Origin of the sequence: Microcella alkalica (genome assembly GCF_014137945.1) — a bacterium.
Classification (GTDB): domain Bacteria; phylum Actinomycetota; class Actinomycetes; order Actinomycetales; family Microbacteriaceae; genus Microcella; species Microcella alkalica.
Map to the genome: position 1 here is coordinate 169,957 of NZ_JACGWX010000003.1, position 56,762 is coordinate 226,718.

The 56,762-nt window shown below is 71.6% G+C and carries 49 protein-coding genes (2 of these 49 only partly in view); 17 read left to right on the forward strand and 32 right to left on the reverse strand.

Annotation, left to right across the window (positions count from 1 at the left end):
- Positions 1–619: the beginning of an ATP-binding cassette domain-containing protein gene (locus FHX53_RS07615; RefSeq protein ID WP_182490754.1), read on the reverse strand. It extends 1,247 nt beyond the left edge of the window; 619 of the gene's 1,866 nt are visible here — the first part of the coding sequence; the start codon lies at positions 617–619; the stop codon falls past the left edge of the window.
- 53 nt (positions 620–672) lie between these two features.
- Between FHX53_RS07615 and FHX53_RS07620 the strand changes: the two genes are divergently transcribed.
- Positions 673–1,257, forward strand: a complete 585-nt coding sequence (locus FHX53_RS07620; protein WP_182490755.1) for a signal peptidase II — start codon at positions 673–675, stop codon at positions 1,255–1,257.
- On the opposite strand, the gene FHX53_RS07625 is transcribed toward FHX53_RS07620, so the two are convergent.
- A complete protein-coding gene (locus FHX53_RS07625) occupies positions 1,208–2,143 on the reverse strand; it encodes a 4-(cytidine 5'-diphospho)-2-C-methyl-D-erythritol kinase (protein WP_182490756.1) in 936 nt (311 codons plus the stop codon). The genes FHX53_RS07620 and FHX53_RS07625 overlap by 50 nt on opposite strands.
- Positions 2,144–2,219: 76 nt before the next feature.
- On the opposite strand from FHX53_RS07625, the gene rlmC reads away from it, so the two are divergent.
- A complete protein-coding gene (gene rlmC / locus FHX53_RS07630) occupies positions 2,220–3,347 on the forward strand; it encodes a 23S rRNA (uracil(747)-C(5))-methyltransferase RlmC (RefSeq protein WP_182490757.1) in 1,128 nt (375 codons plus the stop codon).
- Positions 3,348–3,460: 113 nt separating this feature from the next.
- On the opposite strand, the gene rsmA is transcribed toward rlmC, so the two are convergent.
- The 3 genes from rsmA to metG are packed head-to-tail and all read right to left on the reverse strand — an operon-like array spanning position 3,461 to position 6,919.
- Complete coding sequence (gene rsmA / locus FHX53_RS07635; RefSeq protein WP_182490758.1) at positions 3,461–4,306, reverse strand: 16S rRNA (adenine(1518)-N(6)/adenine(1519)-N(6))-dimethyltransferase RsmA; 846 nt, start codon at positions 4,304–4,306, stop codon at positions 3,461–3,463.
- Positions 4,307–5,317: a TatD family hydrolase gene (locus tag FHX53_RS07640; protein WP_182490759.1), complete on the reverse strand. Its 1,011-nt coding sequence runs from the start codon at positions 5,315–5,317 to the stop codon at positions 4,307–4,309.
- A gap of 12 nt (positions 5,318–5,329) precedes the next feature.
- Positions 5,330–6,919: a methionine--tRNA ligase gene (gene metG / locus FHX53_RS07645; RefSeq protein WP_182490760.1), complete on the reverse strand. Its 1,590-nt coding sequence runs from the start codon at positions 6,917–6,919 to the stop codon at positions 5,330–5,332.
- 78 nt (positions 6,920–6,997) lie between these two features.
- Here metG and FHX53_RS07650 point away from each other — a divergent pair, with 78 nt between their 5' ends.
- Positions 6,998–7,507 (forward strand): hypothetical protein, encoded by a 510-nt coding sequence (locus FHX53_RS07650; RefSeq protein ID WP_182490761.1) that lies wholly within the window; start codon positions 6,998–7,000, stop codon positions 7,505–7,507.
- A 195-nt stretch (positions 7,508–7,702) separates the two neighbouring features.
- Here the strand turns inward: FHX53_RS07650 and rsmI are convergent, their stop codons facing one another.
- Positions 7,703–8,518: a 16S rRNA (cytidine(1402)-2'-O)-methyltransferase gene (gene rsmI, locus FHX53_RS07655; RefSeq protein ID WP_182490762.1), complete on the reverse strand. Its 816-nt coding sequence runs from the start codon at positions 8,516–8,518 to the stop codon at positions 7,703–7,705.
- A gap of 92 nt (positions 8,519–8,610) precedes the next feature.
- On the opposite strand from rsmI, the gene FHX53_RS07660 reads away from it, so the two are divergent.
- On the forward strand, positions 8,611–10,245 hold the full coding sequence (locus tag FHX53_RS07660; protein WP_182490763.1) for a phospholipid carrier-dependent glycosyltransferase: 1,635 nt from the start codon (positions 8,611–8,613) through the stop codon (positions 10,243–10,245).
- A gap of 356 nt (positions 10,246–10,601) precedes the next feature.
- On the opposite strand, the gene FHX53_RS07665 is transcribed toward FHX53_RS07660, so the two are convergent.
- Entirely contained in the window at positions 10,602–11,864 is a 1,263-nt protein-coding gene (locus FHX53_RS07665) for a DUF418 domain-containing protein (protein ID WP_182490764.1), read from the reverse strand.
- 91 nt (positions 11,865–11,955) lie between these two features.
- Here FHX53_RS07665 and FHX53_RS07670 point away from each other — a divergent pair, with 91 nt between their 5' ends.
- The 4 genes from FHX53_RS07670 to FHX53_RS07685 all read left to right on the forward strand — a co-directional run bounded on the left by FHX53_RS07670 (position 11,956) and on the right by FHX53_RS07685 (position 18,033).
- Positions 11,956–13,257 carry an O-acetylhomoserine aminocarboxypropyltransferase/cysteine synthase family protein gene (locus tag FHX53_RS07670; protein ID WP_182490765.1) on the forward strand — a complete coding sequence of 434 codons (1,302 nt, stop codon included), beginning with the start codon at positions 11,956–11,958 and terminating at the stop codon, positions 13,255–13,257.
- Positions 13,254–13,859, forward strand: a complete 606-nt coding sequence (locus tag FHX53_RS07675; RefSeq protein WP_182490766.1) for a CoA-binding protein — start codon at positions 13,254–13,256, stop codon at positions 13,857–13,859. Before FHX53_RS07670 ends, FHX53_RS07675 begins: the two co-directional genes overlap by 4 nt.
- Before the next feature lie 374 nt (positions 13,860–14,233).
- Complete coding sequence (locus FHX53_RS07680; protein WP_246335564.1) at positions 14,234–16,426, forward strand: glycosyltransferase family 2 protein; 2,193 nt, start codon at positions 14,234–14,236, stop codon at positions 16,424–16,426.
- Complete coding sequence (locus FHX53_RS07685) at positions 16,426–18,033, forward strand: chitinase (protein ID WP_182490768.1); 1,608 nt, start codon at positions 16,426–16,428, stop codon at positions 18,031–18,033. The genes FHX53_RS07680 and FHX53_RS07685 overlap by 1 nt, the downstream gene beginning before the upstream one ends.
- A gap of 3 nt (positions 18,034–18,036) precedes the next feature.
- Here the strand turns inward: FHX53_RS07685 and FHX53_RS07690 are convergent, their stop codons facing one another.
- Entirely contained in the window at positions 18,037–19,914 is a 1,878-nt protein-coding gene (locus FHX53_RS07690) for a thioredoxin domain-containing protein (RefSeq protein ID WP_182490769.1), read from the reverse strand.
- Positions 19,915–19,926: 12 nt separating this feature from the next.
- Here FHX53_RS07690 and FHX53_RS07695 point away from each other — a divergent pair, with 12 nt between their 5' ends.
- A complete protein-coding gene (locus FHX53_RS07695; protein WP_182490770.1) occupies positions 19,927–20,859 on the forward strand; it encodes an MBL fold metallo-hydrolase in 933 nt (310 codons plus the stop codon).
- A 168-nt stretch (positions 20,860–21,027) separates the two neighbouring features.
- Here the strand turns inward: FHX53_RS07695 and FHX53_RS07700 are convergent, their stop codons facing one another.
- The 7 genes from FHX53_RS07700 to FHX53_RS07730 are packed head-to-tail and all read right to left on the reverse strand — an operon-like array spanning position 21,028 to position 27,160.
- On the reverse strand, positions 21,028–21,546 hold the full coding sequence (locus FHX53_RS07700) for a GNAT family N-acetyltransferase (protein WP_182490771.1): 519 nt from the start codon (positions 21,544–21,546) through the stop codon (positions 21,028–21,030).
- A gap of 10 nt (positions 21,547–21,556) precedes the next feature.
- Entirely contained in the window at positions 21,557–22,399 is an 843-nt protein-coding gene (locus FHX53_RS07705) for an aldo/keto reductase (protein WP_182490772.1), read from the reverse strand.
- 14 nt (positions 22,400–22,413) lie between these two features.
- Positions 22,414–23,541, reverse strand: coding sequence for a bifunctional 2-methylcitrate synthase/citrate synthase (locus FHX53_RS07710; RefSeq protein ID WP_182490773.1), 1,128 nt, complete (start codon positions 23,539–23,541; stop codon positions 22,414–22,416).
- 52 nt (positions 23,542–23,593) lie between these two features.
- Positions 23,594–24,505, reverse strand: coding sequence for a methylisocitrate lyase (gene prpB, locus FHX53_RS07715; protein ID WP_182490774.1), 912 nt, complete (start codon positions 24,503–24,505; stop codon positions 23,594–23,596).
- Complete coding sequence (locus tag FHX53_RS07720) at positions 24,505–26,016, reverse strand: MmgE/PrpD family protein (RefSeq protein ID WP_182490775.1); 1,512 nt, start codon at positions 26,014–26,016, stop codon at positions 24,505–24,507. Before FHX53_RS07720 ends, prpB begins: the two co-directional genes overlap by 1 nt.
- The gene (locus tag FHX53_RS07725) at positions 26,013–26,720 is read right to left on the reverse strand and encodes a GntR family transcriptional regulator (protein WP_343050903.1); all 708 of its coding nucleotides are present in this window, start codon (positions 26,718–26,720) and stop codon (positions 26,013–26,015) included. The genes FHX53_RS07720 and FHX53_RS07725 overlap by 4 nt, the downstream gene beginning before the upstream one ends.
- Before the next feature lie 32 nt (positions 26,721–26,752).
- The gene (locus FHX53_RS07730; RefSeq protein ID WP_182490776.1) at positions 26,753–27,160 is read right to left on the reverse strand and encodes a helix-turn-helix domain-containing protein; all 408 of its coding nucleotides are present in this window, start codon (positions 27,158–27,160) and stop codon (positions 26,753–26,755) included.
- A gap of 206 nt (positions 27,161–27,366) precedes the next feature.
- Here FHX53_RS07730 and FHX53_RS07735 point away from each other — a divergent pair, with 206 nt between their 5' ends.
- Entirely contained in the window at positions 27,367–28,104 is a 738-nt protein-coding gene (locus tag FHX53_RS07735) for a phosphotransferase (protein ID WP_182490777.1), read from the forward strand.
- A 24-nt stretch (positions 28,105–28,128) separates the two neighbouring features.
- Positions 28,129–32,085, forward strand: a complete 3,957-nt coding sequence (gene hrpA / locus FHX53_RS07740; RefSeq protein ID WP_182490778.1) for an ATP-dependent RNA helicase HrpA — start codon at positions 28,129–28,131, stop codon at positions 32,083–32,085.
- A gap of 9 nt (positions 32,086–32,094) precedes the next feature.
- Here the strand turns inward: hrpA and FHX53_RS07745 are convergent, their stop codons facing one another.
- From FHX53_RS07745 to FHX53_RS07760, 4 genes are all read right to left on the reverse strand, one after another.
- Positions 32,095–33,864: an amidohydrolase family protein gene (locus FHX53_RS07745; protein WP_182490779.1), complete on the reverse strand. Its 1,770-nt coding sequence runs from the start codon at positions 33,862–33,864 to the stop codon at positions 32,095–32,097.
- A gap of 41 nt (positions 33,865–33,905) precedes the next feature.
- A complete protein-coding gene (locus FHX53_RS07750; RefSeq protein WP_182490780.1) occupies positions 33,906–34,889 on the reverse strand; it encodes a ribonucleotide-diphosphate reductase subunit beta in 984 nt (327 codons plus the stop codon).
- Between the two features lie 88 nt (positions 34,890–34,977).
- The gene (locus FHX53_RS07755; protein WP_182490781.1) at positions 34,978–35,070 is read right to left on the reverse strand and encodes a ribonucleotide-diphosphate reductase subunit beta; all 93 of its coding nucleotides are present in this window, start codon (positions 35,068–35,070) and stop codon (positions 34,978–34,980) included.
- On the reverse strand, positions 35,070–37,544 hold the full coding sequence (locus tag FHX53_RS07760) for a ribonucleoside-diphosphate reductase subunit alpha (protein WP_343050904.1): 2,475 nt from the start codon (positions 37,542–37,544) through the stop codon (positions 35,070–35,072). The genes FHX53_RS07755 and FHX53_RS07760 overlap by 1 nt, the downstream gene beginning before the upstream one ends.
- A gap of 319 nt (positions 37,545–37,863) precedes the next feature.
- Between FHX53_RS07760 and FHX53_RS07765 the strand changes: the two genes are divergently transcribed.
- The gene (locus FHX53_RS07765; RefSeq protein WP_182490783.1) at positions 37,864–39,072 is read left to right on the forward strand and encodes an MFS transporter; all 1,209 of its coding nucleotides are present in this window, start codon (positions 37,864–37,866) and stop codon (positions 39,070–39,072) included.
- 36 nt (positions 39,073–39,108) lie between these two features.
- Here FHX53_RS07765 and FHX53_RS07770 read toward each other — a convergent pair whose 3' ends face one another.
- Entirely contained in the window at positions 39,109–39,687 is a 579-nt protein-coding gene (locus tag FHX53_RS07770) for an NADPH-dependent FMN reductase (protein WP_182490784.1), read from the reverse strand.
- Positions 39,688–39,777: 90 nt separating this feature from the next.
- Here FHX53_RS07770 and FHX53_RS07775 point away from each other — a divergent pair, with 90 nt between their 5' ends.
- Positions 39,778–40,635, forward strand: coding sequence for an aldo/keto reductase (locus FHX53_RS07775; protein ID WP_182490785.1), 858 nt, complete (start codon positions 39,778–39,780; stop codon positions 40,633–40,635).
- A 32-nt stretch (positions 40,636–40,667) separates the two neighbouring features.
- Positions 40,668–41,468 (forward strand): alpha/beta fold hydrolase, encoded by an 801-nt coding sequence (locus FHX53_RS07780; RefSeq protein WP_182490786.1) that lies wholly within the window; start codon positions 40,668–40,670, stop codon positions 41,466–41,468.
- On the opposite strand, the gene FHX53_RS07785 is transcribed toward FHX53_RS07780, so the two are convergent.
- The 3 genes from FHX53_RS07785 to FHX53_RS07795 are packed head-to-tail and all read right to left on the reverse strand — an operon-like array spanning position 41,465 to position 44,609.
- On the reverse strand, positions 41,465–42,262 hold the full coding sequence (locus tag FHX53_RS07785; protein ID WP_182490787.1) for an SIP domain-containing protein: 798 nt from the start codon (positions 42,260–42,262) through the stop codon (positions 41,465–41,467). The two genes, FHX53_RS07780 and FHX53_RS07785, sit on opposite strands and share 4 nt — an antisense overlap.
- 17 nt (positions 42,263–42,279) lie before the next feature.
- Positions 42,280–43,626: an MFS transporter gene (locus FHX53_RS07790; protein ID WP_182490788.1), complete on the reverse strand. Its 1,347-nt coding sequence runs from the start codon at positions 43,624–43,626 to the stop codon at positions 42,280–42,282.
- Positions 43,623–44,609 (reverse strand): aldo/keto reductase, encoded by a 987-nt coding sequence (locus FHX53_RS07795; protein ID WP_182490789.1) that lies wholly within the window; start codon positions 44,607–44,609, stop codon positions 43,623–43,625. Before FHX53_RS07795 ends, FHX53_RS07790 begins: the two co-directional genes overlap by 4 nt.
- A 349-nt stretch (positions 44,610–44,958) precedes the next feature.
- Between FHX53_RS07795 and FHX53_RS07800 the strand changes: the two genes are divergently transcribed.
- Positions 44,959–46,164, forward strand: coding sequence for a DUF4349 domain-containing protein (locus FHX53_RS07800; RefSeq protein WP_182490790.1), 1,206 nt, complete (start codon positions 44,959–44,961; stop codon positions 46,162–46,164).
- On the opposite strand, the gene FHX53_RS07805 is transcribed toward FHX53_RS07800, so the two are convergent.
- The 7 genes from FHX53_RS07805 to FHX53_RS07835 form a co-directional block, all read right to left on the reverse strand.
- The gene (locus FHX53_RS07805; RefSeq protein ID WP_182490791.1) at positions 46,062–47,522 is read right to left on the reverse strand and encodes an HNH endonuclease signature motif containing protein; all 1,461 of its coding nucleotides are present in this window, start codon (positions 47,520–47,522) and stop codon (positions 46,062–46,064) included. The genes FHX53_RS07800 and FHX53_RS07805 overlap by 103 nt on opposite strands.
- A gap of 221 nt (positions 47,523–47,743) precedes the next feature.
- Positions 47,744–48,907, reverse strand: a complete 1,164-nt coding sequence (locus FHX53_RS07810) for a mannitol-1-phosphate 5-dehydrogenase (protein ID WP_182490792.1) — start codon at positions 48,905–48,907, stop codon at positions 47,744–47,746.
- Between the two features lie 7 nt (positions 48,908–48,914).
- Complete coding sequence (locus FHX53_RS07815) at positions 48,915–49,364, reverse strand: PTS mannitol transporter subunit IIA (protein WP_182490793.1); 450 nt, start codon at positions 49,362–49,364, stop codon at positions 48,915–48,917.
- A 133-nt stretch (positions 49,365–49,497) separates the two neighbouring features.
- Positions 49,498–50,964 (reverse strand): PTS mannitol transporter subunit IIBC, encoded by a 1,467-nt coding sequence (locus FHX53_RS07820; RefSeq protein WP_182490794.1) that lies wholly within the window; start codon positions 50,962–50,964, stop codon positions 49,498–49,500.
- 88 nt (positions 50,965–51,052) lie between these two features.
- On the reverse strand, positions 51,053–52,717 hold the full coding sequence (gene ptsP, locus FHX53_RS07825) for a phosphoenolpyruvate--protein phosphotransferase (protein ID WP_182490898.1): 1,665 nt from the start codon (positions 52,715–52,717) through the stop codon (positions 51,053–51,055).
- 26 nt (positions 52,718–52,743) lie between these two features.
- Positions 52,744–53,007 carry an HPr family phosphocarrier protein gene (locus FHX53_RS07830; RefSeq protein WP_182490795.1) on the reverse strand — a complete coding sequence of 88 codons (264 nt, stop codon included), beginning with the start codon at positions 53,005–53,007 and terminating at the stop codon, positions 52,744–52,746.
- Positions 53,000–53,332: a PTS sugar transporter subunit IIB gene (locus FHX53_RS07835; protein ID WP_182490796.1), complete on the reverse strand. Its 333-nt coding sequence runs from the start codon at positions 53,330–53,332 to the stop codon at positions 53,000–53,002. The genes FHX53_RS07830 and FHX53_RS07835 overlap by 8 nt, the downstream gene beginning before the upstream one ends.
- Before the next feature lie 161 nt (positions 53,333–53,493).
- Between FHX53_RS07835 and FHX53_RS07840 the strand changes: the two genes are divergently transcribed.
- A complete protein-coding gene (locus tag FHX53_RS07840) occupies positions 53,494–55,401 on the forward strand; it encodes a BglG family transcription antiterminator (RefSeq protein ID WP_182490797.1) in 1,908 nt (635 codons plus the stop codon).
- Here FHX53_RS07840 and FHX53_RS07845 read toward each other — a convergent pair.
- The gene (locus tag FHX53_RS07845) at positions 55,385–56,200 is read right to left on the reverse strand and encodes an alpha/beta fold hydrolase (protein ID WP_182490798.1); all 816 of its coding nucleotides are present in this window, start codon (positions 56,198–56,200) and stop codon (positions 55,385–55,387) included. The two genes, FHX53_RS07840 and FHX53_RS07845, sit on opposite strands and share 17 nt — an antisense overlap.
- 86 nt (positions 56,201–56,286) lie before the next feature.
- Between FHX53_RS07845 and FHX53_RS07850 the strand changes: the two genes are divergently transcribed.
- Positions 56,287–56,745 carry a nitroreductase family deazaflavin-dependent oxidoreductase gene (locus FHX53_RS07850; RefSeq protein ID WP_182490799.1) on the forward strand — a complete coding sequence of 153 codons (459 nt, stop codon included), beginning with the start codon at positions 56,287–56,289 and terminating at the stop codon, positions 56,743–56,745.
- Positions 56,746–56,752: 7 nt separating this feature from the next.
- Here the strand turns inward: FHX53_RS07850 and sufU are convergent, their stop codons facing one another.
- Positions 56,753–56,762: the 3' portion of a Fe-S cluster assembly sulfur transfer protein SufU gene (gene sufU / locus FHX53_RS07855; protein WP_182490800.1), read on the reverse strand. Its footprint extends 461 nt past the window's final position; the window shows 10 of its 471 coding nt (coding positions 462–471); its start codon lies off the right edge, out of view; its stop codon occupies positions 56,753–56,755.

The window sequence follows — 56,762 nt, forward strand, 5'->3', positions numbered from 1 at the left end:
CGCCCTCGAACGGCTCGACGATGCGGTCGTGCACCTCCCACGTGTCGAGGCTCACCTCGTCGAGGAACCACCGGTCGTGCGTCACGACCAGCAGCGCCCCCTGGCCGGTCGCCCAGCGGCGCTTGAGGTGCCCGGCGAGCCACGCGACGCCGCCGATGTCGAGGTGGTTGGTGGGCTCGTCGAGCACCACGATGTCCCACTCCTGGCTCAGCAGCGCGGCGAGCGCGACGCGGCGCCGCTGGCCGCCGCTGAGGTCGTCGACGAGCGTGTCGCCGGGGATGTCCGCGATGAGCCCCGCGAGCACGTCGCGAACGTTGCGATCGCCCGCCCATTCGTGCTCGGGCCGCCCGCCCACGACCGTGTCGAGCACCGTGCGGCCCGTCGCCAGATCGTCGCCCTGGTCGAGCATCCCGAGGGTGACGCCGCGGCGGCGCGTGACGCGACCGCCGTCGGGCTCCTGCTTGCCGGCGAGGATGCGCAGCAGTGTCGACTTGCCGTCGCCGTTGCGGCCGACGACGCCGATGCGGTCGCCGTCGCCGATGCCGACCGTCACCCCGTCGAGCACGACGCGGGTGGGGTATTCGACGCGGAGCTGCTCGGCTCCCAGCAGGTGGGCCACCCGTCGAGCCTACGGCGCGCGGCGGGGGCCTCCATACCCGGCAGAATGGGGGCATGTCTTCGACCGATGGTCCCGCCGTGCCCGCCGACGACGAGCAGGCGTCCTCGCTCGACAACCCCGCCGTGCGGGCGCGCATCCGCCGCGTCCTGCCGTGGACCCTCGTTCTCGCCGCGGGCATCATCCTGCTCGATCAAGGCACCAAGTTCTGGGCCGAGGCCGAGCTCGAGCTCGGCGTCGGCGTGCCGGTGATCGGCGAGCTCATTCAGTGGCGGCTCGTCTACAATCCGGGCGCCGCGTTCGGCATCGGCGGCGACTACACGTGGATCCTGTCGGTCGTCGCGGCGATAGCCGTCGTCGGGCTGGCGATCTTCGTCACGCGGCTGTCGAGCGTCCGGTGGGCGATCGCGGTCGGAGCGCTCTTCGGCGGGGCGATCAGCCACTTGGGCGACCGGCTCTTCCGTGAGCCGGGCTTCGCCCGCGGCGAGATCGTCGACTTCATCGACTACGCGGGCTACTTCGTCGGCAACGTCGCCGACATCGCGCTCGTGCTCGGCGCAGTCGCCGTGGTGATCCTGAGTCTTGCGGGCGTCAACCCGCGGCGACCCGAGCCCCGTGAACCGGACCCGTCGCACGGATGACCGTGTGACGCCCCGCGCTCAGCTCGACCTGGAGCTCGAGCGCGGCGTCGGCGTCGGCGGCGAGGAAGGCGACGGTCGGGCCCGAGCCTGACACGATCCCGGCGAGGGCTCCGGCCTTCTCGCCCGCCTCGAGCGTGCGGGCGAGCGCCGGCTCGAGGTGCAGCGCGGGAGCCTGCAGGTCGTTGTGGAGGTACTCGGCGAGCTGGTGCGGATCGCCCGCGCGCAGCGCCTGCAGCACCTCGATGTCGACGGTGGGCTGCTCGGGCGCGGGGGCGATGTCGTGCACGTGCCGTTCGCGGTGGCGGTCGAGCTCGGCGTAGACCTCGGGGGTCGACAGCCCCGACTCGGCGAGCGCGAGGACCCAGTGGAAGGTGCCCTGCGCGAGCGCGGGAGAGAGGGCGTCGCCTCGACCCGTGCCGACGGCGGTGCCGCCCATGAGTGCGAACGGCACGTCGGCGCCGAGCTCGGCGGCGAGCGAATGCAGCTCCTCCCGCCCGAGGCCCGTGCCCCACAAGTGGTCGCACGCGAGCAGCGTCGCCGCGGCGTCGGCCGAGCCTCCGCCCATACCGCCGGCGATGGGGACGTTCTTCTCGATGTCGAGGTGCACCCCGCCTCGGTAGTCGGCGACACGGGCGAGCAGGCGGGCGGCGCGGATCGCGAGGTTCGTGCCGTCGGTCGCGAGGCCGCTCGCGTCGATCGAGCCGGAGAAGGTGACCGAGAAGTCGTCGGCGGGCCGCGCGTAGACCTCCTCGTAGAGCGAGATGGCCTGGTAGGCGGTGGCGACGTCGTGGTAGCCGTCGTCCATGAGGACGCCGACCTTCATGAAGACGTTGATCTTCCCGGGCGCTCGCACGTGCACGACGCGCGAGGCTCCCGTTGCGACCATGACAACACCCTAGGGGAGGTCGGCGGGGCGCCCGCCGCGCTCATCCCCGCGTGCGCGCCACTACCCTGGGCCTGCCATGCAGTGCTCCTACTTCGACGCCGGACTGTGCCGCTCGTGCACGCTCATGGGAACGCCGTACACGGAGCAGCTGGCAGTCAAGGAGGCGACCGCGCGCACTCTGCTGGCCGCGCATCCGGACGCCTCCTGGCTGCCCGCGATCGCGAGCGAGGAGTCGGGCTTCCGCGCGAAGGCGAAGATGGTCGTGGGGGGCTCGAGCGCCACGCCGACCCTCGGAATCCTCGACGGGCGCGGCCGGGGCATTGATCTGCGCGCCTGCGGGATCATCGCGCCGGGCATCCGCGCCGTGTTCGACCAGCTCGCCGAGGCGATCACGCGGGCGGGGCTCGAGCCGTATGACGTGCCGTCGCGGGCGGGCGAGCTCAAGTACCTCATCGTGACCGAGTCGGCCGACGGCGAGCTCATGGTGCGCTTCGTGGTGCGGTCGCGCGCGTCGGTCTCCGCCGTGCAGGCGGTCGTCCCCTGGCTCGTGGATGCTCTGCCGCAGCTCGCCGTCGTCTCGGTCAATCTGCACCCCGAGCACAAGGCCGTCGTCGAGGGAGCCGAGGAGTTCGTTCTCACGCCGCGGTCGACGCTGCCGATGCGCGTGGGCGACGCGACGCTGCAGGTGCGGCCGCAGAGCTTCGTGCAGACGAACACGGCGATCGCCTCGGCGCTGTACCGCCAGGGCCGCGAGTGGATCGACGCGGCTGGCCCGTCGTCGGTCTGGGATCTCTACTGCGGCGTCGGCGGGTTCGCCCTCCACGCGGCGGCGCCGGGTCGGCAGGTGCTCGGCGTCGAGCTCTCCTCCGATGCCGTGGCGAGCGCACGCATCGCCGCCGAGGGGATGCCCGGGGTGCGCTTCGAGGTCGGCGACGCGACGAGCGCGGTCGCGTCCGCGGGTGCCCCGCCCGACCTCGTCGTCGTCAACCCGCCGCGCCGCGGGCTCGGCGAGCCCCTGTCGGCGTGGCTCGAGGAGTCGGGCGTGCCGACGGTCATCTACTCGAGCTGCAACGCCGCGTCGCTCGCGCGCGACCTCGAGTCGATGCCGTCGTACCGGGTCGTCGAGGCGCGGCTGTTCGACATGTTCCCGCAGTCGACGCACTCGGAGGTCATCGTGCTGCTCGAGCGGATGCCCGCCCGCTGAGCTCGCGGCGAGCCGGCTCGCCGGACAACCAGCCCGCGATCGCGCACAGACCGTTGTTAAGGAGTGACGTAATCCGACTTCGAGGGTTGGGGCGGCGCGGCCAGGCTGCCCTCTCAGCCGTGCACGCGCGCGAGGGCCAGGAACTCCTGCATGACGAGCTGCTCTCCGCGCGCGGTCGGGTCGAGCCCCGCCGCCTCGAGCGCGGCCGTCGCCGCCGCGGATGAGCCGAAGAGCTCCGCGAGCGCCTGCCGCAGCATCTTGCGCCGCTGACCGAACGCCGCGTCGACGAGGGCGAACATGCGCAGGCGCTCCGCCTCCGAACCGGGAGGAGCAGTGCGCGCCTTCATGCCGACGAGCACGCTGTCGACGTTCGGCACCGGCCAGAACACCTGCCGGCTCACCACTCCCTCGAGCCCCCAGGCCCCGTACCAGGCCGCCTTCACGCTCGGGCTCCCGTAGATCTTCGAGCCCGGGCCCGCGGCGAGCCGCTGCCCGACCTCCGCCTGCACCATGACGAGCGTGCGCGTGATCGACGGGAAGCGCGCGAGCAGGTGCAGCAGCACCGGCACCGAGATGTTGTACGGCAGGTTCGCGACGAGCGACGTCGGCTCCCCGAACACATCAGGCAGCGACGTGACGCGCAGCGCGTCGGCGTGCACGACCTCGAGGCGCGCCGTCGGCTGCAGCTCGGCGACTGTGAGCGGCAGCTGGGCGGCGAGCCGGGCATCCAGCTCGACCGCGACGACCGAATGCCCCGCCTCGAGCAGCCCGAGCGTCAGGCTGCCGAGCCCCGGCCCCACCTCGAGCACCGTCGAGCCCGGCGGCAGCGCAGCCGTCGAGACGATGCGGCGGACGGTGTTGGCGTCGTGCACGAAGTTCTGCCCGAGCTTCTTCGTCGGCGTGACATCGAGCAGCGCGGCGAGGTCGCGCACCTCAGCAGGGCCCAGGAGCCCCGCCACTCAGGCCCCGCCCTGCTCGGTCGTCAGATCGTCGGCGCGGCCCGGCAGGGCGTCTCGCTCGGGGTGCTCGGCGTCGGGGCGATCGGCCCACGGGTCGCCGGGGGCGGTGACCGGCTCGGCGTCCCACGTGCCGTACACCTGCTCGGTGTTGGAGCTGATCTGCGCCGCGAGCATCGACGCGTCGGTGCCGAGGTGGTCGGCCATCGCGCGGAGCGTCCACGGCAGCAGGTACGGCGAGTTCGGGCGGCCGCGGAAGGGGTGCGGCGTCAGGAACGGCGCATCCGTCTCGACGAGCAGCAGGGCCCGCGGCAGTACGTCGAGCGCGTCGCGCAGGTTGCGCGCTGTCTTGAACGTCGCCGTGCCCGCGAACGACGCGTACCAGCCGTTCTCCGCGAGGATCGACGCGAGCTCGACGTCGCCGCTGAAGCAGTGGAACACCGTGCGCTCGGGAGCGCCCACGCGGCGCAGCGTCGCGACGACGTCGTCGTGCGCGTCGCGGTCGTGGATCTGCAGCGCGAGGCCGTGCTTCTTCGCGATGCGGATGTGCTCCTCGAAGGAGCGCAGCTGGGCGGCGCGTCTGCTCTCGGACGTCGCGCGGTGATAGTCGAGCCCGGTCTCGCCGACGGCGACCACGCGGGGTTGCGCGGCGAGCTCGTCGATGACCGCGAGAGCGGCATCCAGCTCGCCCGCCTCATCGAGCGCCGCGGCCTCGTTGGGGTGGATGGCGACAGCGGCCAGCACGCGCGGCTCGCGCGCCGCGATCGCCGCCGACCAGCGCGAGGTCTGAACGTCGGTGCCGACCTGCACGACACCACGCACACCGACGGCCGAAGCGCGATCGAGGTGCTCCCGGTAGTGCATGGGGCTCTCGCCGTCGGCGATCTCGAGGTGCGTGTGGTTGTCGTACACGGGCACGACGAGCGCCTCGGGGCTCGGCGGGTAGCTGAGGTCTCGCGACGAGTCCTCCATCGCGGCGCGGGAGCGCACGTGCGGTGTCATCTCGTCGGTCATGTCGCGCCCCTTCTAGGCGGTGGCCTCGTGCTCGATGCGCGGGAAGAGAGCCTCGAGCGCCTGGGTGCGGGCGCCCGCCGGCAACCGACCCCACTCTCCCGCATCGGGGATGCGCTGGTCTGCGAGCGCTCCCAGGTGGGGCTCGGCGCCGAGCGCCGCCCACAGCTTCTGCGTCGCCTGCGGCAGCACCGGGCTCAGCAGCACGGCGAGGGCGCGCAGGCCCTCGGCCGCCGTGTACAGGATCGTGTGGAGCCGCTCGGCCTGCGACTCGTCCTTCGCGACCTTCCACGGTTCCTGCACCGTCAGGTAGCCGTTGAGCTCGTCGACGATCGACCAGACCGCCGCGATCGCATCGTGGATCGCGAACCGGTCGATCGCGGCGGATGCGGTGCCCGCGGCATCCGCGACCGTTCGCTGGATGCCCGCCTCGGCCTCGCTCGCGGCGCCCGCCTCGGGAACGACCCCGTCGCAGTACCGGCCGACCATCGCGACCACGCGCGAGGCGAGGTTGCCGAAGCCGTTCGCGAGCTCGGCCTGGTAGCGGGCGGCGAGGTCCTCCCACGAGAACGAGCCGTCCTGGCCGAACGCGATCGCGCGCATGAAGTAGTAGCGGAACGCATCCGACCCGAACACCTCGGTGATCTGCGACGGCGCGATGCCCGTGAGCTTCGACTTCGACATCTTCTCGCCGCCGACGAGCAGCCAGCCGTGGCCGAAGACGCGGCGCGGCACGGGCAGATCGGCGGCCATGAGCATCGCCGGCCAGACGACGGCGTGGAAGCGCGCGATGTCCTTGCCGACGATGTGGCTGGACGGCCAGAAGCGGTCGAACAGCTCGGCCGGAGCGTCGGGGCGCCAGCCGAGGGCGGAGATGTAGTTGATGAGCGCGTCGAACCAGACGTAGACGACGTGCTTGTCGTCCCACGGCACGCGCACGCCCCAGTCGAAGCTCTGACGCGAGATCGACAGGTCGTCGAGACCGCGGCGCACGAACGACACGATCTCGTTGCGCAGGCTGTCCGGCTGGATGAAGTCGGGCTGCGACTCGTAGAGGGCGAGGAGGCGCTGCTGGAACTGGCTCATGCGGAAGAAGTAGTTTTTCTCCTTGAGCACCTCGACCGGGCGGCCGTGGATGGGGCACACGTACTGGCCCGCGAACTCGCCGGCGCCGTCGACGAGGTCGGACTGCTGCTTGTACTCCTCGCAGCCGACGCAGTAGTAGCCCTCGTACTCGCCGTCGTAGATGAGGCCGTCGTCGTACAGCTTCTGGAGGAACTGCTGCACGACGCTCTCGTGGCGCTCCTCGGTGGTGCGGATGAAGTCGTCGTTGGCGATGTCGATCGTCTTCAGCAGCGGGATCCACGCGTCGGCGACGAGCTTGTCCGCCCACTCCTTCGGGGTGACGCCGTTCGCGACCGCCGTGCGCAGGATCTTCTGACCATGCTCGTCGGTGCCCGTGAGCGACCACGTGTCGGCGCCGCTCTGCCGGTGCCAGCGCGCGAGGACGTCGACCGCGACCTCGGTGTACGCGTGCCCGATGTGGGGCGCGTCGTTCACGTAGAAGATCGGGGTCGTGACGGAGAAGGAGTCGCCTGCGGCCATAACGCATGAGTCTACGGGCGGGCGGATGCGCGGCAGGTGCGCGGCGGAGCCCTCGCCGCGTCGCGTAGCGTTCTGCGCGTGAGACGCGACCAGACCCGCCCGGCCCGGCCACGGGCATCCCGCGCGATCGCCGTGGGCGCGGTCGTCGCGGTCGTCGCGGTGCTGGGCGGATGCTCGGGCCCGCCCGAGGACCAGAACGCCGAGCTGAGCGGGTGCCTGGCCGGCGATCGCGGCACCCTGGCCCTCGGAGTGACCAACTCGGCCGGCGAGCCGCTGGCCATCACCGGGATCGAGCTCGCCGAGTCGGAGGGCGTCGAGGTCGTCGACCGATTCGTCGCGATCGACCCGGAGGCGCGGGCGACTCCCGTGCTGTTCGATGCGGCGCCGTCGGGAACCAGCGGGCGGAGCGCGTTCGACGGCGTCGACCTCACCGACGCGAGCATCGAGCCGGATGCGGCCGCGTACGTCGGCATCGAGGTCGAGCGCACCGGGCCCGCCGAGGGAGTCGTGAACGGGGTCGTCATCACGACGGAGGAGCGCGAGACTATCGCGCCCGTCAGCCTGGAGCTGCGCGACTACTGCGGGTAGCCGCGCGGCGCGCGGGCCCTGGCGCCGCGGGCGCCGCGCAGCGCGGTCGAGCGCTGGCCCGCGGGTGCTAGAGGCGCCACTTCGAAGTCAGGGCACAACGTCAATGTGGCGCCGCCCCACAGAAGTAGCGCCCTCCCCCCGCTCAACGGGCGCGGCACACGCGACGAGCGAGCGCGGGCTCGGTGCCCGGGCCGTTTACCCGCGCCGGGCCGCGAGCGCGGCCTCGTAGAGCTCGCGCGTGCCGAGCCCGGTGGCGGCGGCGACCGCCGACGCCGCATCCTTCAGCCGCTCACCGGCCGCGGCACGCGCGACGACCTCCGCCACCGCGCCGGCCAGGTCGCCCGACCGCGCCGGTGCGCCCTCGACGACGACGACGATCTCGCCGCGCGCGCCCTCGGCGAAGCGCTCGGCGAGCTCCGCGAGCGTGCCGCGCGCGACCTCCTCGAACTTCTTCGTGAGCTCGCGGCAGACGGCGGCGCGGCGGTCGGATCCGAAGGCGTCGCGCAGGTCGACGAGCGCCGCGCCGATGCGGTGCGGCGCCTCGAAGAAGATGAGCGTGCGCTGCTCGGCGGCGAGACCCCGCAGGTGGGACGTGCGCCCCTTGCGCGGCAGGAACCCCTCGAACGCGAACCGGTCGGTCGGCAGCCCGCTCAGCACGAGCGCCATGAGCACGGCGCTCGGGCCGGGCAGTGCGGTGACGCCGACTCCGGCCGCGATCGCCGTCTCGACGAGCACGTAGCCGGGGTCGCTGATGCCCGGCATGCCCGCGTCGGTGAGCACGACGACATCGGTGTCGCGGGCCCGCTCGACGAGCTCGGCCGATCGCGCGCGCTCGTTGTGCTCGTGCAGGGCGAGCAGCTGCGGCCGGTTCTCGATGCCGAGCGCGCGCAGCAGGTGGGCGGTCGTGCGGGTGTCCTCCGCGACGACGAGCTCCGCCGCCTCGAGGGTCTCGATGAGCCGCAGCGACGCGTCGCCGAGGTTGCCGATGGGGGTGGCGGCGAGCACGATCATCCGCTCATCCTCCCACCCGGGCACCCGGGCACCCGGACGCGGCGGGAGGCAGCACTCGGGGCACCCCGAGCGGGCGCGGCTAGCATGAGCGCGTGACGCGAGCAGAGCCGACTCCCGCCCCGGAGTCGGTCGGCGATCGGATGCTCGGCTCGCGCCTCGACGAGCGCTGGGCCGCGGCATCCCCCGCCGCCCGCCGAGCGGCCCGCATCGCCGCGCCGACGCTTGTGCTCGGCGTCGCGGCCGCCACACGCCTCATCGGGCTCGACGAGCACGCGACGCTCGTCTTCGACGAGACCTACTACGTGAAGGATGCGCTGAGCATGCTGCAGCTCGGCTACGAGGGGCGCTGGCCGGAGGGCGCGAACGACGGCTTCGCGGCGGGCGAGCCCGGGTCGCCCGATCGGGCGGCTGCGTTCGTGGCGCATCCCCCGCTCGGGAAGTGGATCATCGCGCTCGGCCTCGCCGCCCTCGGCCCCGAGTCTCCCGTCGGCTGGCGCATCTCGACGGCGCTCGCGGGAGTCGCGGTCGTCGGGCTCGTCATGCTCATCGCCTTCCGGCTCTGGCGCTCGGTCGGGCTCGCGAGCCTCGCAGGCGGGTTCATCGCGATCGACGGCAACGCGATCGTCATGAGCCGCGTCGCGCTGCTCGACGGGCTGCTCGCGCTCTTCGTCCTCATGGCGGTGCTCTTCGTGATCATCGACCGACGCGCGAGCCATCACCGGCTGCGCGAGTGGCTCGCTCGCCGGCGGTTCGCGGGGCGGCCGACCGACTGGGGGCCGGCGCTGTGGGGGCGGCCGTGGCTCATCGCCGCGGGCGTCGCGTTCGGCCTCGCCGTCTCGATCAAGTGGAGCGCTCTCTACCTGCTCGCCGCCTTCGCCGTGCTGAGCGTCGCCGCCGACGCCCTCGACCGTCGCGGGGCGGGCGTCGCCCTGTGGGCGTCGGGAACGCTGCTGCGGCAGGCTCCGGCGAGCGCGCTGCTCGTGCTGCCCGTGGCTCTCGTCGTACACCTTGTGACGTGGACCGGGTGGTTCCTGTCGACCGACGGCTATGACCGGCAGTGGATCGCGTCGGGCGGCGAGCGCTGGACGGGCATCCTCGCCTGGGTGCCCGACGCTGTGCAGAACCTGTGGCACTACCAGTCCCAGGTCTACGGCTACCACGTGGGCGAGTCGAGCCCGCACGCGTACGAGGCCCCCGCGCTCGGCTGGCCGCTGCTACTGCGACCCACGTACATGCACTACGTCGATCAGGGTGACGGCACGGCGGTCGCGATCTCGGGCGTCCCGAACCCGCTGCTGTGGTGGGCGTCGGTCGCGTCGGTGATCGTGCTGGTGATCGGATGCCTCATGGCGGCGGTCGCGGCGGCGCGCGGCACCGGCGCCCGCGCCGCGATCGCGCCCTTCGGCTCCCCGTGGGCTCTCGCCGTGATCCTGACCGGGGTCGCGGCGGGCTGGCTGCCGTGGCTGCTCTACCCGGAGCGCACGATGTTCTTCTTCTACACGGTCGTGCTGACGCCGTTCCTCGCGCTCGCGCTCGTCGCCGTGCTGCGCGCGGTGCTCGGGGGGCCCGCCGAGCCGGCGCGCCGACGCCGGCTCGGCCTCGCGGTCGTCGCGGTGCTCGTGGTGGCGGCCGTCGCGCTGAGCGCGTTCTTCCTCCCGATGTGGACGGGGTGGCCCGTGCCGATCGACTTCCTGCGCCTGCACTACTGGCTGCCCGGCTGGATCTGACGTTCCGGGACTCGAGGATCCTTCTCGCGCGGCCGTCTTCCGTGTGATCCCTTCGGGGGCTAGGTTGTTGCTACCCACCCGCCGCAGATCCCCGGCAGGCGCCTACCCCGCGCCGACGCCTCGCGGCGAAGCCCTCCTCGCGTCGATCGCGGGCACCACGATGTGACGCGATTCCTCTCTCCCTGCCCCGAGGGTGCGGGGCGGTGAGAGGTCGCGTTCGGGGGCGGGCGGACGTGCGCCGCCCGGGCGGTGCTCGATCGCGGTGGGGATCGCCGATCGAGCACCGCCGAACTCGCCCCCGTCGTCCAGGTGCTCGCTGCGCCCGTCGTCGCCGGCGTCGCCGGCGTCGCCGTCGGCTAGCTCGTCGCGGCGCGCCCGTAGACGAGTCGACGCAGGAGCCACTCCGCCGGGCCGGGGCGATCCCGCGCCTCGAGCACGATGGCGAGGATCAGCGTCGCCAGCCATGTCGCGAGGGCGATGAGGGAGGCTGCTGCAGCGCCGACCTCTCCGCCGAGCCCGCCCGCCCAGGCGGAGAACACGATGAGGAACACGAGCGACTGCAGCAGGTACCCCGTGAGGCTCCGGCGGCCGAGCGCGGCGAGCCAGCGGAGGCCCGGGGCCGGGCGAGCGCCCGGCCTCTCCGACGGCGCAGCGATGACGGCGATGAGCGCGAGCGCCGCAGCCGCGCCGACGAGTCCGCTCGCGCCGTGCAGCATCGTCGCGAGCGGCTCGAGCAGCGGCGGCAGCTCGTACACGTCGAGGATCGCCAGGACGATCGGCAGCGCCCCGATGAGGGAGATCGGGATCCCGATCGCGGCGGTCCGCATGAGGAGTGCCCGGTGCTCGTGCGGTCGGTCGAGCCAGCCCCGCCGGACAGCGAGGATGCCCAGGCACATGGGGGCGAGGAACCCGAGCCCGATGATCGGGGTGCTCAGCGCGTTGGGCAGCCACGTCATGACGTTGAAGAGGATCGCGAGCGGGTAGCTCTCCGCGCCCGCCGCTCCGGGGATGAGCGAGAGATCAGGCAGGTCACCCATCGAGCCATCGGTGGGGAGGGCGCCGTCGACGACCTCGTCGACGAGACGCCCGACGCCGTCGAGCGCCGACATCAGGACGAGCGCAGCCGCGCCGATCCACCCCACGACGATGATCGCGCGGTCGGATGCTCTGATCAGGAGGACGAGACCGAGCCCGATGATCGCGTAGGTGGTGATGATGTCGCCGAAGAACAGCAGCACGCCGTGAGCCGCGCCGATGGCGAGAAGCCACAGGTTGCGGCGGACGAGGAGCCGGCGCGCCTCGGGCCAGCTCGCGCCGCGAACGGCTTCGCGCGCCGTGATCTGGGCGAGCCCGGCGGCGAACAGGAGGGCGAAGAGCGGGAAGCTGCGGTTGTCGAACAGGAGCGCCGTGAGCGCGTTGGCGACGGAATCCGGCTCCGAGCCGATCGGCTTGAGCAGCACTCCCCGATCGACGCCGTACAGCCAGAACGGCACGTTCGCCAGGGCGATGCCGACGAGGACGGCGCCGCGGGCGACATCGGGTGCGAGCGAACGGCTGGATCGCTTCGTGGGGAGGGGCCGAGGAGGCGGCGCGAGGGGCGGGGGCGACGCAGAGCTCATAGCACCACCGTAGAGGGATCCTCAGCCCCGCACGCTACGGATTGTGACGCGCTCGACCGCCGCCCGGGTCGCCGCCGCTTAGCCTTGCTGAATGGCCGACCGCGACTATGGCTTCCGCACGCGCGCTCTCCACGCGGGCAACGTCCCCGACTCGGCGACGGGCGCCCGCGCCCTGCCGATCTACCAGTCCAGCGCCTTCGTCTTCGACGACGCGCAGGACGCCGCCGCGCGCTTCGCGCTGCAGAAGTACGGCAACATCTACAGCCGGCTCGCGAACCCGACCGTGGCGAGCTTCGAGGAGCGCATCGCGAGCCTCGAGGGAGGATTGGGGGCCGTGGCGACCTCCAGCGGGCTCTCCGCGCAGTTCGTGACCTTCGCATCCCTCGCCGGTGCCGGCGACCACATCGTCGCGAGCGCCAATCTCTACGGCGGCTCGATCACGCAGCTCGACGTCACGCTGCGCCGCTTCGGCGTCGAGACGACGTTCGTCGCGAGCGACGATCCGGCCGACTACGCGGCCGCGATCATCCCGGGCCGGACGAAGCTCGTGTTCGCCGAGACCATCGCGAACCCGAGCGGAGACATCGCCGACATCGCCGGGCTCGCCGATGTCGCGCACGCCGCCGACCTTCCGCTCATCATCGACTCGACCGTCGCGACGCCGTACTTGTGCCGCCCGATCGAGTGGGGCGCCGACATCGTCGTGCACTCGGCGACGAAGTTCCTCGGCGGGCACGGAACGACTCTCGGCGGCGTCGTCGTCGAGTCCGGCCGCTTCGACTGGTCGAACCACAACTTCCCGCTCTTCGAGGAGACCGTGCCGCACTACGGCGGCCTCACCTGGTACGGCAACTTCGGCGAGTACGCATTCCTCACGCGATTGCGCGCCGAGCAGCTGCGCGACATCGGACCGGCCCTCGCGCCGCACTCGGCGTTCCTGCTCGCCCAGGGCGTCGAGACGCTGCCGTACCGCATGCAGGCGCACGTCGACAACGCGCGCCGCGTCGCCGAGTGGCTCGAGGCCGACCCGCGCATCGAGAAGGTGCGCTGGGCGGGCCTGCCGTCGCACCGCCACTTCGACCGGGCGCAGCAGTACCTGCCGATCGGCCCGAGCTCGGTGTTCAGCTTCGACGTGAAGGGCGGCCGCGCCGCGGGCGAGGCGCTCATCGAGAACGTGCAGCTCGCGAGCCACCTCGCCAACATCGGCGACGCGAAGACGCTCATCATCCACCCCGGCTCGACGACGCACGCGCAGCTGACCGAGCAGCAGCTGCTCGACTCCGGGATCGGCCCCGGTCTCGTGCGCCTCTCCGTCGGCATCGAGGACGTCGACGACATCATCTACGACCTCGATCAGGCGCTCGACGCGGCGCAGAAGGCGGTGTCGGCATGAGCGAGAAGACGACGGATGCCGTGGGCACGACCGCGACCGGCACCACCGAGACCGTCACCCTCGCCAACGGCCTCACCTGCGCGATCCCGGCGAGCTCGCCGCTCGCGAAGCTGCTGAAGTCGCAGCGGACGTGGGTGGGCCCCTCCGCGAAGGAGCGGCTGGGCATCCTGCGCCGCGCGAAGAGCGTCGCGATCGTCGGAGCCTCCCCGAACGCGGCCCGCAGCTCGTACTTCGTCGGCACCTACCTGCAGCAGTCGAGCGACTACCGCGTGTACTTCGTGAACCCGAACGCGACCGAGATCCTGGGTCAGCCGGCCTACCCCGACCTCGCCTCGCTGCCCGAGGTGCCCGACATCGTCGACGTGTTCCGCAAGGCCAGCGACATCCCCTCCGTCGTCGACGACGTCATCGCCGCGGGCGCCTCGACGGTCTGGGTGCAGCTCGGCATCTGGAACGAGGAGGCCGCGATCGACGCCGAGAAGCGCGGGCTCACGGTCGTCATGGACCGCTGCATCAAGGTCGAGCACGCGCGCTTCCACGGCGGGCTGCACCTCATGGGCTTCGACACGGGCGTCATCAGCGCGAAGAAGCAGGTGCGCTGAGCGGTTCCGTCCGCGGCGGCTCCGCCGTGTGAGCCTCGTTCACTAGAAGTTCACACAGGTCCCCCGAAGTGGGGACATCCCCTACCCCGCGAGGGATTCCGAAAAATCCCCATGTGGCGTACCGTCGGCCTGTCACGGTTATCACCCGACATCTCGAGGGCACCCGAATCCTTCGAGAGCCGTGGCTGAGGTCGTTCCCCATGCCCGAAACCACCAATGCTCCGCCGACCCCGAAAACGGCGCACGCGTCCACCACGACACCCCCCACCACAGCACCCGGCACAGCCCCGTCCCGCAAACGGCAGTGGGGCGCAGAGAAGCGCACCGCTCCCCTGCCGATCGTCCACCCGCGGCCGAGCGATCGCAGTATCGCGATGGCCCGAGTCGCCATCGTGGCGACCGTCGTCTTCTGGATCGTCTACGTCGTCTACACGGTCATCGCCGAGTTCCTGAACAACGGAACGCAGAGCTTCCAGTTCACGACCGAGGCGATCTCGTACGTCGTCGTCGTCACGTTCCTGACCTTCTCCGCGCTCATGTACCTCATCGCGCGCCACGGCGCGCTGCAGCGCTTCCGCGCTCACGTGCGCGTCCCCCGCGCCGAGCTCGACCGCCACTTCACCGATCGGCACACCTCAATGACGGTGCTCGTGCCCTCCTACGCGGAGGAGCCCGACGTCGTGGCCACGACGCTCTGGTCGGCGGCCCTGCAGGAGTATCCCGAGCTTCGCGTGGTCCTCCTTCTCGACGACCCGCCGGCCCCGACCGACCCTGCTGCGGTCGCCGCGCGCCTCGACGCCACACGCGCGATCCCCGCCGCGATCGAGGAGGCGCTCGCCGAGCCGGGCGCCCGCTTCCGAGACGCGCTCCTCGGCCGCGAGATCGGCGAGACCACCGAGCTCACCGACGACGATGTGGCCGAGATCGCCCAGCACTTCCGCTGGGCCGTCTCGTGGCTCGACGCGAGGATCGCCGAGCACGCCATGACCGATCACGTCGACGTGTTCTTCGTCGAGCAGGTCCTGGGGGGCATCCGCCATGAGTTCGCCGTGACGGCCGAGGCTCTCGATGCCGCGACGACCGACGGCTTCCGACTCCCCCCCGCCCACGCCGTGCATCTGCTGCGGCGCCTGGCCTGGACCTTCACCGCGAGCCTCACCTCCTTCGAGCGCAAGACCTTCGCGTCGCTCTCGCACGAGGCGAACAAAGCGATGAACCTCAATGCCTACATCGGCCTGATGGGCGGCGCGTACGCGATGGAGGCCACGCCGGACGGCACCGCGCTCCGGCCCGTCGGCTTCGGAGATGCGGCCGACCTCGTCGTGCCCGACTCCGACTACCTGCTGACTCTCGACGCCGACTCAATGCTCCTGCGCGACTACTGCGTCCGGCTCGTCCACTCGATGGAGCAGCCGGAGAACGCGCGTGTCGCCGTGACTCAGACGCCGTACTCGTCGTACCGCGGCGCGAGCACCCGCATCGAGCGCCTCGCGGCGGCGACCACCGACATCCAGCACATCCTCCACCAGGGCTTCTCGCACTACAACGCGACCTTCTGGGTGGGCGCCAACGCCGTCATCCGCAAGCGCGCCCTTGACGACATCGTCGTCGTGGAGACCCGCGGCGGGTTCACGGTCAAGCGCTACGTGCAGGACCGCACCGTCATCGAGGACACCGAGTCGAGCATCGACCTCGGCACCCACGGGTGGAGCCTCGTCAACTACCCCGAGCGCCTCAGCTACTCGGCGACGCCGCCCGACTTCGGATCGCTCGTGATCCAGCGGCGCCGCTGGGCCAACGGCGGGCTGCTGATCCTGCCCAAGTACTTCCGTCAGCTCCGCGAGCGTCGCGCGCGCGGCGAGCGCATCAGCCCGATCGAGATCATGCTGCGCGTCAATTACATGTCCTCGATCGCGTGGGCGAGCTTCGGGCTCGTGTTCCTGCTGGCCTACCCGTACGACAGTCGGCTGCTCAGTCCGATGGTGCTACTGGCCGCTCTGCCCTACTTCATCGCGATGGCGAGCGATCTGCGGTACGCCGGCTACAAGCGCACCGACATCCTCCGCATCTACGGCTTCAACCTCATCCTCCTGCCGGTGAACCTCGCCGGAGTCGTGAAGTCGATCGAGCAGGCGATCACGTCGAAGAAGATCCCCTTCGCCCGGACGCCCAAGGTGCGCAACCGCACGTCGACGCCCCTGCTGTACGTGCTCGCGCCGTACCTCATCATCGCCTTCTCGATCTTCACCCTCTGGCGCGACTTGAACGCCGAGAACTGGGGCAACGCGGCGTTCGCGGCGTTCAACGCCGTACTCGCCCTCGCGGCGGTCGTCGCCTACATCGGCCTCGGCACCTCGCTCGTCGACCTCGGCATCGGCCTCACGAACTGGCTGTACGTCACGCCGAAGGCCGCGCCCGTCGCGCGCGCCGGAGGAGGAGACGGCCGACCCGCCGACTGGCAGACGGTGCTCTACCACGGGGCGATCCACGACCACGCGGACGAGAACCCCGCTCCCGCGCTCGCGGGCGCCGTCTCATCGACGTCCGACCGGAAGGCGGCCGCCTGATGCACGCGATCCTCTGGCGCGATGGCCGACGACTCTCGTCGTTCCGGGCGATCCTCGCCCTCCTCATGACCTCGGCCCTCGGACTCTGGGGCTATATCTCGGTGCAGAACTGGGCGGGGGCGGCCTCGCTCGAGGACAGGGACCCGTGGTTCGCGGGCTACGTCGACGCCACCGCGACCCCGGTGTTCGCCTTCGAGGACGTCGATGCGGCCGGTGCGCGCGACATCGTCTTGTCGTTCATCGTCGCCGACCCGCAGGAGCCGTGCACTCCGACGTGGGGCACCGCGTACGACCTCGAGGAGGCGGCCGTCGAGCTCGACCTCGACCGCCGGCTCGCCCGACTCGAGCAGCTCGGGGCCGACCTCGCGATCTCGTTCGGCGGTCTGCTGAACGACGAGCTCGCGACCGTCTGCACGAATCCTGCCGAGCTGGTGCGCTCCTACGACACCGTGATCGAGCGCTACGACGTGACGACGATCGACCTCGACATCGAGGGCGAGAACCTCACCGACTCGGTGGCCGGGCAGCGCCGCGCCGAGGCGATCGCGACGCTGCAGGAGCGTCGCCGCGACGCCGGCGAGGATCTCGCGGTGTGGCTCACTCTTCCCGTCGCGCCGTTCGGCCTGACCGAGGACGGCACGACCGCCGTCCAGCAGATGATCGAGGCGGGCGTCGACGTGGCCGGGATCAACGTCATGACGATGAACTACAACGATTCCAAGGAGCAGGGCGAGTCGATGGCGGATGCCTCGATCCGCGCCCTCCAGGCCACCCACCGCCAACTGCGCATCATGTACGAGCTCGCCGACATCGAGCTCAGCGACGCGACGCTCTGGCGCAAGATCGGGGCGACGCCCATGATCGGTCAGAACGACGTCGTCGACGAGGTCTTCACGCTGAAGGATGCGGAGGCCCTGCACGACTGGGCGGTCGAGAAGGGCCTCGGTCGCATGTCGATGTGGTCGCTCAACCGCGACGTGCAGTGCGGCCCGAACTACGTCGATCTCAGCCGCGTCTCCGATGCGTGCTCCGGCTTCCCGCAGGGCGACGTGCGCTACGCCGACATCCTCGCCGAGGGGTTCGCGGGGCGTCTGGATGCGAGCGCGGGGATCGTCACGACTCCCGAGCCGCGCGACCCGGCCGACTTCATCGACGACCCCGACACGAGCCCGTACCCGATCTGGAACGAGGAGGCCTCCTACCTCGCCGGGAGCAAGGTCGTCTGGTACCGCAACGTCTACGAGGCCAAGTGGTGGACGCGCGGAGAGATCCCCGACAACCCCGTGCTCAACGAGTGGGAGACCCCCTGGGTCCTCGTCGGGCCCGTGCTCGACGGCGAGAAGCCGCGCGAGATCCCGACGCTCCCCTACGGCGTCTACCCCGAGTGGGATGGCACGGTCATCTACGACAAGGGCGAGCGCATCCTGTTCGACGGCATGCCGTACGAGTCCAAGTGGTGGAACCAGGGCGACAGCCCCGAGGCCTACGCCGCCGACCCCGACAGCTCGCCGTGGACCCCGGTCCGCCTCGAGGAGATCCAGGAGATCCTGATCGAGCTGGAGGAGACGCCGGCGGTCGCGCCGAGCGGCGAGGAGCCGACTGGGTAGGCGTCAGCCTGCCGCGTCGAGATCGGCGGCGCTCGTGACCGGCAACCGGCACACGAAGTCGGTGCACGCGAAAGCGGTGGTCGTGCCTCCGAGCGGCTTCCGGTCGTCGAGCAGCGCGAAGCCCGCGCCCGCCCACGCCGACGCCGCGGACGCCGTGAGCGCGATGCCGAGAACCCCGTCCCGCTGCGGGCCGCGGGCGCGCGCCTCGAGCTCCCCGGGCTCGGCGTCGTCGGGTCGCACGACGACGAGCTGCCGCGCGGGGGCCGCGAGCGCCGACGCGATGGCGAGGGTAGCCCCGAACGCGATCGGCCGCTGCTGCGCGAGCGGTGCGAGCGCCGCGACGAGCGCGTCGGCGGCGAACCGGTAGCGCGGCTCGGCGGTGAGCTGGTGCAGCAGCAGTGCCGCGCGGGCGATCGCGGCGTCGCCGCTCGGCGCCGCGCCCTCGTTGGGGTCCTCCTCCGCGGTGAGCCCCTGCGCCGCGAGCACGGGGTCGCCCCCGCCGGGTGCCGCCGCCGTGATCGCCCGCCCCGACTCGACGGCGGCGCGGTCACCCGCGACGAGGCACGCGTCGACGAGCTCGCGCGCGACGCTCGCGTACCGGTGCTCGCCGGTCGTGATCGCGAGCTCGACCAACCCGACGGCGAGGTCGCCGTAGTCCTCGAGCGCGGCGCGAGCGGTCGAGGCGCGCCCGTCGCGGGTCGCGCGCAGCAGGCGCGGCGACCCTTCGTCGTCGCGAGTGAGGTGCGCGGCGATCAGCTCGTCGGCGAGCTCGACCCCGAACGCCGCCCACTCGGGCTCGTCGAGCAGCCGGGATGCGACCGCGAGCGCACCGATCGCGAGGCCGTTCCAGCCGGTCAGCACCTTCGCGTCGAGAGCGGGGCGCGGATGCCCGGCGCGGGCCGCGGCAGACAGCGCGTAGTACCCGCCCTCGTTCCGCTCGCCGTCGATGAGGCTCTCGCTGTCCTGCCCCGAGGCGAGCCCGCCGGAGACGCGCATGATCTCGCGCAGGAACCCCACGACCCCGGCCGCGGTCTCGCGCGCTCCCGCGCGCGCGGCGACCTCGAGCAGCAGGGCGTTGTCGTTGAGCATGCGCTCGTAGTGGGGCTCGCTCCAGTCGCGACGGGTGGCGTAGCGGAAGAAGCCGCCCTCGACGGGGTCGCGCAGGTCGCTCGCGGCGATGCGCTGGAGCGTGCGCGCGGCGAGGGCATCGGCATCCGCATCACCGGCGGAGCCGCGCGCCTGCAGGAACAGCAGCACGGGCGCGACCGGGAACTTCGGCGCGCCCCCGAATCCGCCGTGCAGCTGGTCCTCGAAGCCCTCGAGCTCGGCGACGATCTCGGCGAGGGCGTCGGCGTTCGGCAGGGCTCCCGGGTCGCGGCGGCTCGCGGCGGTGATCGCGTCGCGCAGCCCGTCGGCGCTCTGCAGCACCTCCTCGCGGCGGCTCGACCACGCCTCCAGCACGGCGTCGACCACCTGCCGGAACGACGGCACTCCCGAGATCGGCTGCGGAGGCAGGTACGTCGCGGCGTAGAACACGCGCCCCTGCGGCGTCGCGAAGACCGTCAGGGGCCAGCCGAGCTGGTCGCTGAACGCGCTCGCCGCGGTCATGTACGCGGCGTCGACGTCGGGATGCTCCTCCCGATCGACCTTGATGCTGACGACCCTCTCGGCGAGCCACGCGCCCACCTCGGGGTCGGAGAACGTCTCGCGCGCCATCACGTGGCACCAGTGGCACGTCGCGTAGCCGATCGAGATCAACACGGGCACATCGCGGAGCGCGGCCTCCGCGAAGGCCTCCTCGCTCCACGTCCACCAGTCGACGGGGTTGTCCGCGTGCGACTGCAGGTACGGGCTGACGGCGTTCTCGAGCCTGGCTGCCATAGGTTCGAGCCTATGAGCCTCCCCTCCGACTCCTCCGCGTCTCCCAGCCCGCGCCCGGGTTCGCCCGCTGCGTCGGACCAGGGCTCGCGCAGCGGCTCGCCCACCGGTTCGCCCATCGCCGTCACCGTCGTCGGCGGACCCACCGCGCTGCTCGAATGGACGGGCCTGCGCCTCCTCCTCGACCCGACCTTCGACCCGCCGACCGTCTACGGCCCGGGCCCGAACGACCTCACGAAGACCGAGGGGCCGGCCGTCGCGGCCGCCGACCTCGGCCGCATCGACGTCGCTCTCGTCTCGCACCACCACCACGAGGACAACCTCGACGAGGCCGGCCGCGCGCTCGCGCTCGGGCTGCCGCTCGTCATCACGACCTCGGCGGGTGCGCGCGAGCTCGCGGCCCGCTGCGACTCCGGTGAGGGCACGGCGACGGTCATCGGACTCGAGGAGGGAGAGTCGCTCGCCCTCGACAGCGCCGCACTGGTCGGCTCGGCGGTCGCCGCGCACGCACCGGCGGGCGCGCGCGTGATCGCCGTCACCGCGCAGCACGGGCCGCCCGAGGTCGCCGAGCGCCTCGGCCCGGTGATCGGGTTCGTGCTCTCCGCTCCGGGCGAGCCGACGGTGTTCGTGTCGGGCGACAACTCGTCGGTCGAGGTCGTGCGCGCGATCGCGGCCCGCCACAATGCGCTGGATGTCGCCGTCCTGTTCGCGGGCGCCGCCCGCATCCCCGCGATTGATGCGGCCCTCACCCTCACCGCGGCGGACGCGCGCGCCGCCGCCCTCGCGCTCGGCGCCCGCCGAGTCGTCGGACTGCACGTGGACCAGTGGGCGCACTTCAGCGAGGGCCGCGACGCCCTCGAGCGGGAGTTCGCCGAGCTCGAGAGCGCCGCAGGTGGTCCGCTGCTCGCGGCGACGCCGCTCGGCGAGCGCACCGAGCTCGCCGTCTAGCCGGCTCGCGCCGCAACTCGGGTCAGGGGCCGGCGACGAAGCCCCGCTTCCGATTTCTGGCTGCAACTCGTCCTGTTTCGGGCAAACCGTGCGCCCCCGGGCGCACGAGTTGCCCGAAACGGCCCGGATTAGTCGGCACGTACCGCGGCACCCAGCGCCAACGACGTCTCACCAGCGCTTGATGAGCTCCTCGTCGCGCTCCGTGACGGTCTGCGTGACGCCCTCAGCGTCAACGTAGCTATACGTCGTCGACGACAGCACGCCGGTCCGTCTGTAGCCGAGCCTCTCGTAGAGCGAGGCTGCTCGCGGGTTGTCGAGACCCACGCCCACGACGAGCGAGCGCTCCCCGACCCCTGCGCTCGTGATGCGGGCGTCCACAGTCAGCTCAGCAGCGCGGATCAGCGCGGTGCCGAGCCCATGACCGCGAACGCCCTCATCCACGCCGAGGTTCTTCAGCTCGGACGGCTCGCCGTTCGTCAGCTCCGCAGACCCCACCACGGTGCCGTCAGCGACGGCGACCGCAACGAGGAACTCGACGACGCCGGCCTCCTGACGAGCGAAAGCGCCGCGCGCGTAGCCGCTGCCGGGCGGCTCGCGAGTCTCGAGAGCCGAGACGTCGGCCTCCGTGCACCGTCGGACGAAGACGTGACTGAGGCCCGCGTCGCCGCCCGCAGGCGAGCCGAGCATCCGCCCGCGCCTAGAAGTCGGTGTTGAGCGGGTGCGCGCCGACGCGCTCGTCGCGGTCGGCCGCCGCGATCGTCGCCATCTCGTCGGCCGAGAGCTCGAAGTCGAAGATGTCGGCGTTCTCGATCATGCGCTCGCGCTTGGAGGTCTTCGGGAAGACGATGATGCCCTCCTGGAGGTGCCAGCGGATCGCGACCTGCTGCACGCTCTTGCCGTGCCGCTCGGCGATCTCGGCGAGGCCCGGCAGCTCGGCGAGCTCGTACTTGCCCTGGCCGAGCGGGCCCCACGCCTCGGTGAGGGTGCCGCGAGGCTCCTGGAAGGCGCGCAGCTCGCGCTGCTGAAAGGCGGGGTGCAGCTCGACCTGGTTGACGACGGGCACGACGTCGGATACCTGGGCGAGGTCGTCGAGGTGCGTCTGCATGAAGTTCGAGACGCCGATCGAGCGCGCCTTCCCCGACGAGCGCAGCTCGACGAGGGTCTGCCACGACTCGACGTGCTTGCCGTACTTCGGCGCCGGCCAGTGGATCAGGTACAGATCGACGTAGTCCAGACCCAACTTCGACAGCGACGTGTCGAGCGCGGCGCGGGCGGAGTCGGTTCCCTGGTCGCTGTTCCAGAGCTTCGTGGTGATGAAGAGCTCCTCGCGCGGAATGCCGGAGTTCGCGATCGCGCGACCGACGCCCTCCTCGTTCTTGTAGATCATCGCCGTGTCGATGTGGCGGTAGCCGACCTCGAGCGCGTCGGAGACGATGCGCTCGGCCTCGGCCGGGTCGACGAGGAAGACGCCGAGCCCGAGCTGAGGGATGGCGCGGCCGTCGTTGAGCGTCAGGTGCGGAGTGGGAATCGCAGAAGTCATCCCCCCACTCTTGCTCACGAACCCGGGAGGTGGCGCTCGTCGGGGCCGTTGTACGCGCTCAGCGGACGGATGAGCGCGTTCGATGCGAGCTGCTCGCGCACGTGCGCCGTCCAGCCCGTGACGCGCGAGGCGATGAACAGAGGCGTGAACATCGTCGTGTCGAAGCCCATGAGGTTGTAGGCCGGGCCCGACGGGTAGTCGAGGTTCGGCTTGATGTTCTTCGTCTCGACCATCGCGCTCTCGAGGGCGTCGTACAGGTCGAGCACCTCGGGCCGGTCGTAGTGCGCGACGAGGGTCTCGAGCGCGGCCTTCATGGTCGGCACGCGCGAGTCGCCGTTCTTGTACACGCGGTGGCCGAAGCCCATGATCTTGCGCTTCTCGGCGAGCGCCGTCGCGAGCCACTCGCGCGCTCCGTCGGCCGAACCGACCTCGTCGAAGGTGTGCTGCACGGCCTCGTTGGCGCCGCCGTGCAGCGGGCCCTTGAGCGCGCCGATCGCGCCGACGACGGCCGAGTACACGTCGCTGAGCGTCGAGGTGATGACGCGCGCGGCGAAGGTCGAGGCGTTGAACGAGTGCTCGGCGTACAGGATCATCGACACGTCGAACGCGTCGACGACGACCTTCTCGGGCATCTCTCCGAAGGTCATGTGCAGGAAGTTCGCCGAGTAGCCGAGGTCGTCGCGGGGCTCGACGAGGCGCTCGTCGCGCAGGCGGCGCTGCGTGTAGGCGACGATCGCGGGCAGCTGCGCGAAGAGGCGGATGCTCCGCTCGAGGGTGAGGTCGAGATCGATCCACGTCCTGTCGGTCGTGAGCGACTCGTCGAGGGCGCCGATGACGCTCACGGCCGTCCGCACGACGTCCATGGGGTGGGCAGAGAGGGGCAGCGCGTCGATCGCGTCCTTCACGGTCGGGTCGAGGCGCCGGTGGGCGCGCTCGAGCGTCTCGAATGCGGCGAGCTCAGCATCCGTCGGCAGCTCGCCGTGCCAGAGCAGGTAGGCGACCTCCTCGAAGGTGCAGTTCGCGGCGAGCTCCTGCACGGGGTAGCCGCGGTAGAGCAGCGAGTTGGTCTCGGGGTTCACCTTGCTCACGGCGGTGTGGTCGACGACGACCCCGGCGAGGCCCTTGCGGATGTCTTCGGTCATGCGTTCCTCCTGGTGGGGCGGGCTCAGCGGCCGGTGTAGGGCAAGGCCGCGTTCAGCGGCCGGTGTAGGTGTAGATGCCGTCGTCGAAGGCGTTGTACGCCTCGTAGTCGAGCAGCTCGTAGAGCCTGCCCCGAGTCTGCATGCCCGCGACCTCATCGTCGAGCGTGCCGGTCGCGAGCAGCGCGTCGAGGCCTCGCTCGATCGCGCCGAACGCGATGCGGAGCAGCGACACGGGGTGGATGACCATGTTCACGCCGACGTCGGCGAGCTGCTGATGCGTGAACAGCCGGCTCTTCCCGAACTCGGTCATGTTGGCGAGGATCGGCACGTCGACTGCCGCGCGCATCGCGGCGAACTCCTCGAGCGTGCCCATCGCCTCGGGAAAGATCGCGTCGGCGCCGGCGTCCTGCAGAGCCTTCGCGCGGTCGATCGCGGCGTCCATCCCCCCGCCCTGATCAGAACCGACCCCGCGGATGTCGGTTCGGGCCATGATCACGAGGTCGGGGTCGCGGCGGGCGTCGACAGCCGCGCGGATGCGCTTGATCGCCGTCTCAGCATCCACGACCGCCTTGCCGTCGAGGTGACCGCATCGTTTGGGGTTGACCTGGTCTTCGAGGTGCAGGCCGGCGACGCCGGCGTCTTCGAGCTCGTGCACCGTTCGGGCGACGTTCATCGGCTCGCCGAAACCGGTGTCGGCGTCGACGAGCGTCGGCAGATCGCTCATGCGGCTGATCTGGTGCGCGCGCTGCGCGACCTCGGTGAGCGTCGTGAGCCCGATGTCGGGCAGGCCGAGCTCGGCGGCCATGACGGCGCCCGAGATGTAGGCGCCGTCGAAGCCCTTTTCCTGGATGAGGCGGATGCTCAGCGGCGTGAACGCGCCGGGGAAGACCTGCAGGCGGTCGCTCTGCAGTCCCGCCCGGAAGGCCTGGCGGCGCTGCGACGGCGTGGTGGTGGTCGACAGCATCAGAAGAGTCCCTTCGGGGCGGCGGGCGGGGGCGTGAGCGGGGTAACGGTGAGACCGCCGAGCTCGTCGGCGCTCAGCTCGGGCAGGCGGGCCGCGAGCGCGAGGAAGCGGTCGACCTCCTCGTCGGCCAGCACGCCGTCGGCGAGGATGCGCAGCTTGTGCTCGTACTCGGCCCGACCGAAGGGGCGGGCGCCGAGCGGGTGGGCGTCCGCGACGGCGATCTCGTCGACGACCCGCTCGCCGTTCGTCAGCTCGATCTCGATGCGGCCGCCGAACGCCTTCTCGCTGATGTCGAGCGAGTGGTAGCGGCGGGTCCACTCCGCGTCCTCGGTCGTCGTGATCTTGTGCCACAGGGCGACGGTGTCGGGGCGGGCGGCGCGCTCAGGGGCGTACGAGTCGACGTGGTGCCAGCCGCCGTCCTGCAGCGCCACGGCGACGATGTACGGGATCGAGTGGTCGAGCGTCTCGCGGCTCGCGGTCGGGTCGTACTTCTGCGGGTCGTTCGCGCCCGAGCCGATGACGTAGTGCGTGTGGTGGCTCGTGTGCAGCACGATGCTCGCGATGTTGGCGGGGTCGCGCAGCTCGGGACGCTCGGTGCCGAGGCGACGGGCGAGGTCGATCCACGCCTGCGCCTGGTACTCGGCCGAGTGCTCCTTCGTGTAGCTGTCGAGGATGCCCGTGAGCGCTTCGCCGCCGTCGGGCAGCGGAACCTGGTAGCGAGCATCCGGCCCGCTCAGCAGCCACGCGATGAAACCGTCCTCGCCCTCGTAGATCGGGCTGGGGCTCGTCTGGCCGCGCATGGCCCGGTCGACGGCTTCGACCGCCATCTTGCCGGCGAAGGCGGGGGCGTGGGCCTTCCAGGTCGAGATCTCGCCCTTGCGCGACTGGCGCGTGGCGGTCGTCGTGTGGAGGGCCTGGCCGATGGCCTGGAAGATCGTCTCCGTCGGCAGTCGGAGCAGCGTGCCGATGCCGGCGGCGGCGCTCGGGCCGAGGTGGGCGACGTGGTCGATCTTGTGCTCGTGCAGGCAGATCGCGCGGACGAGGTCGATCTGGATCTCGTAGCCGGTGAGCAGGCCCTTCAGCAGCTGCGCGCCGTCCTGGCCGGTGTGCTGCGCGACGGCGAGGATCGGCGCGATGTTGTCGCCGGGGTGCGAGTAGTCGGCGGCGAGGAAGGTGTCGTGGTAGTCGAGCTCGCGCACGGCGACGCCGTTGGCCCAGGCGGCCCACTCGGGGCTGACGCGCTGGATCTGGGGCAGCCCGAAGACGGTCGCGCCGGGGCTGTACGGGTGGGCTTCGGCCTGTCCGCGCGCGCTCACGACGGGTGCACGGCCGATGCTCGCGGTCGCGACGGCGGCGTTGTCGATGATGCGGTTGATGACCATGTCGACGGCCGCGACGTCGAGCGGGCGATCCTGCTCCGCGGCGAGCGCGGCGAGCTTCCCGGCGAGCTGGTCGGCGGAGGCGAGGGGCTCGCTGCTCTTGTAGGTGCGGACGGTGTGGACGGTCGTCATGGGGTCTCCTTGCGGGGCAGATGGGCGCGGATGCTCGTGAGGGCGTCGTGCAAGTGCAATCGCGTCGCCGCCGCGGCGCGCTCGCCGTCTCCGTCGGCGATCGCTCGGGCGATGGTGCCGTGCTCGGCGGCGCTCGCCGCGAGGCGCGCATCGTCGTCGCGGGCGAGCCGGCGGACGCGCGCGAGGTGGACGCGCGTGCTCGCGATCGCGGCGGCGAGGTAGGGGCTGCTGCTGAGGGCCGCATCGAGGGCGTCGTCGAACTCGGCGACGAGGGCGTAGTAGCCGTGGCGCGCGGCGTCGTCGTGCTTCAAGGTGGCGGGGCTGACGTGGGCGAAGCGCTCGGCGAGGGCGCGGAATCGCGCGCCGGTCTCGCCGTCGCCCACGGCGCGCGCGGCGGCGAGGCGCGCGGCCTGCTCGTCGAGCGCGCGGCGCAGGTCGAAGAGCGCGGCGACATCGTCGGCGTCGATGTCGGAGACGACGAGCGTGCGCGGGCCGCGCTCGGTCGCAAGGCCGGCGGCGATGAGTCGGGCGAACGCTTCGCGCACGGGGGTTCGGCTCACCCCGAGGCGCACCGCCTGTTCGACCTCGGTGAGCGGGGCGCCGGGCGCGAGCTCGCCCTCGACGATCTGCGTGCGCAGCGACTCGAAGGCGCGGTCGGCGGAGGTGTGGGCGCTCGCCCGCTGCACCGCCGAATCCATCGCCATACTCCCAATGTATACATTGGGCGCGGTCTGCGCTAGCAGTTCTGCAGATTCAGGCTCCTCCGTATACACCAGCACCGCGCGACGTCTTCTTCGTCATCCACCGTCGGTGGGGCCTCCCAGCCGATGTCTCGGTCGCCGCCGTCGAGGTCGAGGTCGTCGTACCCGGTCGCTGTTCGCAGTTCGAGAAGGTGCGCGACGAGGCCGTCGAGCGCTCCGATGACGCGAGGACTGAGACGGTAGATGCGGTTGTTCATGTCGATGCGGACCTCGATGAGGCCGGCGCGACGGAGGCGGCCGAGGTGCTTCGAGATGGCTTCGCGCCCGACGCCGCGCATCGACTGCACGGCGTCGGCGAGCTGCCCGGCGCTGTGCTCGCCGCTCGCAAGGATCTCGATGAGGCGCCAGCGCAGAGGGTGCGCGAGCAGGAAGAGTGTTTCCACTTCGCGAGTGTGCCCGGCGCGGCACATGCCGCTGGGGTGGGCGGCGCACTCGGCGGAGCGCCGCATGGAGGCCCGGCTGGGGACGAGCGCTGCCGGACGCGGCATGTGCCACGGGAGGCACAAACAGGAAACGGAAAACCGGGGGCCAGTGGAACAGCCGGGTGCAGTGAGCGGGCATCGGAGATGCCGCCACGTACCCTGATGTCATGCCCGAACGCCTCGAGGGCGGCAACATGAACGCCGTCAAGCTCGACAGCGGCAACGTTCTGCGTGACGCCGGTCCGTGGTCACCGAGTGTGCACGCGCTGCTCGACCACCTGCGATCCGAGGGCGTCCAGGGCATCCCTCTTCCCCTCGAGCTCGACGTCGAACGCGGTCGCGAACGCCTCAGCTACCTCGATGGCCACGTGCCTCAATTCCCCCTGCCGACATGGGTGTGGCGGGAGTCAGTGCTGACCTCAGGCGCGCAACTGCTACGCACCCTGCACGACGCGTCGGAGTCGTTCTCGACAGCCGGCCGCACCTGGCAGCAGCCAACGCGAGAGCCAGCGGAGGTCGTCTGCCACAACGACTTCGCCCCGCACAATCTCGTGTTCGATGACGGTCACCAGTTGGTCGGGGTCATCGACTGGGACATGTGCTCGCCCGGTCCGCGCCTGCACGACCTCGCGGTCTTCGCGACGCGTGCCGTGCCGCTCACAGTCGACCTGCCGGCCGACGGTCCGAGCGCTGCCGACCTGCGAGCGCGCATCCAAACCGTTCTCGACGCCTACAGAAGCGAGGCAACGATCGACGAGCTCCTCGCCAGCGCCGCCTCTGGGCTGCGTTTCCTCGCCGACCACTCGCGCGCCGCCGCGGCACGGCTCGACAAGCCCGATCTTGCCGTGCACGCCAGGCTGTACGAACGCGACGCGACCGCCATCGAGTCAGGCCGGCTCGTCTGAGCGCTCACCTAGACTGGAGGGCTCATGACTGCGGCTTCCGAGACTCCGCCGGCCGACTCGTCGGCGCCGTCGGCGACCGCGCTCGCAACCAGCGCCGCGCCCCTGCGCATCACCTACCCGGAGGACCTGCCGGTCAGTCAGCGGCGCGACGACATCGCCGCCGCCATCCGCGACAATCAGGTCGTCATCGTCGCGGGCGAGACGGGGTCGGGCAAGACGACGCAGCTGCCGAAGATCCTGCTCGAGCTCGGGCGCGAGCGCATCGCCCACACGCAGCCGCGCCGCATCGCCGCTCGCACGATCGCCGAGCGCGTCGCCGAGGAGCTCGGAACCGAGCTCGGCGGGCTCGTCGGCTACAAGGTTCGCTTCACCGACCAGGTCGGCAAATCGACCCGCGTCACCTTGATGACCGACGGCATCCTCCTCGCGGCCCTCCGCGGCGACCGCGAGCTCAACAACTACGACGCGATCATCATCGACGAAGCGCACGAGCGCAGCCTCACGATCGACTTCCTGCTCGGCTACCTCAAGCAGCTCCTCCCCCGCCGCCCCGAGCTCAAGGTCATCATCACCTCGGCGACGATCGACCCCGAGAGCTTCGCCGCGCACTTCGCCGCCGCCGACGGCACCCCCGCCCCGATCATCGAGGTCAGCGGACGCACCTTCCCCGTCGAAGTGCGCTACCGCCCGCTCGTCCCCGACGGCGTCGACACCGACAATCTGACTGATCCGGATGACGACGAAGCAGACGGCCCGTCGACCCCCGGCGAAGCAATCGACATGATCGACGGCGTCATCGCCGCGGTCGACGAGCTCGGCCGCGAGGGCGACGGCGACGTGCTCGTGTTCTTCAGCGGCGAGAACGAGATCCGTGACGCGACGGATGCCCTGCGCGGCCACTTCCAGCGCCAGGGCGCGCGCGGCGCGAGCACCGAAGTGCTTCCGCTGTACGGCCGGCTCAGCGCGGCCGAGCAGCACCGGGTGTTCGAGCGGGCGCCCGCGGGCATCCGTCGCCGGATCGTGCTCGCAACCAACGTCGCCGAGACGAGCCTCACCGTGCCGGGAATCCGCTACGTCGTCGACACCGGAACCGCCCGCATCAGCCGCTACTCGGCGCGCGCGAAGGTGCAGCGCCTGCCGATCGAGCCGATCTCGCAGGCGAGTGCCAACCAGCGCTCGGGCCGCTCGGGGCGCACGAGCGACGGCATCGCGATTCGCCTGTATTCAGAGCTCGACTACGCGAAGCGGCCCGAGTACACCGACCCCGAGATCCTCCGCACCAACCTCGCCGCGGTCATCCTGCAGATGATCTCGCTCGGGCTCGGCGACATCGAGCGATTCCCGTTCCTGCAGCCGCCCGACAGGCGCGGCATCAAGGACGGCCTCGACCTGCTGCTCGAACTGGGTGCGATCGTGCCGGCGAACGGCGAGAACCGCATCACCCAGCTCGGGCGCGACCTCGCCCAGCTGCCGCTCGACCCCCGTTACGGCCGCATGGTGCTCGAGGCGAAGCGGCACGGCGTCGTGCGCGAGGTCATGGCGATCGTCGCCGGCCTGTCGATCCAGGATCCGCGCGAGCGGCCCGTCGAGAAGCGCGAGCGCGCCGACCAGCTGCACAACCGCTTCCGCGACCCGAGCAGCGACTTCATCAGCCTTCTGAACCTCTGGAACCACCTGCAGGAGCGGCAGTCCGAGCTGAGCGGCAACCAGTTCCGTAAGGAGGTGCGTGCCGAGTTCCTCAACTACCTGCGCATTCGCGAGTGGCAGGACGTCTACCGTCAGCTCACCCGTCAGGGGCAGCAGCTGCGGCTGCTCACGAAGGAGGAGGCGCGCACGCCGGCAGCCAAGGGCGGCGACGCCGACGGCATCCACCGCTCGCTGCTCGCGGGCCTGCTGAGCCACTTGGGGATCCGCGACGCCGAGAAGCGCGATTACCTCGGCGCGCGACAGCGGCGCTTCGTCCTCTTCCCCGGCTCGGGCCTCGCGAAGAAGCAGCCGACCGCGATCATGGCCGCCGAGCTCGTCGAGACGAGCCGCCTGTTCGCGCGCACGGTCGCCGCGATCGACCCCGCGTGGGCCGAGCCGATCGCGGGCGACCTCGCCAAGCGCCAGTACAGCGCGCCGCGGTGGGAGAAGCGGCAGGGCGCCGCGGTCGTCGACGAGAAGGTGACGCTCTTCGGTGTGCCGATCATCCCGCGCCGCCGCACGCAGCTCGCCCGCATCGACCCCGCGCAGGCACGCGAGCTGTTCATCCGGCACGCGCTCGTCGAGGGCGACTGGGACGTCTCGCGCATCGACAAGCGACTCACCGCGTTCCTGCGCGACAACCAGCGCACCCGCCGCGAGCTCGAGCAGCTCGAGGAGCGCACGCGCCGCCGCGACATCCTGCTCGACGACGAGCGCATCGTCGACTTCTTCGACGCGCGAGTCCCCGCGGAGGTCACCGACGTGCGCCGCTTCGAGAAGTGGTGGCGGGATGCGGGAGCCAAGCATCCCGACCTGCTGACCCTGTCGCGCGACGATCTCGTCCAGGCCGACGAGATCGCGGCCGACGCTGCGTCCACGGATGCCGCCTACCCGACGCGGCTCACGCTCGGCGACCAGACCCTGAGCGTCGGATACCGCTTCGACCCCGGCACCGCCGACGACGGCGTGACGGTCACTGTGCCGCTGCCGCTCCTCCCCCGTCTCGACACCGCGGGCTTCGACTGGCTCGTGCCCGGACTGCGCCTCGAGCTCGTGACGGCGCTGCTCAAGACGCTGCCGAAGGCGATCCGCCGCAACGTCGTGCCCGCCGCCGACTGGGCCGCGAAGCTGCTCGCCACCGTACCCGAGGGCGCCGACCTGCGCGAGCTGTCGATCACCGAGTTCCTCGCGCGCGAGATCCGCCGCCAGACGTTCACGCCCGTCGAGCCCGATGACTTCGAGCTCGACCGCCTGCCCGCCCACTTGCGCATGGGCTACGCCGTCGTCGACGAGCGCGGGTCGCGCCTCGCGCGCGGCACCGACCTCACGGCGCTGCAGGCGAAGCTCAAGGAGCGCACGCGCGACTCGGTCGCCCGCGTCGCGACGTCCGCGACGCGCAGCCCGATCGAGCGCGGCGGCATCACCGCGTGGGACGACTCAGTCGGCGCCGGCTCGGGCGCGCCGGCCGGCACGCTCCCGCGCACCCTCGACTCGCGCCGCGGCGAGACGACCATCCGCGCCTACCCGGCCCTCGTCGACGAGGGGTCGAGCATCGCCCTGAAGCTCTTCGCGACCGCCGCCGACCAGGAGCGCGCCCACCGCAGCGGCGTGCGCAGGCTCGTGCAGCTCGGCGTCCCCTCGCCCCTGTCCTACGTGCAGGAGAACCTCACGCACTCCGAGAAGCTCACCCTCGCCGCCTCGCCGTACCGCTCGACCGCGGCGCTCATCGACGACGCGATCCGCGCCGTCGTCGAGGCCGAGCTGGATGCGGCGGGCGGGGTCCCCTGGGATCGCGCCTCGTTCGAGTCCCTCCGCGATCGCGTCAACGCGGGATTGCCCGACCGCCTGTTCCGCGTCGTGGCGACCACCGCATCCGTGCTCGCCGCCGCCCGTGAGGCCGACGTCGCGATCGGGCGCGCCTCGTCGATGTCGCTCATGGCGCCGCTCGCCGACGCGCGCGAGCAGCTCAACCAGCTCGTGTTCGATGGCTTCCTCTCGCGCACGGGCCTCGACCGCCTGCCGCGCCTCGCCGTTTACGTGCGCGGCATCACGCACCGCGTCGAGCGCCTCGCCGACGACGTCGGCCGCGACCGGCAGCGCATGGCCGAGCAGCAGGAGTCGACGACGCTCTTCACGCGCGCCGGCGGCTCGCTTCCCCTCCCCCCGGACGCGCGCCCCGACCTGGTCACCGCCCGCTGGATGCTCGAGGAGCTGCGCATCTCGCTCTTCGCCCAGCCGCTCGGTGCGCACGGGCCGATCTCGGTGCAGCGCATCCGCAAGGCGCTCGGCGGCTGATCCTGCGGCTCAGCCGTGCACGCGGCGGCCCGCGATCCACGTGCCGACCGCCCGCGTCGCGTGGATGCCCGCCGCCGGCCCCGCGAACGGGTCGCGGTCGGTCGCGGCGAGATCCGCGATCGCACCCACAGCGATGACGCCCGCGACCTCGGGGTCGCCCGGGCCGCGCCCGGTGATCCACGCCGAGCCCGCCGTGTACGCGTCGAGAGCCTCGGCGAGCGTGAGCGCTTCGTGCGGTAGGAGCGCCTCGGCGTCGAACTCGGGGTCGTCCTCCGGCAGGCGCCGGTTCACTGCGACGTGGATCGCCTGCCACGGGTCGGGGGTGGAGACCGGCCAGTCGGAGCCCGCGCACAGCACCGGTCGGGCATCCATGCCGATCGCGGCATGCGGGCCGCCGGACGCGCTCGCGCGCAGGATGCTCGCGAACGGGTACTGCGTCGCGGCGCGCTCCTCCCCCACGATGGGGACGGTCAATTCGCGCATCTGCGGTTCGTAGCAGGCCCAGAGCGCTTGCATGTTGGCCGTCACGCCGAGCGCGGCGAGGCGGGCGACGTCGTCGGGGTGCACGAACTGGAGGTGGGCGAGGTGGTGGCGCCGAGCATTGGATGCCGGGCGCGACGACCATTCGTTCGCGGCGCGCGCCGCCTCGAATCCGTCGAGGGCATCGCGCGCGGCGCGATCGCCGATGACGTGCACGTGCGCGGAGAAGCCGGCCGCGTCGAGCGCGACGATCGCGTCGATGAGAGCCTGCCCGCCGACGAAGGCGATGCCGTGCGGGTGCGAGATCGCGCCGAGCGGACCCAGGTACGGCTCGAGCATCGACGCGGTGCCGTTCTCGACGACGCCGTCGGCCATGATCTTGATGGCCGGGAGGCGGAAGCGGGCGTGCGCGCCGAGCTCGGCGACGAGCGCCTCGCGGCGGGCGATGAGCTCGGGGAGCTGCTCGACCCCGCGGTCGCGATCCCACCAGAGCGCGCCCGTCACGTCGACGAGCAGGCGCCCCTCGGCGAGCGCGCGCCGGTACACGAGGGCGGTGTCGCTCGCGCCGAAGTAGTCGCCGACGATGGCGTCCTGCCAGCCGGTGATGCCGAAGCCGAGCGCGTACCGCTGCGCCTCGAGGAGGGCGGCGAGCTCCTCATCCGGGGTCGGCGCGGGGGCGACGGCCGCGACGAGCTTCGCCGCACCCTCGTGCAGCGTTCCCGAGGGCGACTCGTCCGGCAGCCGCTCGATGCGCCCGTCAGCAGGATCGGCGGTGTCGGCGGTGATGCCCGCGAGCGCGAGAGCCGCCGAGTTCGCCCACGCGCCGTGGTGGTCGCGGTTGTAGAGGAGCACCGGGCGGTGCGGCTCGATCGCATCGAGCTCGGCGGCGGTCGGCGTGCCGCCGGGGAAGGCGCTCATCGCCCAGCCGCCGCCCGTGATCCAGGAGCGCGAGGCGTCGCATCCCCTCGGCGGGTTCAGCTGCGCGTACGCGGCGACGATCTGGAGGTACTCCTCGCGCGTCGAGCCCTCGCTCAGATCGCACGCGAGCCGCTCGAGGCCGCCCTGGATGGGATGGATGTGGGCGTCGACGAACCCGGCGTGGAGCATCCCGCCCGCCAGATCGACCACCGAGGTCTCCGGCCCGCGGCATGCGCTCAGGTCGGCGTCGACAGCCGCGATGCGCCCGTCGACGACCGCGACCTCCAGTGCTTCGGGTCGCGCATCAGCCCCGGACGCAGCACCGCGGCCCGGCCCCCGCCAGACGACGCCTCCGGTGAAGAGGGTGTCGGCGTGGGGCACGGGCCGCGGGCTCGGGGGGTCGGTGACGACGCGTCGCTCGGCTAGGCCGAGGTCTTCGCGTTGACCTCGTACGACGTGTTCGTCGACTCGAAGAAGTTGACGAGCTGCAGGGTGTCGTTCGCGGTCGCCATCCACTTCGCCGGGTTCGTCACGTTGTACTCGGGCTCGAAGCCGAGCTCCTCCAGGCGACGGTCGGCGAGGTACTTCACGTACTGGTTGATGTAGTTGGCGTTGAGGCCGAGGATGCCGTTGGGCAGGAGGTCGCGGTTGTACGCCTCCTCCATCTCGACGGCGTCGAGGATCATCTGCTTGATCTCGGCCGCGAACTCCGGCGTCTGCAGGTCGGGGTTCTCCTCCAGGACGGTGAGGATGAGGTTGATGCCGAACTTCAGGTGAAGGCTCTCGTCGCGCACGATCCAGTCGACGAGCGAGCCGAAGTTGCGCAGCAGGTTCCGCTGTCGGAACGAGAGCGCCACCATGAATCCCGAGTAGAACCAGATGCCCTCGAGGATGACGTTGTACGCGACGAGGTTGCGGATGAAGTCCTGCTTGCCCTCGGTCGTGGTGATGTCGAGGGTGTCCTCCGTCATGCGACGGATGAACTTGACCTCGAACTCCTCCTTGCGCGCCATCGACGGCACGTCGATGTGGCTGTCGTACGCGGCGGCGCGGTCGATCGGGAAGGTCTCGAGCACGTACTCGAAGCTCATGCAGTGGTTGGCCTCCTCCCACATCTGCTTCGCGAGGTAGAGGTGCGCCTCGGGGGCCTTGACGTAGGGGTACACGCCGAACGCGAGGGCCTTGTTGACGAGCAGCTCGTTCGGGTTGAAGTACGACATGAGGAACGTGATCGCGTGGCGCTCCTCGTCCGTCATCTTCTTGAAGTCGGCGATGTCCTCGCCCAGCTGCACCTCGTTGGGGAACCAGGTGTTGGCGACGGCCTGGTCGTAGAGATCCATCGCCCACTTGTACGTGACGGGCTTGAGCAGCAGGCCCTCTTGGATGCCGGTGCCGAGAATTCCCATGGTCTGTCGTTCTTTCTATTCGGGAGGAGGGGAAGTGTGGGGTGGATGGGTGGATTCGATGGGTGGAGCGGTCGTGCGGGCGCTGCGCCTACTGGCAGCTCTCGCAGTGCAGGTCGTCCATCGGATCGGTCGGGACGTGGTAGCCGCCGACGGTGTCGGTGGCGGTCTCGAAGGGGTCCATCACTCGCCGCCCTTCGCGACGCCGCCGAAGCCGAAGCCCTTGCGGGGAGCCGCAGCCGCTGCGGGCTCGGCCGCGGGGGCCGTCGAGCCGCCGGCCGCGCCGAAGCCCTTCTTGGGCGCGCCGCCGCCGGCGTTGATCGTCTCGGCCTTGTTGACCTTGACCGTCGACTGCTCGGCGGTGTGGCGCGGCTTCATGTGCAGGTAGTAGGTCGTCTTCACGCCCTTCCTCCACGCGGCCGAGTAGATGTCGACCATCTCGTCGACGTCGCGCGTCTCGAGGTACATGTTGCGGCTGATCGCCTGGTCGATCCACTTCTGGGCGCGGGCCGCGACCTCGAGGAAGGCGTAGGGCGAGAGCTGGAAGCTCGTCTTGTACGTCGCCTTGATCTCGTCGGGGATGAGCGCGATGCTCTGGATGTCGCCCTGGCTGCGGAGGATGTCCTCGCGGACGCGCTCCCACAGGCCGCGCTCCTGCAGCGTCGCCACGAGGTTGCGATTGACCTCGAGGAACTTGCCCGAGCTCGTGGAGCGGCTGAAGATCTGCGAGAACTGGGGGTCGAGGCCGGGCGTCGTGCCGGCGACGAGACCGATGGATGCCGTGGGCGCGATCGCCATGAGGGTCGCGTTGCGCATCCCGCCCTTGACCTTCGCGCGCAGGGCGTCCCAATCGAGACGGCTCGTGCGGTTGACCTGCACCTCGAGTCCGCGGTCGGCCTCGGTGAGGTCGATCGTGTCGAGGGGCACGAGGCCCTGCGACCAGCGGCTGCCGGCGAAGTTCGCGTACGAGCCGCGCTCCTTCGCGAGCTCGGTCGACTCGTCGATCGCGGCGTAGGAGACGTGCTCCATGATCTCGTCGATCAGGTCGAAGGCCTCCTCCGAGTCGTACGAGAAGCCGAGCTTCTCGACGACGTCGGTGAAGCCCATGACGCCGAGGCCGATGGCGCGGTTCTGCTGGTTGGCGTGGTCGGCCTCGTCGACGCTCGAGACGGTGATGTCGATGAGGTTGTCGAGCTGACGCACGGCGAGACGCGCGCTCTCCTCGATCTTCGCGAAGTCGATGACGCCGTTGTCGATGTGGCGCGAGAGGTTGATCGACGCGAGGTTGCAGACGGAGATGTTCTCGCGGTCCTGCGGGAGGCAGATCTCGGTGCAGAGGTTGGAGAGGTGGATCGTGCCGGTGTTGTTGTTGATCGCCCGGTTGTTGATCGTGTCCTTCCACGTGAGCCACGGGTGGCTCGTGGACTGCAGCGAGATGAGGATCTGCTTGAACTGCTCGCGTGCACCGAGCTTCTTGAACATCGTCAGCTCGCCGCGCTCGGCCATCGCCACGTACTCGGCGTAGCGGGTCGAGAAGGCCTTGCCGTAGAGCTCATTGAGGTCGGTGACCTCGAGCGGGTCGAAGAGGTACCAGTCCTCGTCGTTCTGCACGCGCTTCATGAACTCGTCGCTGATCCAGACGGCGGTGTTGGCCGTGCGGGTGCGGCGGTAGGGGTCGCCGGAGTTCTGGCGGAGGTCCAGGAACTCCGGGAAGTCCATGTGCCAGTTCTCCATGTAGAAGCACAGCGCGCCGAACTTCTTGCCGCCGCGGCTGACCGCGCGCAGCACCGAGTCGATCGTGTGCATGAAGGGGATCGGGCCGGTCGAGGTCGTGTTGTTCGAGCGGATGGGCGAGCCCTGCGCGCGGAGCTTCGTGACCGAGAGGCCGATGCCGCCGGTGCCCTTCGTGAGCCACATGACGTCGCGCACGCTCTTGGCGATGTGCTCGATGTCGTCCTGCATCTCCATGACGAAGCAGTTCGACAGCTGCGGGTAGCTCGTGCCGGCGTTGACGAGGGTCGAGCCCGCCGCGAGGTACTCGAGCTTCGACATCTTCGAGTAGAAGGCGATCGCGTGGCTCGTCGGGTCGGCCTCGTTGAGCGAGAGGCCCATCGCGACGCGCATCCAGAAGTACTGGGGCACCTCGAGCGGCTCGCCGTTGCGGGCCTTGATGCCGTAGCGGTTGTTGAGCGTGACGACGCCGATGTACTTGAGAAGCTCGTCGTTCGCCGGCTCGAGGGCCGCGGCGAGCTTCTCGAGGTCGAAGAGGTCGGTGAAGCGCGGGTCGAGCAGCACCTCGTCGACACCGCGGTGAACGTAGGCGACGAACTGCTCCTGGTGCAGGCGGCGCAGCTCGTCGGCGGAGGAGTAGTCGCCGAGCACGCGCTTGTAGATCGTCTTGAGGAGGAGACGGGCTGCGACGATGTCGAACGCCGGGTCATCCTTGATGTTCTGCAGGGCGACCTGGATGACGGCCTCGTCGAGCTGCTGCGTCGTGATGCCGTCGAAGAGCGTGAGCTCGAGCTCGCTCGCGATCTGGGTGACCCACGTGATGCTCGGGTCGAGGCCCTCGGCGGCGCTCTCGATCGCCAGGTTGATCTTGTTGGCGTCGTAGGACTCGCGGGTTCCGTCTCGCTTGACGACCGTGATGCTGCTCACGTGGTTCTCTCCTCTTCGCGCCGGCGGCGCGGCTCTGCGGTGGTCTTCTTCCGACCTCGGCCGGGGGCTCCGACCCCCTCTCGGGGGCCACCGAGCGATGCTCCGGTCCAGCGGTTCCGCCACTATATATCGGGCCCCTGACATTGCGCACACCCCACATGTAGTAGGCGTGTCGTCCACAGCTGTGCATAAGTCCGCGGACTTATCCACAGTCTGGGGGCGACCTCCGACATGCGTCGGAACGCCGGGAAACCGGCGGAGGCGCGCGGCTCCGAAGCCTCCGGAACGGTGTCGACGGCCTCCCCTAGGCTGGGCTCTCGTGAGCGGATACGGGGACCTGTTGAGAACGCGGGGGGTCGCCCGCATCATCGCGGCGCAGCTCACCGCGCGGTTCCCCAGCGGGATGCTGTCACTCGCGTACCTCATGCACGTGGAGGGCATCTTCGACTCGTACGGCGCCGCGGGGCTCGTGCTCGCCGCGACAAGCGTGGGGCAGGCCGTCGCCGGTCCCCTCACGAGCCGCTGGATGGGGATCTGGGGCATGCGCCCCGTGATCTCGCTGACGATCGCCGTCTGCGCGTCGAGCATGGCCGCGATCGCGTTCGTGCCGATGGAGCTCTGGGGCTACATGGTCGTCGGGCTCGTCGGCGGCCTCGCCTACCCGCCGATCCAGCCGGCCGTGCGCACGATCTACCCGAAGATGGTGACCTCGCGCCAGCTCACCCCGCTGTTCGCGATCGACGCCTCCGCCCAGGAGATCATCTGGATCGCCGGCCCCGTCATGACGACCTTCGTCGCGACGCAGGTCTCGACGGTCGCCGCGATCGTGCTCGCCGGGGCCTTCCTGCTCGGCGGCGGACTCTGGTTCCTGGCCTCCCCCGAACTCGGCCGTGTGCGCATCCCGCGCTCGAGGCGCTCCTTCGGCGTCGTCCTCAAGCGGCCCCCCGTGCTCCTCGCCACGGTCGTCGGCTTCCTCCTCATCGCCTCGTGCGCCGCGATCGAGGCCGCAGTCGTCGCAAATTTCGGCAAGGAGGGGATCGAGGCCGGGCTCGTACTCGCCATCTGGGCGATCGGCTCGCTGGCCGGCGGCCTCGGGTTCGGCCACGTGCCGATCGGTCCATGGGCGCTCGCGAGGCGCATGTCAGTGGTGTTCATCGGCGGCGCGGCCGCGATGTTCTTCCTCGACTTCTGGGGGCTCGCGATCACCCTCCTCATCGCCGGCGCCGGCATCGCCCCTGCGCTCGCCGTCATGTTCGCGATCGTGTCGGTGAGCGTGAAGTTCAGCGACACCGCCGAGGCCTACGGCTGGGTGGGCACGGGTCAGCTGATCGGCGCCGCGCTCGGTTCAGCCGCCGCCGGCTTCCTCATCGACGGCTTCGGCGCATCCGGCGGGTTCGCCGCCGGCGCGGTGTTCGCCTTCGTCGGCATGGTCATCGCGATCATGTTCAAGCGCGCGCACCCCGACCTGCGGGGGCGCGACGCGAGCCCGCTGCCCGACACGGAACCGGTGAGCCTGCCCGTCAGCTGAGGGGACGGATCAGCGCAACGGCTCAGGGCATCGGCTTCAGCGCAGCGGCTTCAGGGCCTCCGACGTCTCCACCAGCATCCGCGTCATCGTCGCGACCGTGCCGCCGAGCTTGTCGTCTCCCTGGAAGACGCCGTCGATCATCCGCGTCCCGATGAAGTTGATCTCCGGGTTCGCGGCGACCTTCACGAGACCGACGCTCGCGAGCACGGGAGCGAGCGCCGCGGCGCCGCGGGTGCCGGCCGAGGCGCCGCCGTAGCTGACGACGGCGACGGGCTTGTGCGCCCACTCGGTGAAGAGGAAGTCGATCGCGTTCTTGAGCGCGGGGCTGTACGAGTGGTTGTACTCGGGCGAGACGAGGACCACGGCGTCGGCGGCCGACACGCGCTCGCTCCATGCGACGGTGTGCGGCTTCGTGTACGCCCTCTTCGCCGGGTGGTGCGGCTCGTCGAGGAACGGCAGGTTCAGCTCGGCGAGGTCGACGAGGTCGAGGGATGCCGCGTCGCCGTCGCCGTCGCCGTCAAGGCTCTCCTGGATGCGATCGCGCACCCACTCGGCGACGGAGAGGCCGACTCGGCCGGGGCGGACACTGCCGACGATGATCATGATGCGGGTCATGTGTCGATGCAACCGAATGGATCGCGCCTCCATTCCGCGCGTCCGGCCAACTCCCACCCCGCGCACCGGGGACCAGAAGATACTGGGGGGATGACCGACAGCATCCTCCCCGGCATCGGCCCCACGATCCCCCTCCACGACGGCACCGCGATCCCGCAGCTCGGCCTCGGCGTCTACAAGGTGCCGGAGCCCGAGACCGCCGAGCTCGTGGCCGGCGCTGTGCGTCTGGGGTACCGGCACGTCGACACGGCGCAGCTGTACGCGAACGAGCGCGGCGTCGGGGAGGGCATCCGGGCCAGTGGACTGCCGCGGGAGGACGTCTTCGTGACCACGAAGGTCTGGAACGACGCGCACGGGCTCGACGAGACCCGTCGCGCGTTCGACGCGAGCATGGCGCTGCTCGGCATCGAGACCCTCGACCTCTACCTCATCCACTGGCCCGCGCCGCGGCAGGACCGGTACGTCGAGGCGTGGCGCGCGATGATCGCGCTGCGCGACGAGGGCCGCGTGCGCTCGATCGGCGTGAGCAACTTCGAAGCTCACCACGTGCAGCGCCTCGTCGATGAGACCGGCGTCGTGCCCGTCGTCAACCAGGTCGAGCTGCACCCGCACCTGCCGCAGACCGCCCTGCGGCGGGCGAACGCCGCGCTCGGCATCGTGACCGAGAGCTGGAGCCCGCTCGCCCGCGGGCGGATGCTCGCCGAGGGCTCGAGCGACCTCGAGGTGCTCTCGGCGATCGGGGCGCGGCACGGCCGCTCCGCGGCGCAGGTCGCGCTGCGCTGGCACGTGCAGCAAGGGCTCGTGGTGATCCCGAAGTCGACGTCGCTGCGGCGCGTGGAGGAGAACGCCGCCCTCTTCGGCTGGGAGCTCTCGGTCGACGACATGGCGGAGATCGCGACGCTCGAGACCGGCGAGCGCACGGGTCGGCACCCGGACGACCTGGGCTGAGCATCCGCCGCCTCGCTCGAAACGCTCCCGGCATGACCGCCGATCAGCGCACTCCCGTAACGCTCCCCCGCCTGCACTGGGGCGCCCCCGATGCCGCGCGGCGCGCCCTCCTCGTCCACGGTCTGGGCAGCTCGGCGGCCACGATGTGGCAGCTCGGCGAGGGCCTCGCCGCCGCCGGATGGTCGGCGACCGCCGTCGACCTGCGCGGCCATGGCAGTGCGCCCCGCACGAGCACCTACCGCATCGACGATCTCGCCGCCGACCTCCTCGCGACGCGGCCGACCGATCCGCCGCACGCCGACGGCGCGTGGGATGCCGTGCTCGGCCACTCGATCGGTGGCGCCGCCGCGATCGTGGCCGCCGCGATCGCGCCCGACTGGGCGCGCAGGCTCGTGCTGCTCGACCCCGCGGTGCGCGCCGACGCCGAGCTGCGGCGGACGATCCTCACTAACCAGCTGACGGCGCACGACGGCGCGACGATCGCGTCGGTCGCCGAGCAGAACCCGCAGTGGCACCCGATCACGGTCGAGCTGCGCGTGCAGGCGGTCAGGCAGGCCTCGCGGTTCGCGCTCGAGCACGCGGTTCTCGACAACCCCGAGTGGGATGTCACGAGGGAGGCCGAGCGCCTCACGACCCCGACGCTCGTGATCGCGGGCGAGCCCGCGCTCGGCGGCATGTTCGCCGGGGACCACGGCGACGCCCTGCTCGCCGCGAACCGGCATTTGCGGGCCGTCGTCGTCGCGGGCGGGCACAACGCGCACCGCGATGCTCCGGAGGTCGTGCTCGAGCACGCGCTCGCATTCATCGACGGGCGGACGACCGGGCAGGGCTAGCGCCGCCTCCAGTACCCCTTCGCGACGGCGCGCTCGACGTCGATTCCCCACGCGGCGAGCAGCGCCCGGGCGGGAGCCAGCAGCGACTGCTCGCCGCACGCGAAGACGAAGACGTCGTCGGCCGCGGCGGGCGGCGACTCCGCCGCGAGCGCGGCGAGCTCGGCGGCGAGCCCGGCGCTCGGCCGCGCGGGGTCGGGCTCGAGCACGCGCAGCTCGACCCCCGCGCCGACCGCGACCCCGAGCGCCGCGGGGTCGAACGCGGTCTCGAGCAGCACGAGGCCCGGGATACCCGCGCCGAGCACCCCGAGATAGCGACGGACGGCGGGGATCGCCGAGTCGTCGCCCACGAGGACGAACGCCGCGGGGCTGCCGGTGAGCACGACCGAGCCCTTCGGGTCGGCGAGCGCGGCGGGCGAGCCGAGCGGCGCGTGCGCGGCCCACGGTCCGATGAGGCCCGCGTCGCCGGCCGCGTCGGAGGCGTGGACGAGGATGTCGAGGTCGACCCACCCGGCCTGCGCGTCGAACGCGACGATCGTCTCGGTGCGCGATGGCCCGGTCGGATTCCCGCCCTCGTCGACCGCGACGCCGGTCCACTCTGGGGCCTCCGGCACGAACACCCGCAGATGGTCGCCCGCGCCCGGGGACGTGAATCCGTCCAGCGACCCCTCGCTCTGCAGGCGGATGCGCACGAAGCCGCCGCCTTCTGCGCCGCGCGGCACGAGCGCGGTACGCGAGGCCAGTCGCATGTGCCGCAGTCGGGGCGGGAACGGGTGGCGGGTCAGCGTGAACGGCACTCGCCAATAGTGGCAGGTCAGTCGACCGCCGGAACGCCGGGCGGCTCGCCCGGCGGGAGTGTGCCGATCGCCCCGGTCTCGGCGGGCGGCTTGTCGCCGTTGTCGATCGTCGCGGGGTCGGGCAGCGTCGTGAGGAAGCGGTAGAAGACGAGCGCGAGGAGGGTGAGGGCTCCCCCGCCGACGATCCACGGCACGGGGAGGCCGAGCAGCGCGAGCCCGCCGCCGAGCAGCGACCCGAGCGGCATCGACCCCCAGAGCAGCGTGCGCCACGTGCCGTGCACGCGGCCGAGCAGCCGGCCGGGGATGATCGCCTGCCGGAACGACATCATCAGGATGTTCCAGATCGTCACGGCGCCCGAGCCGAGCGCGAACATCACGACGACCCAGATCGGCTGCGGCCACAGCCCGATGAGCAGGGTCGTCACGCCGCACAGCAGGTTCATCGCGGCCATCACCCGGCCGAGGCCGAATCGCGCCTGCAGCCGCGAGGCGACCATCGAGCCGAGCAGCCCGCCGATCGCGCCCGCGAGGAGGAACGCGCCGAACGCGGCCTCCGGCACGGCGAGCGTGTCGAGGACGAAGAGCACGAGCGTGGCCGAGGCGGCCGAGAACAGGATGGCCGTGCCGATGGAGAAGAACCACAGGGTGCGGAGCATCCGGTTGCCGATGATGAACCGCCAGCCGTCGGCCAGCTGCCGGCGGAACGGGACGACCGCCTCGCCGGCCGGAGCGTGGAACTGCTTGCCCGACGCGACCGCCGGCAGGAACGCGGCGAGGAGGGCGGCGAGTCCGAACGCGGCGACGAGGCCGCCGACCGGGATGAGCACGGCGACGGCGAAGAGCACCGAGGTGAGGGGGGCTGCGGCGAAGTTCTGCACGACGAGCTCGGCGCCCTCGATGCGGGCGTTCGCGCGCGGCAGCTTCGCCTTCGGCACGATGCTCGGCACGACCGCGCGGATCGCCCCGTCGTAGAGCGTCTCGCACGCGCCGTAGACGAAGATCACGAGGTAGAGCCACCAGATCGTGAGCGAGTCCGTCGCGACGAGCACGACGAGCCCGACCGCGAGCACGGTGCGCACGCCGGCCGCGAGTGCGAGCGCGCGTCGCCGGTCCATCCGATCGACGAGGATGCCCGCCGGCAGCGCGAAGAACAGCCACGGAAGCATCGCGACCGCCGCGATCCCGGCGATCAGCAGCGCATCGTCGGTGAGCCGCGCCGCCAGGAGCGGCGAGACGGTGCGGGCGATGCCATCGCCGAGGCTCGACGCGAGGTTCGCGGTGAAGACCGTGCCGAAGGTGCGGCCGAGGCCGGATCGCCCTCTGCCGCTCTCCCCGCCCGCGGCCCGCCCGGCCGCCGCGGTCACCAGCGCTCGTGGATGGTCGCGCGGAAGTACTCGTCGTAGAGCGCGACGACGCTCTCGTGGAAGCTCGGCGGCAGGTCGGCGACCTCGCCGGCGGCGGCGTTCTCGCGGGCCTGCTCAGGGCTCCGCGCGCCGGGGATGACCGTCGAGACCCCGGGCAGCTGCGTGAGCCAGGCGAGCGCGGCGGTCGCGGGTGCGAGGTCGTGCTCGGCGGAGAGGACGGAGAACCGCTGCGCGGCCTCGACACCGGCCGCGTAGTCGACGCCCGAGAAGGTCTCGCCGACGTCGAACGCCTCGCCCTGGCGGTTGTAGGTGCGGTGGTCGTCCGCGGCGAAGGTCGTGTCGCGCGTGTACCGGCCGCTCAGGAGACCCGAGGCGAGCGGGACGCGCGCGATGATGCCGACGCCGGCCGCCTGCGCGGCGGGCAGCACCTCGTCGAGCGGCTTGAGGCGGAACGCGTTGACGATGATCTGCACGCTCGCGACGTTCGGTCGCGCGATCGCGGCGAGGGCCTCGTCGACGCGCTCGACGCTCACGCCGTAGTGGCGCATCCGGCCCTGCTCGACGAGGGCGTCGAGGTCGTCGAAGACGCGGTCGATGCCGTAGACGGCGGTCGGCGGGCAGTGCAGCTGGACGAGATCGAGGGTGTCGACGCCGAGGTTGTCGAGGCTGCGGCGCGTCCACGCGTCGAAGTTCGCGGCGGAGTAGTTCTCGGGCTCCTGCGGCAGGCGGCGGCCCATCTTGGTCGCGACGAACACGTCGAGCTCGGGGCGGTCGTGCAGGTAGCGGCCGATGAGCTGCTCGCTGCGGCCGTCGCCGTACACGTCGGCGGTGTCGAAGATCGTGACGCCGGAGTCGACCGCGGCGTCGAGGACGGCCCGGGCATCCTCGTCGGAGACGTCGCCCCAGTCGGCACCGAGCTGCCAGGTTCCGAGGCCGATGGAGGAGACGGTCGCATCGGTGCGGCCAAGGATGGAAGTGCGCATGAGGCCAGCCTACGCAGAGCGGGGTCGGCGCGCGGACGGCGTGCACGCGCGCATCGGCGCTGCCCGGAGACGCAGCGAGGGGGCCGATCTCTCGGCCCCCTCGTCCCTCGCGTCCACCCCTGAGCGCGCAGGCTGTCAACGCGGTGGCGGATGCATCGGGCCGCCGTCCATCAGGCGAACCGGCGAGCATCCTCACCGCGCTGAGACGACCGTAGCCGCGGTCGCGGTGGCGGCCAGCCGTTCGGGGTCGACCCTCAGAGGTCTTTCGGGGCGCACCCAGGTCACGATCGCGCCGCACAGGCCCTCCGGCCCTGGTGCCCCGTCACGACGCGGGTCTACGGTCAGCCGCATGAGCACCCAGGATGCTGCGCCGGTCGGGTTCGGAACGCCGTCATCGGACCTGTCGCACGGCATCCCTCGAGCGGGAGGACCGCTCGCGTCGCGCGCTCGTCGGCGGCGCGCGGGCGCCCTCTCGCTCGCCGTCCTCGGCGTCGTGGTCGCTCCCCTTCTCGCCGGGTGCGGCGCGATCGGCTCGCGGGACGAGTCGGGCGGAGTCGGCGGCGATCCGGGCGTCGTCGGCGAGGCCCCGCCGCTGGCCGATGGCGGAGGCTCCGACGGCGAGGATGCGGGTGGCGACGCTCCCGCGGAGGACCGGGAGCTGGTCATCACCGGGTCGCTCTACGTGACGGTCGAGGATCCGCTCGATGCGGCGGACGAGGCGGCGCGCATCGTGGAGCGTGCGGGCGGCCGCGTCGACGGGCGGCGGGAGTCCGCGCCGCGCGACAGCGGGACGGGTGGCTCCGGCGACGGTTCGAACGGAGCGGAGTTCGCGCCCGAGTACTCGTACGACGGGTACGGCGGCTACTTCTCGTTCGGTGCGGGCGGTGGCGCGGTGCTCGAGCTGCGCATCCCGAGCGCGCGCCTGACGGAGACGCTCGACGAGCTGGCGGCTCTCGGCGAGCGCGAGGAGCTCGTGCTCTCGAGCGACGACGTCACGTTCGAGCGCCGCGACCTGACGGCGCGGATCTCGGCGCTCGAGTCGTCGGTCACCCGACTGCTCGCACTGCAGGACGCCGCGGCCGATCTGAACGACCTCATCGCGCTCGAGTCGGCGATCAGCGACCGGCAGGCGGAGCTGGAGAGCCTGCAGGCGCAGGAGCGCTACTACGAGGATCAGATATCGCTCTCGACGATCACGCTCACGCTCGGATCGGAGGACGTCGCTCCGGTCGACGAGCCCGACTCGTTCTGGACGGGGCTGACCACCGGGTGGGATGCCCTGCTCGCCTTCGTCGGGGGCGCCCTCGTCGTCGCGGGCGTGCTCCTGCCGTGGCTGATCGTGCTCGGGCTGCTCGCGCTCGTCGCGTGGGCGGTGCTCCGGGGCGCGCGGGCTCGGCGGGCGCGGTCGACGGCCGGGAGCGAGCCGACGGGCTGCGCTCAGCCGGGCAGCGCTCAGCCGGGCGGCGCACAGCCGGGCGGCGCGAGCGCGACCTCGCCTGCAGGCACGGCTCCCGGGGGCACCGCGTCGAGCACGGTCTCCGGTTCGGACGAGTAGGAGCGGCCCGACGGCGCACGCCACCGCAGCACTCCCCCGGGCTCCTGCGCGACGGTCCACCCGGTCTGGTGCTTCAGGCGGTGGTGATGTCGGCACAGGTGGGCGAGGTTGTCGTGGCTCGTCCCGCCGCCGTGCTGCCAGTCGCGCGTGTGATCGAGGTCGCAGCGGGCGGCGCTGCGGGCGCATCCCGGGAAGCGGCAGGTTCCGTCGCGCACCCGCAGCCAGGTCTGCAGGTCGGCCGGGACGCGGTACCGGTCGCGGCCGACGGAGAGGACGACGCCGGTCTCCGGGTGGGTCAGGATTCGCGTGAAGCTCGGGGCGGTCGCGGCGAGCCGGCGCGCGATGTCGTCGTCGATCGGGCCGTAGCCCTCGAGCGTCGCGGGTGCGCCGCCGCTCTGACCGAGCAGCGTCAGCACCGGGACCGTCACGTGCACCTCGGCCCGCATGCCGAGGCCGAGACCGCTCGCATCGACCTCGCCGGCGATGAGCAGATCGGCGAGCGCGTCGGCGCGGCGGTTGCCGAGGGTTCGGCGCGCGGAGTTGGCTCCGGTGCCGAGGCCGGCCTCGCGCGCGTCGTGTCCATCCTCGAGCGACTCGGCGATCCGGGTCAGCCGTCGGTAGGCGCCGTGGGCCTTCTCCGCCGGCAGCAGCGCGCTCAGCCACGCCATGCCGTCGGCGACGGGGTCGACGAAGACATCGCGCGTCGCCATCGCCTCGGCCCTGCGCGCGGCGATGGATTCCGGGTGCATCCGCTCGCGCAGGACTCGTGCCCGTGACGTCAGCCGGGACGGGTTCTGCGCCTCGGCGCTCGGCAGGATCGCCCGCTCGAACTCGGCGCGCGACCCCTCGGGAAGGCTGTCCGCGGCGTCGGCGATGACCGCGGCGTGCGCGAACGCGACCCGGCCGTCCCGGAGCGCCTCCATCGTGACGGGCAGCGTCGTGATCAGCGTCGCCGCCCGGGCAAGAAGCGAGTCCGCCGTGCGGGAGGTGATGCGCAGTGCGCACGCGAGCTCCGCCGACGCGCTGCGCCGAGCGCTGATGCGAGGGTCCCACTGGGTGGCCGACGACGCAGACGATCCCGTCTGCTCCCGTTCAGCGCGCCCGCGCTCGATCCGCTCCTGCTCGACGCGGAGCTCGTGCGCGAGCTCGATCCGGCGCGCGGCGATGCGGGACGCCCGCACCTCGCACTCGACGAGCGCCCCGAGCAGGGCATCCGTTCGCGACGACGCGAGGCCGGCGCTGATCCCCGCTGTGAGCTCGTCGAGTTCTGCAGCGGCGATGAGCTCGTCGAACACGCGACGCAAGTCAGAGTCGTGAGGACTCTGCCCCGGTGCGGGCGTCTCGATCGGGCTCGTCATGCACTCCACTCAACACCCCACCACCGACATTCCGGCCATCCGCGACCGGCACCGCGGGCTACGTGTGGGAAGTGGCCTGACCTGGGGAAATGGGGAGGAGCGGCGATCCGGCGACCGGCACGAGACGCGCGGCTCGCAACGCGCAGCTCGCGACGCGCAGCTCGCGACGCGCAGCTCGCCGCGCTCCAGGCGGCGAGCGCGCCCGACCCCGCCGACAGGGCCTACGCCCCGACCCCCTCCGCCCGCGCCCCGTCGACCGCCGCCTCGAGCGCCGCGAACAGCGGATGCCCCGGCTCGACCCCCGTGATCGACTCCACGAGGTCGGCCGACGAACTCCCCGACCCGAGCAGCTTCTGCAGCTCGGCGCTCTCGGGGTCGTTCGCGACCTGGAATCGCAACGCTGCCGCGATCACCGCGAGCAGCCCGACCGGCTCGATCCCCTGCTCGGCGAGCGCCGCCGCGGGCTGGATGAGCCGCTCGTTCCGCGAGAGCTTCCGCAGCGGCTGCCGCCCGACGCGCTCGACGCCGTCACGAAGGGCCGGGTTCGCGAAGCGCACGAGCGCCGTCTCGCGGTACGCATCCTGCACGGCGAGGGGAAATCCATGCCGGGAGACGAGCAGTCTCGATGTCTCGCGCAGCGCCGCCTCGACGCCGGCGCGCACCGCCGGCATGGTGAGGGCTTCGTCGATCATCGCGGCGCCGGCGAGCCGCCCCAGGTACGCGGTCGCCGCATGCCCGGTGTTGACGGTGAAGAGCTTCCGCTCGATGTAGGGGGCGAGGTCGTCGACGAGGTGGGCGCCCGGAATGGCGGGCGGCGAGCCGGCGAACGGGCCCGCCTCGATCGCCCACTCGCAGAACGGCTCGACGCGGACATCCAGCTCACGGCCCGCCTCGGGCTCCTGGATCGGGACGATGCGATCGACGGCCGTGTTCGCGAAGACGGCGCGATCGAGCACGGCCGGGTCGTCGGCGAGCAGCTCGGCGAGGTGACCGCGCAGCAGATCGGTCGCGCCGAGCGCGTTCTCGCACGCCATGATCGGCAGCGGCGCGCGGTCGGCGGGGCGGGCGCGCAGCCCGGCGGCGACGACGGGCGCGATGAAGCGCAGGATGCTCGGACCGACCGCCGTCGTCACGACGTCGGCCCCGGCGACGGCCGCCGCCGCGCCCTCCGGGTCGGCCGACGAGTCGATCCCGGTGAAGCCGGTGACGGTGCGGATGCGCTCGTCGCCCCCGATCTCGATCACCCGATATGAATCGGCGGCCGCGATCGCGGCGATGAGCGGCCCGTTGACGTCGAGGAAGACGAGCTCATGGCCGGCGTCATGGAGGAGGAGGCCGATGAATCCGCGGCCGATGTTGCCCGCGCCGAAGTGGACGGCGGTCATGATGCGGTCACTCCGCGACGGCGTCGTTGACGTCGCCGAGCATCGCGAGCACGGTCTCGGCGTCGGGCGCGATGAGCAGCTGCTCGACGGCCTCCTCGTCGCTGAAGACGAGGGCGAGGGCCGACAGCACGCTCATGTGCTCGCCGTTCTTGCCTGCGATCGCGACGACGACGCGCACGGGGTTGCCGTCCCAGTCGATGGGCTCGGCGTAGCGGACGATCGTCATCGCTGACGCCTTGATCGCGTCCTTCGCGTCGTTCGTGCCGTGCGGGATGGCGAGGTGGTTGCCCATGAAGGTGGAGGTGAGCTCCTCGCGCGCGAGCATCGCGGCGTGGTACTCGCTCGTGACGGCGCCCGCGGCCTCGAGGAGGCGGGCGCCCTCGGCGATGGCCTCGTCGCGCGTGCGCGCGGTGCCGTCGAGGACGATGCGGTCGGTGGTGAGCACGGTGGCGGTCAAGGGGTCGCCGTCCTTCCTGGAAGTCGGCGCGGGCGGGTCGCGGCGCCGAGGATTAGTGAGCCGAGGAGCGATGAGCCGAATGCGGGGAGCCGGGGGCGGTCGCGCGAACGACCGCCCCCGGTTGCGGCAGAGACTAGCCCTGCGGCGACTGCTGCGACTTCAGCATCCCGACGACGACGTCGTACTGCGGGCTGGACATGAAGTTCTCGACCGACTGGTGCTGCGCGTGCGGCGCCTGCTGGGTCGCGCGAGCGGTGAGGTCCTGGTGGGTGATGACCAGGTCGGCCTCGTCGGTGAGGTTCGTGATCGCCTGGTTGGTGACCGTGACCCCCTCGATGCCGGCGTCCTTGAGCTTCTTGCGCAGGACGGTCGCGCCCATCGCGCTCGAGCCCATCCCGGCATCGCACGCGAAGACGATGTTCTGGATGCGCGTGGCCGTCGCCGTGCCGGTCTCCTGACCCAGGAGGCTCGCGACCTTCGACTCGCCGCCCTTGTTGGAGGCGTTCTGCGAGACCGCGTTGCTGAATCCGTCGGCACCGGCGTCGAGCGCCGCCATGTCCTTCTTGCGGCTCGCGCGGAGGATGACGCCGGCGATGAGGAACGACACGGTCGCCGAGAGCACGACCGAGAGGATCACTCCGAGGTAGCTGTCGCTCGCGGTCTGCAGGAGCACCGCGAAGATCGAGCCGGGCGAGGCCGGAGCACGAAGACCCGAGTCGAACAGCAGGTTGGTCGCGATGCCGGTCATGCCGCCGCCGATCATGGCGACGATGAGGATGGGCTTCATGAGCACGTACGGGAAGTAGATCTCGTGGATGCCACCGAGGAAGTGGATGATGATCGCGCCGGGAGCGGTGGCGCGCGCGATGCCGACGCCGAACACGGCGAAGGCGAGCAGCAATCCGAGTCCGGGGCCGGGGTTGGCCTCGAGGAGGAAGAGGATCGACTTGCCCTGCTCGGCGGCCTGCTCGATGCCGAGCGGGGTCAGCACGCCCTGATTGATGGCGTTGTTGAGGAACAGCACCTTGCCCGGCTCGATGACGAGGCTCGCGAGAGGCAGCAGGCCCGTCTCGGTGAGGAACTTCGCGCCCGCGCCGAGGGCGTTGCTCAGGACCGTGAAGACGGGCGAGAGGGCGAAGAAGGCGAGGATGGCGAGACCGAAGCCGAGGATGCCGGCGGAGAAGTTGTCAACGAGCATCTCGAAGCCGGCCCGAATCTTGCCGGCCCACAGCGCGTCGATTTTCTTCATGAGGTAGGCGGCGAGGGGGCCGACGATCATCGCGCCGAGGAACATCGGCACGCTCGTGCCGACGATGACGCCCATCGTCGCGATCGAGGCCACGACGCCGCCGCGCGTGCCGTAGACCATGCGGCCGCCGGTGTTCGCGATGAGCAGCGGCAGCAAGTAGACGATCATCGGGCCGACGAGCTGCTCGAGGTCGGCGTTCGGCGTCCAGCCGGTCGGGATGAAGAACGCCGTGATGAAGCCCCACGCGATGAAGGCCGCGATGTTGGGCATGATCATGCCGCTCAGGAAGGTGCCGAAGCGCTGCACGCGGACGCGTGCGGAGCTGGCGGGCGGTGCTGACGTCGTCGTCATGGGTGTCGCTCCTTGTTTTCTGGGGTTCGGGGTGTGCGGGTGCGGGGTGGTGCGGGCGGCAGCGGTGCGGTGGATGCCGTGGTGCGGGTCAGAGGACGGGCGGGGGCCAGGAGGCGATGCGGTCGGCGACCGCGGCGCGAGCCGTCCCGGCGCTGTCGGCGGCGAGGGCGAGCGCGGCGAGCTCCTTCGCCTCCTCGACGGTGCGCAGCGCGAGCTCGGCGCGCACGTCGGCGATCGAGGTCGACGACATCGACAGGCTCGTCGCGCCGAGGCCGACGAGCACGAGGGCGAGGCGCGGGTCGGCTGCGGCCTCCCCGCAGATGCCGACGGGCACGTCGTGCTCGGCCCCGGCGCGGCCGACCTGCTCGATGAGGCGCAGCACGGCCGGGTGCCACGGGTCCTGGAAGGCCGAGACGGTGCCGAGCAGCCGGTCGGCTGCGAAGACGTACTGGGTCAGGTCGTTCGTGCCGATGCTCATGAAATCGGCGTTCGCGGCGACGTGGTCGGCCATGATCGCGCACGAGGGCACCTCGACCATGACGCCGGCGACGGCGATGCCGAGCTCGTGGGCGAGGTCGCGGAAGTAGCGCGCCTCGCCGGCGGTCGACACCATCGGGGCCATGACCTGCACGTGCGCCTGGCTCGCGGCCGCGGCCGTCGCGAGGGCGGTGAGCTGGTCGCGCAGCACCTCCTCGTGCGCGGCGAGCGCGCGCAGGCCGCGGCGGCCGAGCGCGGGGTTCTCCTCGCCCTGGTCGGTGAGGAAGGCGAGGGGCTTGTCGGCGCCCGCGTCGAGCACCCGCACGACGACCTTCTGACCGGGGAACTGCGCGAAGACATCCCGGTAGGTCGCCGCCTGCTCGTCGACGCTCGGCGCCTTCTCGGCCCCCAGGAAGAGGACCTCGGTGCGGAAGAGCCCGACGCCCTCGGCGCCGCGAGCGACGGCCTCGCGCGCCGACTCGGGAGAGCCGATGTTCGCCAGCAGCGGCACGGCGCGGCCGTCGGCGAGGCGGCCCGGCCCGCTGCTCGCGGCGCGGATGGCCTGGAGCGTCGCGGTGCGCTGCCGGGCGAGGTCGATGCGCTCCTGGGCCGGATCGCGCTCGACGGTGCCGTTCTCGGCGTCGACGAGCACGAGGTCGCCGTCGATGAGGTCGGCCGCGTCGGTCGCGCCGACGATCGCGGTGATGCCCTTCTCACGGGCGAGGATCGCCGTGTGCGAGGTGGGGCCGCCGTCGGTCGTGACGAGCGCGAGCACGCGCTCCAGGTCGAGGGTCGCGGTGTCGGCGGGAGCGAGGTCGCGCGCGACCAGCACGAACGGCGTCGCCGATTCGGGGATGCCCGGGGCGGGCAGCCCCTGCAGGCGGGCGATCGCGCGGCGCGCGACGTCATCGAGGTCACCGGCCCGCTCGCCGAGATAGCCGCCCATCCCCGCGAGGAGCTCGCGGAAGGTCGTCATCGCGGCGTGGATCGCGTGCTCGGCGGTCGCGCCGTCCTCCGTGCGGTGCTGCACGTCGGCGGCGAGCGCCGGATCCTCCGCCATCATCGCGAGGGCGTCGAGAACCTCGGCGGCCGTGCCGCCCGCGGCTTCGCCCCGCTCGCGCAGCTGGGCGGCGGTCGCCGCGAGCGCCTCGGTCGCGCGCGCCTGCTCCTCGGCGGGTGCGAGGGTGCTCGGCCGGTCGCTCGGGTCGGGGACGGGGTCGGGCATGCGCAGCACGGGGCCGACCGCGGTGCCGCGGCCGATGCCGATGCCGCGCATGAGGGCCGGGCGGGTCGAGGTGCCGCTCACGCGTCGTGGTCCTGCTCGAGGAAGGCGGCGAGCTCGGAGAGCACGCGCTCGTCGTCGTCGCCCGTGACGGTCAGCGTCACCTCGTCGCCGTGCTCGATGCCGAGCGAGACGACGCCGAGGATGCTCGCGGCGTTCACGCTGCGCTCCCCCTTCTTCAGCTGCACCGCGCAGCCCGACTCGGTCACCGACTTCACGAACAGCGCGGCGGGGCGGGCGTGGAGCCCGTGAGCGGATGCGACGACGAGAGTGCGGTCAGCCATGGTGCTCTCCTTCGGAGGGGGCGGAGGTGGTCGAGGTGAGATGCGCGAGGGCCGCGGTCACGGCGTCCGGCCCGGTGCCGGGGGCGTCGAGCACGACGGCGGGCACGCGCCCTCCGAGCGCGGCGGAGACGGCATCGGCGTCGGCCGCGAGGTGGTGCCCGACGATCACGAGGTCGAGCGCATCGGCGCGGTCAGCGAGGTCGTCGACGGAGAGCGGCTCGACCGCCCAGTCGAGCGACCGGTCGGCGATGGCTCCGCGGAGTCCGCGGGCGAGGAACGTGCTCGAGACGCCCGACCCGCAGACGACGGCGACCGTGCGGGTCATGAGCGCCTCCTCGCGGTCGTGTGCGGAACACCCCCATGCTCGTCCGCGAGCGCCCCCGGCTCCAGCAGACTTCCTTCCCACCCCTGCGGAAGGCGCGCCGAGCATCCCGGCCCGCCGCGACCGCGGACGAGCGCGACGCGCTGGTCTACAGTGAGCCGGACATGGCCGACAAGTACGAGCGGATGCTCGAGCTCCTGCTGCACGCCGACGACTGGGTGACCGCCACCGAGCTCGCCGAGCGGCTCGGCGTCACCACGCGATCGGTGCGCAGCTACGTCGCCGCGGCGAAGACCGCCGCGCACCCCCTCGTGATCGTGACCGCGTCGACCTCGGGCTATCGCCTGAACCGCGAGGCGTACGCCGAGTTCCGCGCCGCGGGGCGCGGTCGCGGGAGCGCCGCGGAGATCCCGCAGGCGCGCGTGCACCACCTCGTGCGGCGACTCACCGATGCCGAGTCGGGGCTCGACGCGCACGAGCTCGCCGAGAGCCTCTACGTGAGCGACTCGACCCTCGAGGCCGATCTGCGCAAGGTGAAAGCGCTCGCGGAGGAGAGCGGGGCATCCCTCACGCGACGCGGCAGCTCGATCGCGCTCGTCGGGTCGGAGGCCGCCAGTCGACGGCTGCTCAGCCGCCTCCTGCAGAGCGAGAGCGCGCAGGGCGTGCTCGAGCTCGACGCGATCGAGAGCGAGTTCGGCGTCGCGGGGCTCGGTGCCTTCAAGACCGAACTCATCCAGGCGCTCGACGCCGACGGCTTCTTCATCAACGAGTACGGCATCGACGCCGTCATCCTGCACGTCGCGATCGCGGTCGAGCGCGCGCGGCGCGAGCTGCACCTGCCGCCGACCGCGACGGCCGGGAGCGACGCCGCGCCCATCAGCGCCGCGCTGCACCGACTGATCCCCGACCACTTCGCGGTCGCGGTCACGGAGGCCGACGTCGAGTACCTCGCCCGTCTGCTCACGACGCGCGTCATCGCGCCGGGGGCCGGGGCCGAGGGCGCGCCGCACGTCGACGAGGCCGACCTCGACACCGTCCGCCGAATCGTCGACCTCGTGGCCGAGGAGTACCTCGTCGACTTCCGCGACGACGCGTTCATCGCCCGCCTCGCCCTGCACCTCGGCAACCTCGTCACCCGCGCCCGGGAGGACGCCCGATCGCGCAACCCGCTCGCGCGCTCGATCAAGAGCTCATACCCGCTCATCTTCGACATCGCGGTCTTCATCGCCTCGATCGTGCAGCGCGAGCGCGGCATCACGGTCGACGACGACGAGATCTCGTACATCGCGCTGCACCTCGGCTCGCACCTCGAGCGCGTCGCCCGCCGCGAGGAGCGCGTGACCGGGACGATCATCTGCCCGAGCTACTACGACCTGCACGCGATCCTCCGCAGCCGCATCGAGCGCGAGCTGGGCGCCGATCTCTCCATCGAGTTCGTCGTCACGCGCACCGACATCGACCCGCGCGAGCTCACGAGCGACCTCGTGATCTCGACGATCCCGTCCCCCGCGCTGCGCGAGGGCGTCGTCGTCGTGCAGCCGTTCCTGACCGACGACGACATCGACTCCATCCGCGGCGCGATCTCGCGCGTCCGCCGGCAGCGTCGACGTCAGCGCATCACCGACGAGCTGCTCGAGTACTTCGACGCCGAGCTGTTCTTCCCCGAGCCGCCGGGCGACGACCCCGAGTCGATCATCCGCGGCCTCGGCGCCGCGCTCGTCGCGGCCGACGTCGTCGACGACCGCTACGTCGACGGCGCGCTCGAGCGCGAGCGCATGTCGTCGACCGCGTTCAGCGACACCCTCGCGATGCCCCATGCGATGGGGCTCTCCGCGGCGCGCACCGCGATCGCCCTCGCGCTGTGCCCCGCTCCCGTCGCGTGGGGGGACGCCCGGGTCTCGGTCGTGGCTCTCATCGCGTTCAGCCCCGAGGGCAGGGCGCGCTTCCAGCCCCTGTTCGACCAGTTCGTCGACGTCTTCGCCTCGCGCCGCGAGGTCGGCGAGCTCGTGCGGGCCGGGAGCGACTTCGCCGGCTTCATCGGCGAGCTCGCGCAGCTCATCGAGCGTCGCTGACCGGGGCCTCCTCCTCGAGGGACGACGCGAGCACCCGCGCTACCGCCTGCGCGAGGCGCGGGCGGATGATGTGCGCGACGTTGGAGACCCGGTGGGTCGTCACGTGGCGCAGCTGCTCGACGATCCCGATGCCGCTCGGCGCGAGGAACGGGTCGAGGGCGCCGTAGACGAGATCGATCGGCACACTAACCCGAGCGAGGTCGGCGAGAGTCGTCTGCGACTCGATCGCGTTCTGCAGCGACAGCATGAACGGAGTCCAGTTCTTCTCGGTGAGCTCGAGCACGTTCTTGATCGGCGCGATCGTGGCGAGCGCCGCGGCCGTGCGCTGCGTGAACGCTGGGTTGGAGCGCAGGAACTCGTAGACGGTGAAGTAGGCGCCCATGTTCGCGCGATCGACCGGGTCGCCGATCAGGGCGGGCGGCAGGTAGATGGGCGAGCCGACGAGCACGAGGCGCGCGAGCGACTTCCGGTGCGTCGCGGCGTAGCGCGCGGCGATGAGTCCACCGAGCGAGTGGCCGACGAGGATGACCTCGCGCCGGAGCCCGAGCGAGCGGAGCGTCGCATGCAGCGCACGCTCGTGCTCGTCGAGCGTGTATGTCGCCCCCTCGGGCGCGGGCGAGGCGCCGAAACCGAGGATGTCGAGCGTGATGACGCGGAAGTGCCGCTCGAGCAGCGGCACGAGGTGGTGGAAGGTGACGGAGGACGACGCGATGCCATGGATCATCACGACCACCGGCCCGCTCCCGGAGTCGCTGGTGACCGCGAGGAGCGGTGCGCCGCGCCACGGCCGGGGTGCCATAGCCCGATTATGGCGGATCTGCACTGCCGTGAGCCGTGCTCCCCGTCGCTCGCCGCCAAGGGGCGTCGGGGGGCTAGCCTCGAAGCATGCCGCTGACCGGAGAGTACGCACCCAGCACGTCCGAGTGGGCCCGCGAGCAGGCCGAGCTCTACGAGCGCACGAACGGCCAGGAGGGCAACGACCTCCGCGGCCGGCCCATCATCGTGCTGACGACGCTCGGCGCGGCGAGCGGGAAGCTGCGCAAGACGGCGCTCATGCGCGTCGAGCACGAGGGCGACTACCTCGTCGTCGCCTCGAAGGGCGGCGCGCCCGACCACCCCTCCTGGCACCGGAACCTCGTCGCGCATCCGCTCTGCGAGTTGCGGGACATGGACGACCGACGCGACTATCGCGCCCGCGAGCTCGCCGATGGCACCGAGCGCGAGCTGTGGTGGGAGCGCGCGTGCGCCGTCTGGCCCGACTACGCCGAGTACCAGAGGAAGACGGAGCGGCGCATCCCCATCTGGGTGCTCGAGGCCGTGACAGAGGACGCTGGCGATAGCTGAATCGCGACTACCGGGCC

Excerpts from the sequence above, each read along its gene's own strand:
- FHX53_RS07620 (WP_182490755.1), top strand. The coding sequence starts at position 673 with ATGTCTTCGACCGATGGTCCCGCCGTGCCCGCCGACGACGAGCAGGCG.
- FHX53_RS07625 (WP_182490756.1), bottom strand. The coding sequence starts at position 2,143 with ATGGTCGCAACGGGAGCCTCGCGCGTCGTGCACGTGCGAGCGCCCGGG.
- rlmC (WP_182490757.1), top strand. The coding sequence starts at position 2,220 with ATGCAGTGCTCCTACTTCGACGCCGGACTGTGCCGCTCGTGCACGCTC.
- FHX53_RS07640 (WP_182490759.1), bottom strand. The coding sequence starts at position 5,317 with ATGACCGACGAGATGACACCGCACGTGCGCTCCCGCGCCGCGATGGAG.
- metG (WP_182490760.1), bottom strand. The coding sequence starts at position 6,919 with ATGGCCGCAGGCGACTCCTTCTCCGTCACGACCCCGATCTTCTACGTG.
- rsmI (WP_182490762.1), bottom strand. The coding sequence starts at position 8,518 with ATGATCGTGCTCGCCGCCACCCCCATCGGCAACCTCGGCGACGCGTCG.
- FHX53_RS07665 (WP_182490764.1), bottom strand. The coding sequence starts at position 11,864 with ATGAGCTCTGCGTCGCCCCCGCCCCTCGCGCCGCCTCCTCGGCCCCTC.
- FHX53_RS07670 (WP_182490765.1), top strand. The coding sequence starts at position 11,956 with ATGGCCGACCGCGACTATGGCTTCCGCACGCGCGCTCTCCACGCGGGC.
- FHX53_RS07675 (WP_182490766.1), top strand. The coding sequence starts at position 13,254 with ATGAGCGAGAAGACGACGGATGCCGTGGGCACGACCGCGACCGGCACC.
- FHX53_RS07680 (WP_246335564.1), top strand. The coding sequence starts at position 14,234 with ATGGCCCGAGTCGCCATCGTGGCGACCGTCGTCTTCTGGATCGTCTAC.
- FHX53_RS07685 (WP_182490768.1), top strand. The coding sequence starts at position 16,426 with ATGCACGCGATCCTCTGGCGCGATGGCCGACGACTCTCGTCGTTCCGG.
- FHX53_RS07690 (WP_182490769.1), bottom strand. The coding sequence starts at position 19,914 with ATGGCAGCCAGGCTCGAGAACGCCGTCAGCCCGTACCTGCAGTCGCAC.
- FHX53_RS07695 (WP_182490770.1), top strand. The coding sequence starts at position 19,927 with ATGAGCCTCCCCTCCGACTCCTCCGCGTCTCCCAGCCCGCGCCCGGGT.
- FHX53_RS07700 (WP_182490771.1), bottom strand. The coding sequence starts at position 21,546 with ATGCTCGGCTCGCCTGCGGGCGGCGACGCGGGCCTCAGTCACGTCTTC.
- FHX53_RS07705 (WP_182490772.1), bottom strand. The coding sequence starts at position 22,399 with ATGACTTCTGCGATTCCCACTCCGCACCTGACGCTCAACGACGGCCGC.
- FHX53_RS07710 (WP_182490773.1), bottom strand. The coding sequence starts at position 23,541 with ATGACCGAAGACATCCGCAAGGGCCTCGCCGGGGTCGTCGTCGACCAC.
- prpB (WP_182490774.1), bottom strand. The coding sequence starts at position 24,505 with ATGCTGTCGACCACCACCACGCCGTCGCAGCGCCGCCAGGCCTTCCGG.
- FHX53_RS07720 (WP_182490775.1), bottom strand. The coding sequence starts at position 26,016 with ATGACGACCGTCCACACCGTCCGCACCTACAAGAGCAGCGAGCCCCTC.
- FHX53_RS07725 (WP_343050903.1), bottom strand. The coding sequence starts at position 26,720 with ATGGCGATGGATTCGGCGGTGCAGCGGGCGAGCGCCCACACCTCCGCC.
- FHX53_RS07735 (WP_182490777.1), top strand. The coding sequence starts at position 27,367 with ATGCCCGAACGCCTCGAGGGCGGCAACATGAACGCCGTCAAGCTCGAC.
- hrpA (WP_182490778.1), top strand. The coding sequence starts at position 28,129 with ATGACTGCGGCTTCCGAGACTCCGCCGGCCGACTCGTCGGCGCCGTCG.
- FHX53_RS07750 (WP_182490780.1), bottom strand. The coding sequence starts at position 34,889 with ATGGGAATTCTCGGCACCGGCATCCAAGAGGGCCTGCTGCTCAAGCCC.
- FHX53_RS07755 (WP_182490781.1), bottom strand. The coding sequence starts at position 35,070 with ATGGACCCCTTCGAGACCGCCACCGACACCGTCGGCGGCTACCACGTC.
- FHX53_RS07770 (WP_182490784.1), bottom strand. The coding sequence starts at position 39,687 with ATGACCCGCATCATGATCATCGTCGGCAGTGTCCGCCCCGGCCGAGTC.
- FHX53_RS07775 (WP_182490785.1), top strand. The coding sequence starts at position 39,778 with ATGACCGACAGCATCCTCCCCGGCATCGGCCCCACGATCCCCCTCCAC.
- FHX53_RS07780 (WP_182490786.1), top strand. The coding sequence starts at position 40,668 with ATGACCGCCGATCAGCGCACTCCCGTAACGCTCCCCCGCCTGCACTGG.
- FHX53_RS07795 (WP_182490789.1), bottom strand. The coding sequence starts at position 44,609 with ATGCGCACTTCCATCCTTGGCCGCACCGATGCGACCGTCTCCTCCATC.
- FHX53_RS07800 (WP_182490790.1), top strand. The coding sequence starts at position 44,959 with ATGAGCACCCAGGATGCTGCGCCGGTCGGGTTCGGAACGCCGTCATCG.
- FHX53_RS07805 (WP_182490791.1), bottom strand. The coding sequence starts at position 47,522 with ATGACGAGCCCGATCGAGACGCCCGCACCGGGGCAGAGTCCTCACGAC.
- FHX53_RS07810 (WP_182490792.1), bottom strand. The coding sequence starts at position 48,907 with ATGACCGCCGTCCACTTCGGCGCGGGCAACATCGGCCGCGGATTCATC.
- FHX53_RS07820 (WP_182490794.1), bottom strand. The coding sequence starts at position 50,964 with ATGACGACGACGTCAGCACCGCCCGCCAGCTCCGCACGCGTCCGCGTG.
- ptsP (WP_182490898.1), bottom strand. The coding sequence starts at position 52,717 with ATGCGCGGCATCGGCATCGGCCGCGGCACCGCGGTCGGCCCCGTGCTG.
- FHX53_RS07830 (WP_182490795.1), bottom strand. The coding sequence starts at position 53,007 with ATGGCTGACCGCACTCTCGTCGTCGCATCCGCTCACGGGCTCCACGCC.
- FHX53_RS07835 (WP_182490796.1), bottom strand. The coding sequence starts at position 53,332 with ATGACCCGCACGGTCGCCGTCGTCTGCGGGTCGGGCGTCTCGAGCACG.
- FHX53_RS07840 (WP_182490797.1), top strand. The coding sequence starts at position 53,494 with ATGGCCGACAAGTACGAGCGGATGCTCGAGCTCCTGCTGCACGCCGAC.
- FHX53_RS07845 (WP_182490798.1), bottom strand. The coding sequence starts at position 56,200 with ATGGCACCCCGGCCGTGGCGCGGCGCACCGCTCCTCGCGGTCACCAGC.
- FHX53_RS07850 (WP_182490799.1), top strand. The coding sequence starts at position 56,287 with ATGCCGCTGACCGGAGAGTACGCACCCAGCACGTCCGAGTGGGCCCGC.